57 protein-coding genes (2 of these 57 only partly in view) are annotated in these 57,424 nt (G+C 60.8%); 9 read left to right on the forward strand and 48 right to left on the reverse strand.

Translation table 11 applies throughout. The features are described from left to right. From AC1ECN_RS02780 to AC1ECN_RS02790, 3 genes are all read right to left on the reverse strand, one after another. A protein-coding gene (locus AC1ECN_RS02780; RefSeq protein WP_130671972.1) for a methyl-accepting chemotaxis protein crosses the window boundary here: on the reverse strand, positions 1-1,566 show its 5' portion. 966 nt of this gene lie to the left of the window's left edge; the window shows 1,566 of its 2,532 coding nt (coding positions 1-1,566); it begins with the start codon at positions 1,564-1,566; the stop codon falls past the left edge of the window. Positions 1,567-1,877: 311 nt separating this feature from the next. After that, positions 1,878-2,021, reverse strand: coding sequence for a hypothetical protein (locus tag AC1ECN_RS02785; RefSeq protein ID WP_018072610.1), 144 nt, complete (start codon positions 2,019-2,021; stop codon positions 1,878-1,880). A gap of 157 nt (positions 2,022-2,178) precedes the next feature. Further along, positions 2,179-3,399 (reverse strand): BaiN/RdsA family NAD(P)/FAD-dependent oxidoreductase, encoded by a 1,221-nt coding sequence (locus tag AC1ECN_RS02790; protein WP_130671971.1) that lies wholly within the window; start codon positions 3,397-3,399, stop codon positions 2,179-2,181. An 88-nt stretch (positions 3,400-3,487) separates the two neighbouring features. On the opposite strand from AC1ECN_RS02790, the gene AC1ECN_RS02795 reads away from it, so the two are divergent. The 5 genes from AC1ECN_RS02795 (at position 3,488) to edd (ending at position 10,452) form a co-directional block, all read left to right on the forward strand. Then, the gene (locus tag AC1ECN_RS02795) at positions 3,488-4,924 is read left to right on the forward strand and encodes a glutamine synthetase family protein (RefSeq protein ID WP_018072608.1); all 1,437 of its coding nucleotides are present in this window, start codon (positions 3,488-3,490) and stop codon (positions 4,922-4,924) included. Between the two features lie 9 nt (positions 4,925-4,933). Beyond that, entirely contained in the window at positions 4,934-6,232 is a 1,299-nt protein-coding gene (locus AC1ECN_RS02800; RefSeq protein ID WP_477952135.1) for an NAD(P)/FAD-dependent oxidoreductase, read from the forward strand. A gap of 134 nt (positions 6,233-6,366) precedes the next feature. Beyond that, positions 6,367-7,842, forward strand: a complete 1,476-nt coding sequence (gene zwf / locus AC1ECN_RS02805) for a glucose-6-phosphate dehydrogenase (protein ID WP_018072606.1) — start codon at positions 6,367-6,369, stop codon at positions 7,840-7,842. A gap of 10 nt (positions 7,843-7,852) precedes the next feature. Beyond that, positions 7,853-8,551 (forward strand): 6-phosphogluconolactonase, encoded by a 699-nt coding sequence (pgl, locus tag AC1ECN_RS02810; RefSeq protein ID WP_018072605.1) that lies wholly within the window; start codon positions 7,853-7,855, stop codon positions 8,549-8,551. A 77-nt stretch (positions 8,552-8,628) separates the two neighbouring features. Beyond that, positions 8,629-10,452 (forward strand): phosphogluconate dehydratase, encoded by a 1,824-nt coding sequence (edd, locus tag AC1ECN_RS02815; protein ID WP_018486418.1) that lies wholly within the window; start codon positions 8,629-8,631, stop codon positions 10,450-10,452. Positions 10,453-10,555: 103 nt separating this feature from the next. On the opposite strand, the gene AC1ECN_RS02820 is transcribed toward edd, so the two are convergent. The 6 genes from AC1ECN_RS02820 to AC1ECN_RS02845 form a co-directional block, all read right to left on the reverse strand. Then, the gene (locus AC1ECN_RS02820; protein WP_018445791.1) at positions 10,556-10,909 is read right to left on the reverse strand and encodes a hypothetical protein; all 354 of its coding nucleotides are present in this window, start codon (positions 10,907-10,909) and stop codon (positions 10,556-10,558) included. A gap of 177 nt (positions 10,910-11,086) precedes the next feature. Next, positions 11,087-12,175 carry an ABC transporter ATP-binding protein gene (locus AC1ECN_RS02825; RefSeq protein ID WP_018072602.1) on the reverse strand — a complete coding sequence of 363 codons (1,089 nt, stop codon included), beginning with the start codon at positions 12,173-12,175 and terminating at the stop codon, positions 11,087-11,089. A gap of 22 nt (positions 12,176-12,197) precedes the next feature. Beyond that, the gene (gene bglA / locus AC1ECN_RS02830) at positions 12,198-13,850 is read right to left on the reverse strand and encodes a beta-galactosidase BglA (protein WP_130671969.1); all 1,653 of its coding nucleotides are present in this window, start codon (positions 13,848-13,850) and stop codon (positions 12,198-12,200) included. A gap of 34 nt (positions 13,851-13,884) precedes the next feature. Next, a complete protein-coding gene (locus AC1ECN_RS02835) occupies positions 13,885-15,048 on the reverse strand; it encodes a carbohydrate ABC transporter permease (RefSeq protein WP_130671968.1) in 1,164 nt (387 codons plus the stop codon). A 1-nt stretch (position 15,049) separates the two neighbouring features. Next, positions 15,050-16,063 (reverse strand): carbohydrate ABC transporter permease, encoded by a 1,014-nt coding sequence (locus tag AC1ECN_RS02840; RefSeq protein WP_477952140.1) that lies wholly within the window; start codon positions 16,061-16,063, stop codon positions 15,050-15,052. Between the two features lie 187 nt (positions 16,064-16,250). Further along, positions 16,251-17,612 carry an ABC transporter substrate-binding protein gene (locus AC1ECN_RS02845; protein ID WP_018072598.1) on the reverse strand — a complete coding sequence of 454 codons (1,362 nt, stop codon included), beginning with the start codon at positions 17,610-17,612 and terminating at the stop codon, positions 16,251-16,253. Positions 17,613-17,909: 297 nt separating this feature from the next. Between AC1ECN_RS02845 and AC1ECN_RS02850 the strand changes: the two genes are divergently transcribed. Further along, entirely contained in the window at positions 17,910-18,935 is a 1,026-nt protein-coding gene (locus tag AC1ECN_RS02850) for a LacI family DNA-binding transcriptional regulator (RefSeq protein WP_018072597.1), read from the forward strand. 110 nt (positions 18,936-19,045) lie between these two features. On the opposite strand, the gene folD is transcribed toward AC1ECN_RS02850, so the two are convergent. From folD to AC1ECN_RS02980, 26 genes are all read right to left on the reverse strand, one after another. After that, complete coding sequence (gene folD / locus AC1ECN_RS02855; protein ID WP_018072596.1) at positions 19,046-19,945, reverse strand: bifunctional methylenetetrahydrofolate dehydrogenase/methenyltetrahydrofolate cyclohydrolase FolD; 900 nt, start codon at positions 19,943-19,945, stop codon at positions 19,046-19,048. Positions 19,946-20,065: 120 nt separating this feature from the next. Further along, a complete protein-coding gene (locus AC1ECN_RS02860) occupies positions 20,066-21,835 on the reverse strand; it encodes a GumC domain-containing protein (RefSeq protein ID WP_130671967.1) in 1,770 nt (589 codons plus the stop codon). 221 nt (positions 21,836-22,056) lie between these two features. Further along, the gene (locus AC1ECN_RS02865) at positions 22,057-22,896 is read right to left on the reverse strand and encodes a WecB/TagA/CpsF family glycosyltransferase (protein ID WP_024320933.1); all 840 of its coding nucleotides are present in this window, start codon (positions 22,894-22,896) and stop codon (positions 22,057-22,059) included. A gap of 291 nt (positions 22,897-23,187) precedes the next feature. Then, positions 23,188-23,727, reverse strand: coding sequence for a hypothetical protein (locus AC1ECN_RS02870; protein WP_018493775.1), 540 nt, complete (start codon positions 23,725-23,727; stop codon positions 23,188-23,190). Next, positions 23,727-24,092 (reverse strand): hypothetical protein, encoded by a 366-nt coding sequence (locus AC1ECN_RS02875; RefSeq protein ID WP_003556590.1) that lies wholly within the window; start codon positions 24,090-24,092, stop codon positions 23,727-23,729. The genes AC1ECN_RS02870 and AC1ECN_RS02875 overlap by 1 nt, the downstream gene beginning before the upstream one ends. A 124-nt stretch (positions 24,093-24,216) precedes the next feature. Continuing rightward, a complete protein-coding gene (locus AC1ECN_RS02880; protein WP_018072591.1) occupies positions 24,217-24,780 on the reverse strand; it encodes a rod-binding protein in 564 nt (187 codons plus the stop codon). A 32-nt stretch (positions 24,781-24,812) separates the two neighbouring features. Continuing rightward, on the reverse strand, positions 24,813-25,226 hold the full coding sequence (locus AC1ECN_RS02885) for a hypothetical protein (protein ID WP_018072590.1): 414 nt from the start codon (positions 25,224-25,226) through the stop codon (positions 24,813-24,815). A gap of 4 nt (positions 25,227-25,230) precedes the next feature. Then, the gene (gene fliR / locus AC1ECN_RS02890) at positions 25,231-25,983 is read right to left on the reverse strand and encodes a flagellar biosynthetic protein FliR (RefSeq protein ID WP_018072589.1); all 753 of its coding nucleotides are present in this window, start codon (positions 25,981-25,983) and stop codon (positions 25,231-25,233) included. After that, positions 25,980-28,067 carry a flagellar biosynthesis protein FlhA gene (gene flhA, locus AC1ECN_RS02895; RefSeq protein WP_130671965.1) on the reverse strand — a complete coding sequence of 696 codons (2,088 nt, stop codon included), beginning with the start codon at positions 28,065-28,067 and terminating at the stop codon, positions 25,980-25,982. Before flhA ends, fliR begins: the two co-directional genes overlap by 4 nt. Positions 28,068-28,281: 214 nt before the next feature. Then, a complete protein-coding gene (fliQ, locus tag AC1ECN_RS02900) occupies positions 28,282-28,548 on the reverse strand; it encodes a flagellar biosynthesis protein FliQ (RefSeq protein WP_009992823.1) in 267 nt (88 codons plus the stop codon). Positions 28,549-28,647: 99 nt separating this feature from the next. Continuing rightward, positions 28,648-29,085, reverse strand: coding sequence for a flagellar hook assembly protein FlgD (gene flgD, locus AC1ECN_RS02905; RefSeq protein ID WP_018072587.1), 438 nt, complete (start codon positions 29,083-29,085; stop codon positions 28,648-28,650). Beyond that, a complete protein-coding gene (gene flbT / locus AC1ECN_RS02910) occupies positions 29,076-29,525 on the reverse strand; it encodes a flagellar biosynthesis repressor FlbT (RefSeq protein WP_003545563.1) in 450 nt (149 codons plus the stop codon). The genes flgD and flbT overlap by 10 nt, the downstream gene beginning before the upstream one ends. After that, positions 29,522-29,869, reverse strand: coding sequence for a flagellar biosynthesis regulator FlaF (gene flaF / locus AC1ECN_RS02915; protein ID WP_003545562.1), 348 nt, complete (start codon positions 29,867-29,869; stop codon positions 29,522-29,524). The genes flbT and flaF overlap by 4 nt, the downstream gene beginning before the upstream one ends. Before the next feature lie 34 nt (positions 29,870-29,903). Continuing rightward, entirely contained in the window at positions 29,904-30,950 is a 1,047-nt protein-coding gene (locus AC1ECN_RS02920) for a flagellar hook-associated family protein (protein WP_018493772.1), read from the reverse strand. Between the two features lie 3 nt (positions 30,951-30,953). Next, a complete protein-coding gene (flgK, locus tag AC1ECN_RS02925; protein WP_018493771.1) occupies positions 30,954-32,441 on the reverse strand; it encodes a flagellar hook-associated protein FlgK in 1,488 nt (495 codons plus the stop codon). A gap of 19 nt (positions 32,442-32,460) precedes the next feature. After that, on the reverse strand, positions 32,461-33,753 hold the full coding sequence (locus tag AC1ECN_RS02930; RefSeq protein ID WP_130671964.1) for a flagellar hook protein FlgE: 1,293 nt from the start codon (positions 33,751-33,753) through the stop codon (positions 32,461-32,463). Between the two features lie 127 nt (positions 33,754-33,880). After that, positions 33,881-34,552, reverse strand: a complete 672-nt coding sequence (gene rem / locus AC1ECN_RS02935; protein WP_003545558.1) for a transcriptional activator Rem — start codon at positions 34,550-34,552, stop codon at positions 33,881-33,883. Positions 34,553-34,832: 280 nt separating this feature from the next. Continuing rightward, on the reverse strand, positions 34,833-35,390 hold the full coding sequence (locus tag AC1ECN_RS02940; protein WP_130673482.1) for a transglycosylase SLT domain-containing protein: 558 nt from the start codon (positions 35,388-35,390) through the stop codon (positions 34,833-34,835). Continuing rightward, positions 35,338-36,774 (reverse strand): flagellar hook-length control protein FliK, encoded by a 1,437-nt coding sequence (gene fliK / locus AC1ECN_RS02945; RefSeq protein WP_130671963.1) that lies wholly within the window; start codon positions 36,772-36,774, stop codon positions 35,338-35,340. Before fliK ends, AC1ECN_RS02940 begins: the two co-directional genes overlap by 53 nt. Continuing rightward, the gene (gene motC, locus AC1ECN_RS02950) at positions 36,771-38,066 is read right to left on the reverse strand and encodes a chemotaxis protein MotC (protein WP_018493767.1); all 1,296 of its coding nucleotides are present in this window, start codon (positions 38,064-38,066) and stop codon (positions 36,771-36,773) included. The genes fliK and motC overlap by 4 nt, the downstream gene beginning before the upstream one ends. A gap of 4 nt (positions 38,067-38,070) precedes the next feature. Next, a complete protein-coding gene (locus AC1ECN_RS02955; RefSeq protein WP_130671962.1) occupies positions 38,071-39,399 on the reverse strand; it encodes a MotB family protein in 1,329 nt (442 codons plus the stop codon). Then, complete coding sequence (locus AC1ECN_RS02960) at positions 39,396-40,025, reverse strand: hypothetical protein (protein WP_130671961.1); 630 nt, start codon at positions 40,023-40,025, stop codon at positions 39,396-39,398. The genes AC1ECN_RS02955 and AC1ECN_RS02960 overlap by 4 nt, the downstream gene beginning before the upstream one ends. 203 nt (positions 40,026-40,228) lie before the next feature. Then, on the reverse strand, positions 40,229-41,191 hold the full coding sequence (locus AC1ECN_RS02965) for a flagellin N-terminal helical domain-containing protein (RefSeq protein ID WP_477952152.1): 963 nt from the start codon (positions 41,189-41,191) through the stop codon (positions 40,229-40,231). 300 nt (positions 41,192-41,491) lie between these two features. Then, a complete protein-coding gene (locus AC1ECN_RS02970; RefSeq protein WP_012756068.1) occupies positions 41,492-42,403 on the reverse strand; it encodes a flagellin N-terminal helical domain-containing protein in 912 nt (303 codons plus the stop codon). A gap of 245 nt (positions 42,404-42,648) precedes the next feature. After that, complete coding sequence (locus AC1ECN_RS02975; RefSeq protein WP_018072577.1) at positions 42,649-43,557, reverse strand: flagellin N-terminal helical domain-containing protein; 909 nt, start codon at positions 43,555-43,557, stop codon at positions 42,649-42,651. Positions 43,558-43,839: 282 nt separating this feature from the next. Then, a complete protein-coding gene (locus tag AC1ECN_RS02980) occupies positions 43,840-44,745 on the reverse strand; it encodes a flagellin N-terminal helical domain-containing protein (protein WP_018072576.1) in 906 nt (301 codons plus the stop codon). Positions 44,746-45,175: 430 nt separating this feature from the next. Here AC1ECN_RS02980 and AC1ECN_RS02985 point away from each other — a divergent pair, with 430 nt between their 5' ends. After that, on the forward strand, positions 45,176-47,149 hold the full coding sequence (locus AC1ECN_RS02985) for an O-linked N-acetylglucosamine transferase, SPINDLY family protein (RefSeq protein ID WP_018072575.1): 1,974 nt from the start codon (positions 45,176-45,178) through the stop codon (positions 47,147-47,149). An 81-nt stretch (positions 47,150-47,230) separates the two neighbouring features. Here the strand turns inward: AC1ECN_RS02985 and fliP are convergent, their stop codons facing one another. The 13 genes from fliP to flgF form a co-directional block, all read right to left on the reverse strand. Continuing rightward, the gene (gene fliP, locus AC1ECN_RS02990; protein ID WP_018486393.1) at positions 47,231-47,968 is read right to left on the reverse strand and encodes a flagellar type III secretion system pore protein FliP; all 738 of its coding nucleotides are present in this window, start codon (positions 47,966-47,968) and stop codon (positions 47,231-47,233) included. Continuing rightward, on the reverse strand, positions 47,965-48,471 hold the full coding sequence (locus AC1ECN_RS02995) for a flagellar basal body-associated FliL family protein (protein WP_130660930.1): 507 nt from the start codon (positions 48,469-48,471) through the stop codon (positions 47,965-47,967). Before AC1ECN_RS02995 ends, fliP begins: the two co-directional genes overlap by 4 nt. Positions 48,472-48,483: 12 nt before the next feature. Next, entirely contained in the window at positions 48,484-49,200 is a 717-nt protein-coding gene (flgH, locus tag AC1ECN_RS03000) for a flagellar basal body L-ring protein FlgH (RefSeq protein WP_018072572.1), read from the reverse strand. Next, on the reverse strand, positions 49,197-49,739 hold the full coding sequence (locus tag AC1ECN_RS03005) for a MotE family protein (RefSeq protein WP_018493763.1): 543 nt from the start codon (positions 49,737-49,739) through the stop codon (positions 49,197-49,199). The genes flgH and AC1ECN_RS03005 overlap by 4 nt, the downstream gene beginning before the upstream one ends. Further along, a complete protein-coding gene (locus AC1ECN_RS03010; RefSeq protein WP_018072570.1) occupies positions 49,736-50,857 on the reverse strand; it encodes a flagellar basal body P-ring protein FlgI in 1,122 nt (373 codons plus the stop codon). The genes AC1ECN_RS03005 and AC1ECN_RS03010 overlap by 4 nt, the downstream gene beginning before the upstream one ends. After that, positions 50,854-51,336, reverse strand: a complete 483-nt coding sequence (flgA, locus tag AC1ECN_RS03015; RefSeq protein ID WP_018072569.1) for a flagellar basal body P-ring formation chaperone FlgA — start codon at positions 51,334-51,336, stop codon at positions 50,854-50,856. Before flgA ends, AC1ECN_RS03010 begins: the two co-directional genes overlap by 4 nt. A 15-nt stretch (positions 51,337-51,351) precedes the next feature. After that, positions 51,352-52,140: a flagellar basal-body rod protein FlgG gene (flgG, locus tag AC1ECN_RS03020; RefSeq protein ID WP_018072568.1), complete on the reverse strand. Its 789-nt coding sequence runs from the start codon at positions 52,138-52,140 to the stop codon at positions 51,352-51,354. 19 nt (positions 52,141-52,159) lie between these two features. After that, a complete protein-coding gene (fliE, locus tag AC1ECN_RS03025) occupies positions 52,160-52,501 on the reverse strand; it encodes a flagellar hook-basal body complex protein FliE (RefSeq protein WP_018072567.1) in 342 nt (113 codons plus the stop codon). Between the two features lie 3 nt (positions 52,502-52,504). Beyond that, the gene (gene flgC / locus AC1ECN_RS03030) at positions 52,505-52,921 is read right to left on the reverse strand and encodes a flagellar basal body rod protein FlgC (protein WP_018072566.1); all 417 of its coding nucleotides are present in this window, start codon (positions 52,919-52,921) and stop codon (positions 52,505-52,507) included. 4 nt (positions 52,922-52,925) lie between these two features. Then, positions 52,926-53,318, reverse strand: a complete 393-nt coding sequence (gene flgB, locus AC1ECN_RS03035; RefSeq protein ID WP_018072565.1) for a flagellar basal body rod protein FlgB — start codon at positions 53,316-53,318, stop codon at positions 52,926-52,928. A gap of 166 nt (positions 53,319-53,484) precedes the next feature. Then, entirely contained in the window at positions 53,485-54,027 is a 543-nt protein-coding gene (locus tag AC1ECN_RS03040; protein WP_477952160.1) for a flagellar protein, read from the reverse strand. A gap of 2 nt (positions 54,028-54,029) precedes the next feature. Beyond that, the gene (gene fliI / locus AC1ECN_RS03045; RefSeq protein ID WP_018072563.1) at positions 54,030-55,430 is read right to left on the reverse strand and encodes a flagellar protein export ATPase FliI; all 1,401 of its coding nucleotides are present in this window, start codon (positions 55,428-55,430) and stop codon (positions 54,030-54,032) included. A gap of 119 nt (positions 55,431-55,549) precedes the next feature. Then, positions 55,550-56,284, reverse strand: a complete 735-nt coding sequence (gene flgF / locus AC1ECN_RS03050) for a flagellar basal-body rod protein FlgF (protein WP_130671960.1) — start codon at positions 56,282-56,284, stop codon at positions 55,550-55,552. 254 nt (positions 56,285-56,538) lie between these two features. On the opposite strand from flgF, the gene motA reads away from it, so the two are divergent. After that, entirely contained in the window at positions 56,539-57,411 is an 873-nt protein-coding gene (motA, locus tag AC1ECN_RS03055; RefSeq protein ID WP_003556508.1) for a flagellar motor stator protein MotA, read from the forward strand. Then, on the forward strand, positions 57,412-57,424 hold the 5' portion of the coding sequence (locus tag AC1ECN_RS03060; RefSeq protein ID WP_018072562.1) for a FliM/FliN family flagellar motor switch protein. It continues 938 nt past the right edge of the window; only the first 13 of its 951 coding nucleotides appear in the window; it begins with the start codon at positions 57,412-57,414; its stop codon lies off the right edge, out of view.

The following is a 57,424-nucleotide window of genomic DNA, read 5'->3' on the forward strand; positions in this document are numbered from 1 at the left end:
GGCGTCGTTGCGCTGACGCTCGTGTTCGGCGGCGGCGCGTTCCTCGTCGCTCTGCTCCTCGATGCGGATCTTCGAGATGGCGTTTTCCTTGAAGATGCCGAGTGCGCGGGCGATGTCGCCGATTTCATCGTGACGCTGCTCGCCGGAGATGCTGGTGTCCAGCGCGCCTTCGGCGATGCCGCGCATGGCGGCGGTGATATGGCTGATCGGGCGCTGCAGCGTCAGCACCAGGGCAATGCCGCCGAGGATCGACAGCAGGATGCCGAGACCGGTGGTCATGACGGAGATGCTGTTTGCCTGGGTGCGCTCGGTGCCAGCCGTCTGCTTCTGCAGTTCGGCGAAATCGGTCAGCTTTTTCCAGATCTGGTCGAGCTCCTGGCGGGCTGCGGCATAGGCGGTGACGCGCTCGCCGATCGTATCGACGATCTTCGAGCCGCCGCCGGAGATGATGTCGAGCGCCGGCTGGATCGCGCCGGATATGCCTTCGGCAAAGCCCATGCCCTTGGCGCTGGTGATCAGCACCTGCATGTCCTTGCCGAGCGTGCCGGCCTGCTGCTGCAGACGCACGAGATTTTCCTTGTTGGAGTCGGCGAGAAAGTCGGAAAGAACGATCTGCAGCGAATAGACGGAATTTTCCAGGCGCCTCGTATCCTGCAAGACCGAGTTGGCCTGGGCAATCCGGCCGTCGAGCGCGGCGAATTCCTGGGTCGCGTCACGCATTTTCTGCGTGGCGGTCAGCTGCGTATAGGTCGAGGTCTGGCGGAAGCGCGAAACGAGACGGCCGAGTTCGGTGGCGGTCTCGTCGGTCGGATTGGGCGTCTGGACGATCGTCTTGATGCCGTCGATGGTCGCAGCCAGCGCGTCGATGACATTCTTCTGATTGGTCGGAACCGAGATGGCGATCAGACGCTGCGATTTGATGATCTCCGGCATCTGTTCGTTGATGAAGGCGATCTTGTCCTGCGGTGTCTGCGGCTTGCTGAAGCCGCTGGCAACGGTGCCAAGAAAATCGCCGCCTTTCAGCAAGCGGTCGGCCGTGCGTAGGGTGCTGGTGGCGGCGCTCTCGTCGCTCTGGACGGTGCTCTGCAATTCCTCGGCCTGGTAGGACACGGTGAAGCGGGTGCTGATCACGCTCTTCTGCGCTGCGTCGATCTGCTCATGCAATGCCTGCTCCTGCTCGTGCAACGCCCAGAGCTTGTCGACGACGCCCGAAATGTCCTTGGTGCGGCGCGATGCCTCCGCAAGGCTGTCGCGACCGGCGGCCTCTTCACCGACCTGGTTCAGCGTCTGGTCGAGCACGCCTTGCTGGGCCTTCAGATCCGCGAGCAGCTTGTCGCGCGCCTCAGGGCTGGTGACGCGCAGGAAATCATCCATCGAGCCATAGAGATCCTTGAAGCCGCTCAGCGACTGCAGCACGCTGTTGGATATTTCCATGCGGCCCTGCAGAAGTCCCGAAGCGTAGAGGCCCGTCAGGCCCACCGCCGAAATGGTGACGACGAAAGGCAGAACGAAGATCAGGACTTTCGTCTTGATCCTGAAGCGGGAAAGAATCTTGTCAATCAACATGGCGTTCCGGGCCTTTCATACACCACTCCTCCCGCAGGCAGCCACATGGCGCCAGCCGGGTGCACATCGAGCTATTCTTGATTACATTGGGGAACCCGGAGGCCAGGCGGCAGTCATTGCCAGTTCATGTCCAAACAACTTGGAGATGCCCAAATATTCGCGAGCAATTGTGTCAGATTAGATATTAATTTTCGGATAAGCGGTTATGGCGGGTTAAGCCAAGGCAGTGAAATAGTTGCAAATTATGGGCCGCGACGGCGCGGTGCGACAATTGGCATGTCGCAACATTCGTTCCAGGTCTGCGGACGGGATCAGATGAAGTGCGAGAGCAGCAGCGTGAGGGCGGCGGCGGTGGCGCCGGCGGCGAGCATAAGATAACGCAGGGCGACCATCCGGGCGTTCGGCTTTGCCTCTGCAATTGCGATGGCGCGGGCGCGTCGTGTGTTTCTGTTCATGGTCGAAACCTCACTTCTCTCTGACACAACAACAATCCAACAAATCGGCTTGCCGGTAAAGCTTAATTTAGGAACGACCTTACAAACCGCCAATTGAGACAGGATGGCGCACCTCTATTAAAAAGTCTTGAATCGGCTTTTCCAAGTGCATTCACCTCTAGGCCCATTCGCCCGCGGCAAAACCGGAAGCCCAGGCCCATTGGAAATTATAGCCGCCGAGCCAGCCGGTGACGTCGACGCACTCGCCGATGAAATAAAGGCCGGACACGGCTTTTGCTTCCATGCTGCGGGAATCGAGCGCTGCCGTGTCGATACCGCCGAGCGTCACTTCGGCGGTGCGATAACCTTCCGAGCCGGACGGTTTGACCGCCCAATTCTGGGCGCTGGCAGCAAGACGCAGCAGCGCCTTGTCAGGCAGGTCGGCCATGTTGCCGGAGATCTTTTCGCGTTCAACGAGAAACTGTGCCAGCCGCTTCGGCAGGATGTCGCCAAGGGCTGTCTGCGGCGACTGGCGGCCATTGAGCTGTCTTGCCGTCTTCAAATGCGCCGCAATATCGATATCCGGTTCGATGGCGACCACGATCTCGTCACCCTCGCGCCAATAGGAGGAAATCTGCAGGATGGCCGGGCCGCTCAGCCCGCGATGGGTGAACAGCAGCGCTTCGCGGAAGCCGGTCCTGCTATGGCGAATTTCGGCTGGGGCGGCGATGCCGGCGAGCGGGGCGATGCTCTCGAGCAGGCCGGGATCGAGCGTCAGCGGCACGAGGCCGGGTCGGGTTTCGAGCACGGGCAAGCCGAACTGCTCAGCGAGGCGATAGGCAAAGCCGGTGGCGCCCATCTTCGGGATCGACTTGCCGCCGGCGGCGACGATCAGCGATGATGCTTCATAATGGCCTTCGCTCGTCGATACCCGGAAGCCGGCTTCGGTCTTCTCGACACCTGATATCTCGGTGCCAAGATGCAGTACTGCGCCTGCCATGCGCATCTCAGCCAGCAGCATGCGGATGATGTCTTTGGCGCTATCGTCGCAGAAAAGCTGGCCGAGCGTCTTCTCGTGCCAGGCAATGCCATGCTGGTCGACCATGGCGATGAAATCGGCGGGCGTGAAACGGGCGAGCGCCGACTTGCAGAAATGCGGGTTGGCGGAGAGGAAATTCTTCGGTCCGGCATGGATATTGGTGAAATTGCAGCGGCCGCCGCCGGATATGCGGATCTTCTCGCCAGGCGCTCTGGCATGGTCGAGGACCACGACCGAGCGGCCGCGTTTTCCCGCGCGGATGGCCGCCATCATGCCCGCCGCCCCGGCGCCGATGACGATGACGTCGCTTTTGCGCTGCAAACCCGTTTCCCCGATCAAAATCACGTCTTCTTTTTCCATCAAAGGGCGAAAGTCAACGTTTGCCACCCCTCGCCAATTGGCGAAGTCTGGTTATGATGGCGCCACGATCAACGCAAACCGGTGTGTCATGTCCCCAAAAAAGACGACGCTGAAGCCTGCCAGAAACGTACCCGCCTCGAAGAAAACTCCCCCGGAGCCCGGATCCCTGCGCGGCGTTGCGAACTGGAAGGAAGCAGCGCGGTGGCTGAGGGACAGGGGCATCGAAGACATTGAATGCATCACGCCGGACCTTGCCGGCGTTGCGCGCGGCAAAATGATGCCGAGCTCGAAATTCACCTCGAACACGTCGCTGGCGCTGCCTTCAGCGATCTACCGGCACACAATTTCGGGTGAATATCCAGACGAGACGGAGAGCTTCCGATACGAGCCGCGCGACAGCGACCTGAAGCTGATGCCCGACCTTTCGACGCTTTCGGTCGTGCCCTGGGAAACCGACCCGACGGCGCAGGTGATCTGCGACATCGTCGATTCGGACGGCGGCGAAGTGCCCTATACGCCGCGCAACGTGCTGAAGCGCATCATGAGCCTCTATCACGAACGCGGCTGGAAACCGATCGTGGCGCCTGAGATCGAATTCTACCTGGTCGCCAAGAACGACGATCCCGACTATCCGCTACACCCGCCCAAAGGCCGGTCCGGTCGCTCGATCCTCGGCGGCCAGGGCTATTCGATCGCCGGTATCAATGAGTTCGACGAGTTGATCGACGACGTCTATCATTTCTCGGAGAAGCAGGGGCTGGAGATCGATACGCTGATCCACGAAGAGGGACCGGCGCAGCTCGAGATCAACCTGCGCCACGGCAATCCGATCGAACTTGCCGACCAGGTGTTCCTGTTCAAGCGGACGATCCGCGAGGCGGCGCTGAAGCACGACATCTACGCGACTTTCATGGCCAAGCCGATGCAGGGCCAGCCGGGTTCGGCGATGCATATCCATCAGTCGGTGGTCAATATCGAGACGGGCAAGAACATCTTCTCCAATGCCGACGGATCGGCCTCGAAGGAATTTTTCCATTTCATCGGCGGCATGCAGAAATTCGTGCCAAGCGCGATGGCGATGCTTGCACCCTACGTGAATTCCTACCGGCGCCTGCAGCCCGATATGTCCTGCCCGGTCAACAATGCCTGGGGCTACGACAACCGGACGACGGCTTTCCGCGTGCCGGTTTCCGATCCGCAAGCGCGGCGCGTGGAAAACCGGCTGCCGAGCTCGGACGCCAACCCCTATCTCGCACTCGCCGCCTCGCTCGCCTCCGGCCTGCTCGGAATCATGAACGAGATCGAGCCGACGGCGCCGACCGAGGATTCGGCCAATGAGGGCTCGATCGACCTGCCGCGCGGCCTGCTGGAAGCCGTGGCGCTGCTCGAGGACGAACCTGCCTTCGAGGAGATGTTCGGCAAGCAGTTCATCGGCCTTTATGCCGGCGTCAAGCGCGGCGAGTTCGAAACCTTCATGCAGGTGATCAGCCCTTGGGAGCGGGAATTCCTTCTGCTCAACGTGTGAGGGACTATCATGGCATCGCAGGAGACATGGCAGAGCCCGATCGCGCCCGGGCTGTCCTGGTATCAGGCAACGGTCGGGGAGCGGCCCACCTATGCCGCTCTCGACGGCTCGAGAACATGCGACGTCGCCATCGTCGGCGGCGGTTACACCGGCCTGCAGGCCGCCTATAATCTCGCCAAAGCAGGCGTTTCAGTGGTGCTGATCGAGGCCTGCCGCTTCGGCGACGGGGCGTCCGGGCGCAATGGCGGTCAACTCGGCACCGGCCAGCGATGGTGGCCGGAAGAATTCGAGGAGAAGATCGGCTACGAACGCTCGAAGGCGCTGTTCGATCTTGCCGAGGCGGCCAAACGCCATCTCATCGATTTCGCCCGCGAGCATCAGATCGAGATCGACTATGTGCCCGGCCAGCTCAACGTCGCACACAAGGCGAGCTACAAGCGCGCCTATTACGAAAATGCCGAAATCGCCGCCTTCCGCTACGACTATCCGCATCTGCGCTTCATGGACGAGAAGGAAACGCAGGAGAGGCTCGGCTCGAAGCGTTTCCATTGCGGCGTGCGCGATGTCGGTACCGGCCACATCCATCCGCTGAAGCTGCTGGTGGGGCTGGCGCGGGTCGCTGCCAATGCCGGTGCCGAAATCTTCGAGATGACCAAGGCAACGGCGATCCGTCAGGGCGGCGGCAAGGTGACGATCGAAACCGAAAGCGGGACGATCACCGCCGAGCGCGCGCTGATCGCCTGCAACGGCTATATCGGCAATCTGGAGCCGGTAACGGCAAGCCATGTCATGCCGATCCGCTCCTTCATCGGCGCCACGGCGCCGCTCGACGGGCATCCCGATGTGCTGCCGGGGGGCGAGGCCGTGGCCGATTCGCGTTTCGTCGTGCGCTATTTCCGCAAATTCGGCGACGGACGCCTGCTGTTCGGCGGGCGTGAAGCCTATACGTCGGACAATCCGCGGGACATTTCGCAGCACATCCGCCGGCAGATCGCCGAGATCTATCCTGATCTGAAGGACATCGAGATCACCCATGCCTGGGGCGGCAGCGTCGGTATCACCCTGCCTCGCCAGCCTTTCGTGCGCGAGGTCATGCCCGGCGTCATCTCGATCGGCGGTTATTCCGGTCATGGCGTCATGCTGTCAAACTACTGTGGCAAGCTCTATGCGGAAACGGTGCTTGGAAAATCCGGCGATCTCGACCTGTTCACATCGCTCGATATTCCCGCCTTTCCCGGCGGGKCCCGCATGCGGGCGCCGCTGCTTTTCCTCGCCTTGTCGTGGTTTGCACTTCGCGACAAGTTTTAGTCCGATTGCGGATTTCCTCTTCCGGAAATTCGCTTTAAAACCGGTTCCTGAGAGATTCATTGCACTGCACACTGGCTTTTTTAAATCGATTAGATTAAAAGGGCCGCCAACCAGCCTGATTGAGAGACAAGCTCATGAGCAGCCAAATCATTCCCGTTGAGCCCTTTGATTATGTCGTCTTCGGCGGCAGCGGCGACCTTGCCGAACGCAAGCTTCTGCCCGCGCTGTATCATCGCCAGATCGAAGGCCAGTTTTCGGAACCGACCCGCGTGATCGGCGCCTCGCGCAGCCCGTTGACGCACGAGGAATACCGCAAATTCGCCAAGGACGCGCTGAACGAGCACCTGAAGAAGGGTGAATACGACGAGGCGGAGGTGGAGAAATTCTGTGCCCGCCTCTACTACGTCTCGGTCGACGCCCGCACGGATGCCGGCTGGGATCAGCTGAAGAAGCTGCTCGACGAAGGCAAGGATCGCGTGCGCGCCTTCTACCTCGCCGTCGCTCCGGGCATCTTCGGCGATATCTCGCAGAAGATCCATGACCACAAGCTGATCACCAAATCGACCCGCATCGTCGTCGAGAAGCCGATCGGCCGCGACCTCGCCTCGGCGCTGCAGCTCAACGACACGATCGGCCGTGCCTTCAAGGAAGAACAGATCTTCCGCATCGACCATTATCTCGGCAAGGAGACGGTGCAGAACCTGATGGCGCTGCGCTTTGCCAACGCGCTCTATGAGCCGTTGTGGAACGCCAACTACATCGATCACGTGCAGATCACCGTGGCTGAATCGGTCGGCCTCGAAGGCCGCGCCGGCTATTACGATACGGCCGGCGCACTGCGCGACATGGTGCAGAACCACATTCTGCAGCTGCTTTGCCTGACGGCGATGGAAGTACCCTCGTCGATGGATTCGGAAGCCGTTCGCGACGAGAAGCTGAAGGTGCTGCGCGCGCTGAAGCCGCTCAATGCTTCCAACGTCGAGCAGGCGACGGTGCGCGGCCAGTATCGCGCCGGCGCATCGGGTACCGGCCCGGTCAAGGGCTACCTCGAAGAACTCGAAGGCGGCGTCTCGAACACCGAGACCTTCGTCGCTATCAAGGCCGAGATCAACAACTGGCGCTGGGCGGGCGTTCCCTTCTACATCCGCACAGGCAAGCGCCTGACCGGGCGCATGTCCGAGATCGTCATCACCTTCAAGCCGATCCCGCACGCGATCTTCGACCAGGCGGCCGGGCGCATCAACGCCAACCAGCTGATCATTCGCCTGCAGCCGGATGAGGGCGTCAAGCAGTCGCTGATGATCAAGGATCCGGGTCCGGGCGGCATGCGCCTGCGCAATGTCTCGCTCGACATGAGCTTCGCCCAGGCCTTCAACGTCCGCAATCCCGACGCCTACGAGCGCCTGCTGATGGACGTGATCCGCTCCAACCAGACCCTGTTCATGCGCCGCGACGAAGTGGAAGCCGCATGGAGATGGGTCGATCCGATCCTGAAGGGTTGGGAAACGACCGGCCAGCAGGTGCAGGGCTATACGGCCGGCACCTGGGGCCCGAGCCAGGCCATCGCGCTGATCGAGCGCGACGGCCGCACCTGGCATGACGAGATCTAGGACGAAACCGATGGCATCGACCCTGCATTCCTTCGCCAGCGCCGCAGACCTCGCCGGCAGCCTCGCCGACAAGGTCGCGGATACGCTTTCGGCGGCGATTGCCGCCCGCGGAACGGCGTCCATCGCCGTTTCCGGCGGTTCCACGCCGAAGGTCTTCTTCCAGGCGCTTTCGACGCGCGACATCGCCTGGGACAAGGTGACGATCACGCTTGTCGACGAACGTTTCGTGCCGGCCGACAATGCGCGCTCGAACCATCTGCTGGTCGATGCCAATCTGCTGCAGAACAAGGCAAGGGCGGCACGCTTTCTGCCGCTCTATCAGGACGCTGCCTCGGCGGAGGAGGCGGCAAGGATCGCGACCGAGAAGACCAAGGCTATCAGTTCCCCCTTCGACATCGTCATCCTGGGCATGGGCGGCGACGGCCACACGGCCTCGTTCTTTCCCGGCGGCAGCAATCTCGCCAAGGCGCTCGATGCATCGACGCCGCGCGGCATCATCACCATGGAAGCGGAAGGAGCCGGCGAGCCGCGCCTGACCTTCACCTTCTCCAGTCTTGAGGATGCCGCACTCCTGGTTCTCCATATTGAGGGCGAAGGCAAAAAAGACGTTCTCGCCAAGGCGGAAGGCAGCGGTGACGAGGCAGAGATGCCGATCCGCGCCATTCTGCGCCGGGCCACTTCCCCGGTCGAGATCTACTGGGCTCCCTGATCAGCCGTCATCCGGATTGAGATTCAGGCCAGAGCCGCCGAAACAGATAGAGACAACGAACAAGGCAGGGATTTTCCATGTCCGCTCACGCACGCATTTCTGCGATCACCGATCGCATTGTCGAACGCTCGAAGCCAAGCCGCGAGCGCTACCTGGAACGCCTGCGCGCCGCCGCCTCGCAGGGCGTGCAGCGCTCGGTGCTTGGCTGCGCCAATCTTGCCCATGGCTTCGCGGTCTGTTCCCCCGCCGACAAGGATGCGCTCGCCGGCGACCGCATCCCCAATCTCGGCATCATCACCGCCTATAACGACATGCTCTCGGCCCACCAGCCATTCGAGACCTATCCGGCGATTATCCGTGAGGCAGCCGCCCAAGCAGGCGGCGTGGCGCAGGTGGCCGGCGGCGTGCCGGCGATGTGCGACGGCGTCACCCAAGGACAGCCGGGCATGGAGCTCTCGCTGTTCTCGCGCGACCTGATCGCCATGTCGGCGGGCGTCGGCCTGTCGCACAACATGTTCGACGCCGCCCTCTTCCTCGGCGTCTGCGACAAGATCGTGCCCGGCCTGGTGATTGCAGCCCTGTCCTTCGGGCACCTGCCGTCGATTTTCGTTCCGGCCGGTCCGATGACGACAGGCCTGCCGAACGACGAGAAGTCGCGCGTGCGCCAGCTCTTCGCCGAGGGCAAGGTCGGACGCGCCGAACTGCTGGAGGCGGAATCGAAGTCCTATCACGGTCCCGGCACCTGCACCTTTTACGGCACCGCCAATTCCAACCAGATGCTGATGGAGATCATGGGCTTCCACATGCCTGGCTCGTCCTTCATCAATCCCGGCACACCGCTGCGTGAAGCGTTGACGCGCGAAGCCGCCAAGCGGGCGCTGGCGATCACCGCGCTCGGCAACGAATTCACGCCGGCAGGCGAGATGATCGACGAGCGCTCGGTCGTCAACGGTGTCGTTGGCCTGCACGCGACCGGCGGCTCGACCAACCACACGCTGCACCTTGTCGCCATGGCACGGGCGGCCGGCATTCACCTCACCTGGCAGGACATTGCCGAGCTTTCAGAAATCGTCCCGCTGCTTGCCCGCGTCTACCCGAACGGACTTGCCGACGTGAACCATTTCCAGGCGGCTGGCGGCATGGGCTTCCTCATCAAGGAACTCTTGAAGCACGGACTGGTGCATGACGACGTGCGCACCGTCTTCGGCCAGGGTCTCCAAGCCTATACGGTCGATGCCCGCCTCGGCGAAAACGGCGCCGTCCTGCGCGAGCCGTCGCCGGAAAAAAGCGTCGATCCCAAGGTCCTCTCCAGCATCGAAACGCCGTTCCAGGCCAATGGCGGGTTGAAGATGCTGCGCGGCAATCTCGGCAAAGCGGTCATCAAGATTTCCGCCGTCAAGCCGGAGCGCCACATCATCGAGGCGCCGGCAATCATCTTCCACAGCCAGCAGGAACTGCAGGACGCCTTCAAGGAAGGCAAGCTCAACCGCGATTTCATCGCCGTCGTGCGTTTCCAGGGCCCGAAAGCGAACGGCATGCCGGAACTGCACAAGCTGACGCCGCCGCTCGGCGTGTTGCAGGATCGCGGCTTCCGCGTGGCGCTGCTCACCGACGGGCGCATGTCCGGCGCGTCCGGCAAGGTGCCGGCAGCGATCCACGTCACGCCGGAAGCGGTCGACGGCGGCCCGATCGCCCGCATCCGCGAGGGCGACATCATTCGCCTGGACGCGATCAAGGGCACGCTCGAGCTGCTCGTCGATGCAGCTGACATGGCCGAGCGCGAGCCGGTGACCGTCGATCTCTCCGACAATGAATTCGGTATGGGCCGCGAACTCTTCGCGCCGTTCCGCCGCGCCGTCGGACCTTCGGACCAGGGTGCGAGCGTGCTCTTCCACCACTGAGCGGGTGGCTTCTGGCAAACAAAAACCCGCGGGGAGCGTGAAGCCCCTGCGGGTTTTTGTTTTCAATCCAGTGATGGTGCCGCGTCCCGGTGGACGCGCGACTTTAGGCTCGAATATCGAGAACGTAGTCGCGGTGCGCCGGATGGGTGCTGTAGACGAAGATCTTGTTCAGCTCCTTCTGCGTCAGCAGGCGCAGGAAGCGGACGTCGATCGTATTGTTGGCGTTGACCTTCATCAGCAGGCAGCCGACCTTGGTGATGCGGGCATCCGGAATATCCAGATAGAACTGCTTCGGCAGGCTGAACTGGGTCAGGATCGCGAGCGTCGCGCTGCTCATCGAAATACGGACAATGTCGCAGCGGCGCGAAGCCGCGTGCATGACGCCCTTTTCCGTATATTCGATGCGCGCGGCGTTCATGGTGTCCTCCATCTTAAACCGCGCCTCGCGGTCATACATGAAGGATTCTTCCTTGCTCAGGAAATGAGATTTTGGCTGTGACGGATTGGAAGCGGCCACGTGCTTATCCCCCTCATAAATTGACGAGGAAAAGGTAGCAGCCGATCTTTAACAGAAAGTGAGAATTCGGCCCTCCCCGCACAATTCTTGGGGTGATCACCCCAAAAATGGCCGCCTTCATTTCCGGTAGGTATGACCGGTTGCGTCAAACAGATGCAACTTCTGCCTGTCGGCGGCAAACCGCATCCTCTGTCCCTTCTTCACATCGTAGATGCCGGGCAGTTTGACGACGATCGGCTCGCCCGGAACCAGGCCCTCGATATAAAGCAAAGTCACTTCGCCGAGCGCTTCGACGATCGACACTTCACCTTCGAAAAGGTAGTCGGCGCCATCGGCAACCCGGAGATCCTCCGGACGAACGCCGAAGCTTGCCTGCTTGCCCATTTCGGACGCATCAGTTGCCACATCCAGCATCACCGACATGCCGCCGGTCAGCGTCACCGTCGTCTGGCTTCCGGTTCCGGCGACCGTCGCCGGAATGATGTTCATCGCCGGCGAGCCGATGAATTTCGCGACGAAGAGGTTTGCCGGGCGCTCGTAGAGGTCCAGCGGCGCGCCGACCTGCTCGATATTGCCGGCGGAGAGAACGACGATACGATCGGCAAGCGTCATCGCCTCGACCTGGTCGTGGGTGACGTAGATCATCGTCGTATCGGCCATCTGTTCGTTCAGGCGGGCGATCTCGATGCGGGTCGCGACGCGCAGCGCGGCATCGAGGTTGGACAGCGGCTCGTCGAACAGAAAGACCTTCGGATCTCGGCAGATGGCGCGGCCGATCGCCACGCGCTGGCGCTGGCCGCCGGAAAGCGCCTTCGGCAGGCGATCGAGATAGTTGGTCAGCTGCAGGCTCTCGGCCGCCGCCCGGACGCGGCGGTCGATCTCCTGGCGGCTTTCGCCGGCGATCTTCATGCCGAAAGCCATGTTGTCGAACACGGTCATATGCGGGTAGAGCGCATAGGACTGGAAGACCATGGCGATGCCGCGCTTGGAGGGCGGCACGTCATTGACGAGATGGCCGTCGATGTACATCTCACCGCCGGTGATCGCCTCGAGACCGGCGATCATGCGCAGAAGCGTGGATTTGCCACAGCCGGATGGACCGACGAAGACGATGAATTCGCCCTGCTTGATATCGAGGTCGATACCATGGAGAACGTCCACGGAACCGTAGGATTTGCGGATATCCTTCAGCGTCAGTCCAGTCATTTCTCTCTCTCCCCATAGTTCCTTAGGCGAGACGGGCGAAATACGCCCCCCAGGCCGGAATATCGATCTTGTCGCCATAGTTGTTGCTGGTAAAGCCGTGGCCCGTCAATGCCTGCCATTCTCCCGCAGGCAGAATGACGGCGGCCTCGGCCGGGCTCATGTTGAAGATGCAGAGCAGCTTCTCGTTGCCGCATTCACGGGTGAAGACCAAGCTATCGCCCTGTTGTTCCTCGAATTCGATCTCGCCCTTGGCAAAAGCCGGGTGCAGCTTGCGGAAGGCGATGAAGCGGCGATAGTGCTCCAGCACGGAAGCCTCGTCGCCCAGTTGGACGCTGACGGCACGCAGGATATGCTCGACCGGCACCGGCAACCAGGGCTTGACCGTTGAGAAGCCGCCTTGGGCGACCTGGCTGTCCCAGACCATCGGCGTGCGGCAACCGTCGCGGCCCTTGAATTCCGGCCAGAACTGGATGCCATAGGGGTCCTGCAGATCCTGATAGGCGAGATCGGCCTCAGTCAGCGCCAGCTCCTCGCCCTGATAGAGGCAGACGGAGCCGCGCATGGTCATCAGCAACGAGGCGTAGAGCTTGGCAAAAGCGTCGTGATCGGCGACCAGCCCGCCCCAGCGGCTGACATGGCGCATGACGTCGTGATTGGAGAAGGCCCAGCAGGCCCAACCATCGGGTGCGGCAGCTTCGAAATCCTGCATCACCTCCTCGACGCGATCCGGCGTCAGCGGATCGGGCGCCAGGAACTCGAAGGCGTAGCACATGTGCATCTTGTCATTGCCGGAGGTGTATTCGCCGACGATTTCAAGGCCGCGCTGGCTGTCGCCGACTTCGCCGACGGCGGCGATCGCCGGGAATTCCTCGAGAACGGCGCGGAAGCGCTTCAGGAAGGCAAGGTTCTCAGGGCGGTTCTTGTCGTAGATATGCTCCTGAAAATTATAGGGATTGACCGCCGGCGCCGTCGAAGCGTTGCGGCGCTCGGGAGCAAGCGCCGGATTGTCGCGCAGTTGCGTGTCATGGAAATAGAAGTTGATGGTGTCGAGGCGGAAACCATCGACGCCGCGATTGAGCCAGAAGCGCACGACGTCGAGCAGACGGTCCTGCACCTCAGGGTTATGCAGGTTCATGTCCGGCTGCGAGGTCAGGAAATTGTGCAGGTAATATTGCATACGCGTCGGATCCCACGCCCATGCAGAACCGCCGAAGATCGACAGCCAATTGTTCGGCGGCGTGCCATCCGGCTTGGCGTCTGCCCAGACATACCAGTCGGCCTTGGCGTTGGTCTTGCTGGAGCGGCTTTGCACGAACCAGGGATGCTGATCCGAGCTGTGGGAGATGACGAGATCGATCATCACCCGGATGCCGAGGCGATGGGCCTCGGCGATCATCGTGTCGAAATCCACCAGCGTGCCGAAGATCGAATCGACATTCTCGTAGTCGGAGACGTCATAACCGAAATCGCGCATCGGCGAGGTGAAGAAGGGCGAGATCCAGATCGCATCGACGCCGAGGTTTGCCACATGCGGCAAGCGGGCGGTGATGCCTTTCAGGTCGCCGATGCCGTCGCCGTTCGAATCCTGGTAGGAGCGCGGGTAGATCTGATAGATCACCGCGCCGCGCCACCAGTCCTTGTCAGGGGTCGAGATCGATTGGGAAGCCACGTTCATGGAATATCCTGTTTGAAGTCACGGTCGGGAATAATCAGCCTCCCTTGACCGAACCCGCCAGCAGACCGCGCACCAGGTATCGCTGCAGCCCGAAGAAAACGAGCAGCGGCACGATGATGGTGACGAAGGCCGACGCCGTCAAAATCTCCCAGTTGCCGCCGCGCGAGCCGAGCAGCGCGTTCAGGCTGCCGGTCAGCACGAGGTGGTCCTTGTCGGTGCCGAGGAAGACCATGGCGACGAGCAGGTCGTTCCACACCCATAGGAACTGGAAGATGGCGAAGGAGGCGAGTGCGGGGAAGGACAGAGGCAAAACGATGCGGACGAAGATCTCGAAATCGCTCGCGCCGTCGACGCGGGCGGATTCGATGATCTCCTTCGGCAGGCCGGCAATATAGGCCCGCAAGAGATAGATGGCGAGCGGCATGCCGAAGGCGGTATGGGCCAGCCAGATGCCGGGATAGGTCTTCGACGGCTGGCCGAGCAGGTTGCCGATCTCGTTATAGAGGCGCAGCAGCGGAATCAGCGACATCTGCAGCGGCACGACGATGAGGCCGACGACGAGCGCAATCAGCAGCCCGCGGCCAGGAAACTCCATCCAGCTCAGGGCATAGGCTGCGAAAGCGGCAATCAGGATCGGGATGATCGTCGCCGGGATCGTCACGGTCAGCGAGTTGATGAAGGACTGGCCAATGCCCTCGCCGGTCAGAACCGTGTTGTAGTTCTGCATGGTGAATTCCGGCGGCGCCGAGACGGACGCATAGATGCGCTTCGGGCGTTCGTCGGGCGAGAAGGCGGTGTTCTTCACATAGCGATAACTGCCGTCGCTGTTGATCTGCAGGGTTTCACCGTCGCCGAAATCGGCGGTCTCGCCGGCCTTGAAGGCGGCCGGCTGCTGTATGCGGTTGCCGAAGGCCTTCACGGCACGGCCGGTCTGGCCTTCCAACACATTGCCTGTAATGACGTAGTTCGCACCTTCCTGCTTTTGCTGGTCGGGCGTACCGAGGCGGACCGCGGTGGTCTGGGTCGAGCCGACGAAGGCCGTCCACCAGCCGGAGACGACGATCTGGTCCTTGTCGCGCAGCGCGCTGACGAAGATGCCGAGCGTCGGGATGAGCCAGACGATGACGATCAGCAGAACGGCGACATGAACGAAGAGCCGGGCGGGGCCGATCTTGAAGTAGCTTCCGATAGCGGTCATCTCAGTGCCCCTTCAGTTCGCGATTGGCGCGGCGCACGTTCCAGACCATGATCGGGGTGACGGCGAGCATGATGATGATGGCGATGACGGCGCTTCGGCCGGAATCGCCGCCGCCGCGGAACATCCAGTTGAACATCAGGTTCGCCAGCACCATCGACTGCCACTGGCCGTTGGTCATGGTCAGCACGATGTCGAAGACCTTGAGGACGAGGATGGTGATCGTCGTCCAGACGACGGCGATGGAACCCCAGACCTGCGGCACCATGATGCGCCAGAAGATTTGCCAGCCATTGGCGCCGTCGATCACGGCGGCTTCGATCGTCTCCTCGGGGATGCCGCGAAGAGCGGCCGACAGGATGACCATGGCGAAACCGGTCTGGATCCAGATCAGGATGACCATCAGGAAGAAGTTGTTCCAGAAGGGAACGGAGATCCACACCTCGGGCGTGCCGCCGAAAGTCTGGACGATGGCGTTCAGCAGGCCGATCTGGACGTCGTTGCCGCCGCGATATTCATAGATGAATTTCCAGATGACCGAGGCGCCGACAAAGGAGATCGCCATCGGCATGAAGACGATGCTCTTGGYGATATTGCCCCACCAGATGCGATCGGTCATCACGGCGATGACGAGGCCGAAGAAGGTGCAGGCGGCCGGCACCACGGCAAGCCAGAGGATGTTATTGAAGATCGACTGGCGGAATTCGCGGTCGCCGAGCGCCCATTTGTAGTTGGCGAGCCCGACGAACTGCAGACCGGCGCGGTCGTAGAAGGAGAGGATCAAGGTCGCAACGACCGGATAGAYGAGATAGACGATCAGCAGGAAGAGCGCCGGGCCGATGAACAACCACGGCCGAACGAGCGCACGGCGGTTGAGATTGCGCGATGCGGCGCGGATGTCGCCGTCCTTCACCGGCAGAGCGAGATCCAGAATCTTGTTCGAAAAATAGAAATAGGCCGAGCACGCGATAACGGCTCCGACCACGACGCCCAAAGCGGACACTATCTGCGACAGCATTTCGTCCCTCCCCTGCTTCCCCTGATCTTATCACGACCGGTTTTTATGCTGACGGGTCAACGCCGGTCATCGTCGATCTATTTGTATTACCCAATCACAATATATCCTGCGATGGCCGGGCTCTTTGCGAGTCCGGCCAGTCATGCAAGCCATGCCGCCGGCAAGCCGGCGGCATAATTTTAAAAGATTACTTGATGCCGTCCCAGGCGCTCTGGATTTCGCCTGCGGACTCTTCAGCGGACTTGCCGCCGACGAAATCGACCATGCCGGTCCAGAAGGCGCCGGCGCCGATCTTGCCCGGCATCAGGTCGGAACCGTCGAAGCGGAAGGTGGTGGCGGAGGTCAGGATCTCGCCTTCCTTCTTCATCTGCGGGTTGGCATAGGCCTCAGTGCTGACGCCCTTGTACGGCGTCAGGAAGCTCGACTGCGCCATCCAGACCTCATGGGCGATCGGGGTCTTCAGGAAGTCGATGAAGGCGCGGGCCGTCTTCGAGTCCTTGGCGATCGAGACGAGCGTGCCGGCGCCGAGAACCGGCTTGCCGAGTTCGGGATGCGAAGCAAAGGTCGGCATGTAGAAGAAGTCGGCATCCTGACCGAGCTTCGTGCCCTCAGGGAAGAAGGACGGGATGAACGAGGCCTGATGGTGCATGTAGCACTTCGGCGGAACCGCGAAGAGGCCCTTCGGGCTGTCGCGGAAATCGGTCGAGGCCACGGCTGCGACGCCGCCGTCGACGTATTTCGCGTTCTTGGCGAACTTGCCGAACTCGTCGATCGCGGCAACGACCGCCGGATCGGTGAACTTCAGCTCGTTGGTCGTCCACTTGTCGTAGGCTTCCGGTGGCTGCATGCGCAGCATGATGTCCTCGACCCAGTCGGTCGCCGGCCAGCCGGTGGCGCCGCCGGAACCGAGACCGATGCACCAGGGAACGCCGCCATCCTTGACGATCTGGTCGGTCAGGGCATGCAGTTCTTCCATGGTCGTCGGGATCTTGTAACCGGCTTCCTCGAAGTTCTCCGGAACATACCAGACCAGCGACTTTACGTCGGCCTTGTACGGGAAGGCGTAGAAGGCTTCCTTGCCGTCCTTGCCCTTGTAGGTGCCGTAACCGACCCAGCTGTCGCCAGCGCCGTAATTGTCCTTGATCCACTTGGAGTTGTCATCGCCGAGCGGCGTCAGGAAGCCCTTGCTGGCGAGATCGGCCAGGAGGCCCGGCTGCGGCAGAACGGCAATGTTCGGCGGCGAGCCTGCCTGCGTATCGATGACGATCTGCTGTTCGTAGTTTTCGGAAGAGGAATATTTGACGTCGATGCCGGTGGCTTCGGTGAAATAGGCAAGAACGCTCTGGAAGAACGCCTCGTCCTCGCCGCGCCATGGCCCGAAGATCGTCAGCGGCTGGCCCTTCAGATCGGCATGAGCAGCCTTGAACTCGTCATAGCTCTTCCAGTTGAACTTGGAATCCTGTCCCGGGGCAAATTTCAAATCGGCCGCGGACGCAGCACCGGCAAAAAGCGCTGCCACGGCAACGCCCATCAAAAATGACTTTTTCATGTGATCAACCTCCCATCACAATCCCAACCGCGCCGAATTCCCTCCAAAAGAAATTTCAAAGCGCTTTGACACCCAACTCATTTCACTTTCGGTGGAATAGAGTCAAGTCAATTCGCGAAAACCCGCCGTGAACATGCTGGATATCGCGGCGCAGCAACGCCTATCGCGAAATATGGAGCGATTTTTCTTGAGTCAAGCGCGCCAGATGATACATAATTGAAAGCGCTTTGGATGCCACTGGGAGGCAGCAGGCCTTTTCAGGACGGCTGACAGGCGGGCCGGGAGGAAGCATAGCAGGTGAATCTCAAACAGCTATCGGAATTGCTGGGGCTGTCGCAGACGACGGTGAGCCGAGCGCTGAACGGCTATCCCGAGGTCAACGAGGCGACCCGGGAGCGTGTGCTCCAGGCTGTCAAGGAGACCGGATACCGGCCGAACAAGGCAGCGCAGCGGCTTGCGACCGGCAAGGCAGGCTCGATCGGCCTCGTCATGCCGACGGCGCCCGGCCACCAGTCCGACGTGCATTTCGGTGAATTCCTGGCCGGCCTCGGCGAAGAGGCCGTCCGCCACGACTTCCATTTCGTGATCATGCCGGCCGACCCCGATGACGAGGTGGCGGCGCTGCGGCGCCTTGCGATCAGCGGCAATGTCGATGCTCTGTTCGTCGCCTATATGCGCGGTCACGACCCGCGGCTCGCCATGCTGAAATCACTGTCGATGCCCTATGTCGTGCACGGCCGCTCCTTCGGTTCTGAGCCGGACTATCCCTATCTCGACATCGACAATGAAGGCGCCTTCTACGATGCGACGCGGCTCTTGCTGCAGCTCGGCCATACCCGCTTTGCGCTGATGAACGGACCAATGCATCTCGATTTCGCCATCCGCAGGAAGAACGGCGTCATATCAGCGCTTGCCGAGCGCGGGCTCGCGCTCGATGAGGGTTGCATGAGCCACGCGCTGATGACGGACGAGCAAGGCCTGCTGGCGATGGAACACTTCCTGCAATTGCCGGAGCGACCGACGGCGATCCTGTGCTCCAGCACGGTGCTGGCGCTCGGCGCGATCCGCGCGGTCAACCAGGCCGGATTGCGGCTCGGCGAGGATATCTCGCTGATCGCCCATGACGACGTGCTGCCGCTGCTGAAACCGGAAAGTTTTTCCGTGCCGCTGACGACGACACGCTCTTCATTGCGGGCGGCGGGCGTGCGCATCGCGCAGCGGCTGATCGGCACGGTGAAGCAGGCCGGCCCCTTCCCCGACCAGGAGCTTTGGAAGACCGAGCTGATCGTCAGGGCCTCGACCGGTCCTGTTCCCCAGGCCTAGAACAGGATGATTTTAGGCCGGATCGGCCTAAAATCATCCTGTTCTACATCATATAGTGAGAGCATGATGTCGTCCGAAAACCGCTCACACTTTTCGGCATCATGCTCTAATCAAAACTGCGGCGGTGTCTGCCCTGCAGTGCGATGGGCGGCGATGACCGTGTTGGCCATCAGCATGGCGATGGTCATCGGCCCGACGCCGCCGGGAACCGGAGTGATGGTGCTCGCGACCGCAGAGACCTCCTCGAAGGCGACGTCGCCGACGAGCCGGGTCTTGCCCTCGCCTCTTTCGGGGGCTGCCACCCGGTTGATGCCGACGTCGATGACTGTCGCACCGGGCTTGACCCAATCGGCCCTGACCATCTCCGGCCTGCCGACGGCGGCCACCAGGATATCGGCGTTGCGGCAGACCTCGGCGAGATTCCTGGTCCTGGAATGAGCGATCGTCACGGTCGCGTTGGCGTTGAGCAGCAATTGCGCCATCGGCTTGCCGAACAGGTTGGAGCGGCCGATGACAACGGCGTTGAGGCCGGAGAGATCCTCGCCATGGGTACGGCGGACGAGGACCATGGCGCCGGCCGGGGTGCAGGAGACCAGCCCGGTCTTCAGGTCGCCGGTGGCGAGCTTGCCGGCATTGACGACGCTCAGGCCGTCGACATCCTTTTCCGGCAGGATCGACTGGATAATCGCCTCGCTGTCGAGCGGCTTCGGCAGGGGCAGTTGCACCAGGATGCCGTGGATCGACGGATCGGCGTTGAGGGTGGCGACAAGGGCTGCCAACTCCTCCTGCTTCGTCTCGGCCGGCAGCGTGTGCTGGACGGACTTGAATCCGCATTCCTTGGCCATGCGGCCCTTCGAACCGACATAGGCGTGGCTTGCCGGATCGTCGCCGACGATCACGACCGCAAGGCCGGTGGTGACGCCGGTGCTTTTTTCCAGCGCTGCCGTCGCACTCTTGACCGTCTGAATGACCGATGCAGCTACGTTCTTGCCGTCGATTACTGTCGTCACGCGTCTCTCCGCCCTGTTTCGCGTCAATCTATGGATAGTTGACGAGCTTCAAATGCTCGCTAACGCCCTATCCTGTCGGAAAGCAGCAATGCAATATCAAAAATGCAAGGAAATGTTCGTTCAACGCAGCGGCTGTCGCGCTTCGAGCGCATGAACACGAAGCCGGTCGCGCAGGCCGGAGATCTCGGAGCGCAGCACCTCCATTTCGTCGATTGGCGCGGGGTCCTGCGCGGGCATCGACGGCAGTGGAGCCTGCGGCTGGGGCGCCGGCGTTTTCTCCCTTGCGGGATCGGCGACGGGCCTACGCAGGCGCAGCAGGAAAGCCGCAGCAAGGCCCATCGCAAGGCCCGCCGCGGCACCAGCCAGAGAGCGGCCGGTCAGGCCATCGGTGCCCAATACTGTGGTTGCCAATGCCGGCTTCAGGAGAACGATACGACCGTCGGCGGCCGTTCCCACCGCTGCGGACGTCGCCTCTTCGAGGCGCGAGCGCGCGGCATTCGCCTTTTCGCTAAGCTCGGTCAGGCGTGACAAATCGACACCGGTGTCCCGGCTCTGGGCGATCAGTGTGTTGCGGCGGTCGTTCAGGCCCTTGCGCGCATCGACGGCGGCCTTGGCAGCGAGGTTGGCAGTCTGGGCAAGACGGGTCAGCTCCTTACCTATATTCTCCTTCAGACCGTCTGTTTCGGCTTGCTGCTGCAAGAGGCGCGGATGGCGCGGGCCAAGCTCGGCCGAAAGCTGCGCAAGTGCTGTCCTGGCGACGGCATATTTGTCGCGCCAGTCCTGCAGCGCCGGCGAGAGCATATCGGAGGGGAGCGAACCGTCGAGCACTTCGGCAAGTTTTGCCGCCTTGAGCCGGTCGGTCTGCGCCTTGGCGGCAAGAATATTCTGGTCGGCCGCTTTCAGATCGGCATCGAGCTGGTCGATCTGGCGGCGAAGATCGATCGCCACCTTGACGTTGCCCTCGCCGCTTTTCGCCGTGAACGCGGCAAGCTCCGCCTTCGCCTCGTCATAGGTTTTGCGCAAGGCGGCATCGGTTTCGGCGTCGCTGGGTCCGTCTGCTGTAGAAACCGCTTCGGCAAGCCTTGCGGCGATGCGCATGGATTTGCGGCTGTCGCCGGTCGTCACCCTCACGAGGATCGTGCCGGCAGCGGCATCGGGCAGTATCTCGACCGCATGCTTCAGCGTGGCCTCGGCTCGCGAGGCCGGATCGGCGGCAGCACCGGTCGCCGAGAGGAGATCGAGCGCGACGCCGAGCGCATTGGCGCTGGCGCCGGCAAATTCGGGATCGTGATCGAGTCTCAGGGCGGCGACCGTCGAAGCAACCATGCGCGCCGACAGCAGCCCTTTTGCCGCGGCCTGGGTGAAGGCCGCGCGGCTTGCGGCATCGCTCTTCACTGCAAGCGTCGCTTCGGCGCGGTAGAGGGCCGGCAAAGCCGGCATCAGCGCCGGCAGGCCCGCGCCGATGATCGTCGCAGCCGCGACCATCATCGCAAGACCAGTGCCGCCGACGCGGCGGCGCGGCGCTGCCGGCCGGGGCTCGGCGGGTTCCTCACGGACCGCAGCCAGCGGTGTGGATGAGATCATCGGCTCGTCGGCCGGAACAGTCAGCTCTTCATGGCCCGCCGGCTCCTGAAGAAGCGGATGGCCGACGTCGTTGGCGGCCCGGAGGCGGTTGCCGAGGATGGTTTCGATGCGGTCGACCAGCGGTGCCGTGCGCGCCGCCCTGGCGCGCTGCTCCTCCAGCACGCGGCCGATGGCGCGCAACAACTCGGCCTCGGGCGGCGCGACATCCGGCCGGCTCGACCGAGGCACCCCGTAGGAATCCTCATCGGCGCGCGGCCCTGCGGCTGCGCGATCCTGGAAGCTGTTTCTGGCCCTGATATCGTACATTTGCGCCACATCTCATGCACATGATGGCCGAGTTCGATCATCCGCACGGACGCAGATGATTAAGCCACTCTAAATATTCATGGCAAAGAAATGGTTAACCGCAACAGGTAAGAACTAAGCATAATTCCTCAAATCGGAAACGATTTAAGGACAAAATTATGCGACAATTTAAAGTGCTGCAGCGTCCTTTGCGCGTCTGAAAAGACGCGCGGCGCTGTAGGTCAGCTTGCCTTCTTGCGATCCGACTGCGGCTGCAGCGCGCTGCCGTGCTCTTCCGGATGGCTGAGGATCCTTTCGCGTCGGCGGAAGCGGTAGCGCAGGACATGGAAAAGGAAGACCGGGATGCCGACAACGTAACGGCGCCAGAGGCGCGTCGGCTCCTGCAGCAGGCGATAGGCCCATTCCAGGCGCATCATCCGCACCGTCCTCGGCGCGCGTGGGACGGCGCCGGAGACGAAGTCGAAGAGAGCACCCACCGTCAACACCAGGCGCGCATGATCGGCGCGAATATGATCGTGAACCCATTTCTCCTGCAGCGGCGTCCCCATGCCGACGATCAGGATATCGACCTTCTGGCGCTCGAGCTCCTCGATGACATCAGTAGGATCGACCTTGTCGAAGTAGCCGTCGGAAACGACGACGAATTCATGCCAGGGCGTATGCCTACGGAAATTTTCCGCCGCCGCCTCGACGACCGAGCGCGTGCCGCCGATGAGGCCGATGCGGCGCGGGGTCTCCATGAAGGTCAGGAAGGCCGGCACAAAATCGGTGCCGTTCAGATTGGCCGGAAACGGCGCGCCATGGGCGATCTGCGATGCAATGTTGAGGCCGATGCCGTCCGGCAGCACCAGATTGTGCGACATGATCCGGTAATATTCGTCGTCGCGCAGCGCGGTCAGCATGTTGTGGGCGTTGACGAAACAAACCACGGTCTGGCCGACGGGAATGGAGGCCAACTCGTTGATGAAAACGAGGGCATCGTCCCAGCCGAGATCGCAGACCGGCAGATCAAAGATCGTCCGCCGCGATGCGAGCACCGCGAAGTTTGCAATCAGATTCATTCCTACCTCCTGCCGAGGGTGCTGCATGCGCCCGACATCCCGGAAAACAAGCCCATATTTCCGCACCGGAGGTCTCGAAAGGACCGGTCGCGTCCCGCCGGGACGGCGTCGCTCCGATCCCGGATAAGCGGCGCATGCCAAGCTGTGACACCTGATATAACAGGACGGTTTCAAACAACCCTTAGGAAAATTCCTTGAATTTCCATGCTCGTATAAGTGGTTTATTAACCACACGCGCCAACGGAAAACGGCGCCTTGCGGCGCCGCTTGTCGTCGATGCTCGGATGTTGCTCAGTGAGCAGCTGGCGCCGGTGCTTCACCGGCCGGTACAGTCTCGACGATCTTGACGGGTGTGCCGACCTTCTTCGGCTGACCGGCGGAGCTTTCCTTGACCTCTTCCTTGGAGAGATAGTCGAGCTGCTCCAGCATCACGTCGGCGACGTATTCGCCGCCGAGGCGCTCGTTCATGCCCTTCTTGATCTCCTCGCGGAAGGCCTTCGGATCGAAGGATTTGATGTGCGCGATATCGACCATCTTGTTGCCGACGAGCAGGCTGAAAAGCTCGTCCGTCGTCATCTCGGCGAGCGGCAGGGTCACGCCTTTCAGCATGTCCTTGTTCATCATGAACGAAACGCGGCCGAGGAAGTAACCGGTGATCGCACCGTTACCGATAATCGGCACCGTGATCGTTTCGCCCTTCACCAGTTCGAGCGCGCTCTGCTTGGAATCCGTTGCTGCGGGCGCCGGCGCGGTTGCCAGGTACACCGAGAAATAGACCGATGCCAAGGTGATGGCGCAAACCCAGACACCGGTGAGGACGAGCTTGATCATCAGTTTCCACGCGCGGCGAATTGTTCCTGGGAATAGGTGCCGTCGGCATCGGCGTCCTGAACTGCGTTCTTCAGGAGGTCGGCCACAGCGCGAACCGCTTCGAGATGCGCCTCGACGCGACGGGCATTGAGAACCAGCTTCTTCTTCAGGCCGTGCAGCTGATCGAGATGGGCAGCGGCAAGCTCGGCCGGATCGGTATCGCGGAAAAGCATCGACAGCTCGTAGAGGCAGCGGCTCTTATGCGCATTGGAGACCTTGAGATCGAACTGCGGATCGTTGCCGATCCGGGTGTTCTCATTGTCGATGATCATTTCGAGGCGTCCGAGAACGGATTTGATCCTGTATTCGTTCGAAACTATTTCCATTGTACCCCCGGTTATGCGTCGCTTAGAGCATGATGCCGAAAAGTGTGCGCGGTTTTCGGACGACATCATGCTCTAACTATTTAATTGAGAACAGGATTCAGATTTTAGGCCAACGGGCCTAAAGTCATCCTGTTCTATCGGTCTTGGCTTCCGCCGTCGGCGTGCCAAAGGTCTTGCGCTGGAAGTCGTCGATCATGCTGAGCGCGGTGTTGCGGTCATCGTCGTCGGTGGAGGCATTGACGATCTTGCCTTCCTGGCGGCGCAGCTGCTCGCTGTACATCTGCTTGGCGATGCCGATGCCGTCTCCCTTGGCCATGACGTTGCCGAGCTGTTCGGCCATCATGCCTTTCCAGATATCGCCGGTCGCGCCCTTGCCGTAGACGTCTTCGCCTTCGCTCGGCAGCATGGACTTGACGAAATTCTGCAGAACCATGGCCTCGAACTTCCGGTAGCTTTCCGGAACTTCCTCGGTCTTGGTGCGGTTCTGAATGTTGGCGAGGCCGCTCTTCTGGCCAATATGGTCGAGGACGTCGACCGTATTGGAGAAGCCCTTACCATTCTCGGCGAGGCTCGTTGCGGCAAAGGCCGCGCGATTTGCCTTCAACTTTTCCTGGGCCGCCTGAACCTCCATGGGGTCGGCAGCTTTGACAACATCCAGGACCAGATCACTGGGGGGCGAAATAGCCACGTTACAATCCTCTGAATTTAAGATCGTAACGATTATGGTTTTTGAAGCTTGCTGGAGGCTGGCGTTGCGAATTGCTGATCGATGACATCGTAGACGGCATTGTCATCGGCCTCTCGGCGCTCGGCCTCAAGGGCTTCCTTCATGCCCTCCTCAAGGCGGTCGCCCTTGGCACGCTCGCGCGTCAGCCGCATCTCGTGGACTTGCTGCATGCCGTTCAGCTGCTGGTCCTTGATGGTGAGCCTGCCGAATCGGTCGGCGTAATTCTGCGAGAAGGCATGGTGAACGGGGTCCATCGAGCCGAGCGCGAGGATGACGTCGTCTATCGCCGCATTGACCTCGACACGCTGACGGCTGGTTTCGGCCAGGTCGTTCTCGGCCACTCTTTCAATATGCCGCTGCACCGAGAGCAGTCGCTTGAGCTTCTGGGAGCGCTTCTTTTCGATCATCGCCTCATCGCCCGATATAGATCGAGCCGAAGGACTGGCCGAACTGGCTGACCAACGCCGCAATCGAGAAATAGATCAGGAAGAGCCCGCCCATCAACAGATAGGGCGTGGAAATGAAGTAGACCGGGATCTGCGGCGCCAGCTTGTTGATGAAGCCGATCGAGACGTTGAAGATCAGGCCGTAGATCAAAAACGGGCTCGACAGCCGCAGCATGATGTAGGTGGTCTGTTCCAGCGTGTCGGTAAAGGAGATCAGCGTCGCGCGCATCTGCATCAGGCCGCCGAAAGGCATGGTCGTGTAGGAATCGATCAGCGCGCGGAAGACGATGTGGTGGAAATCCAGGATGAAGAGGATCATGATGCCGGCAAAGGTAATGAAGCCGGACAGGCTGGTCTCCGGCGTGTCTTCGAGAATGTCGGCGGAACCCGGCTGAGTGTAGCCGACCATCATGGCGATGATCGTCGCGGCGAACTGCATGCCGAGCGTGTAGATCCTCGCCAGCATGCCGTACATCACGCCGATCAGCGATTCGCTGAAGATCAGGCCGATATAGGTTCCCGAACCTGTGTGAACGGCCGGGTAGACGGTGTCCCAGAGCAGCGGCATGACGGCGATCGAGAGCGCGCCGGCGATGAAGACGCGCAGCTGTTCAGGCACGCGCGCCGACGAAAAACCCGGAAGAGCCAGCACACAGCCACCGATCCGGCAGAAAACCAGAAACAGCGCGAGAACGGTCCCTTGCGGGTCTGTTATCATGAAATAGAGCCCAAAATCTTTATCTCGATGCCCTTGGCCAGTTCGACATGCGACAGGACCGGGAGCGTGGCGAACAGCCGTTCGATGATCATGCGCACATAGGAGCGTGTTTCCGGCGACGTGACAAGGGCGAATGGCAAGCCGCGATCCATGAACTCACGGATAACTTTGGTGGCCTGCTCGCTGAACTCTTCCAGGCTGCGCGGATCGATGTCGAATTCGATCACCTCGCCCTTGGCGTCGCGCTTCAGCGCCTGGTGGAAAGCGAGATCCCATTTGCTGCCCAGCCTGAGCACGCGCAGCACGCCATTGTCGGCCAGGTCGCCGCAGAGCTGCTGGGCCATGCGGATGCGGACATGCTCGACGATCTGCTCGGTCTTCCTGACATGCGGGGCAAGCTCTGCCACCGCCTCGAGAATGAGATGCAGGTTGCGGATCGAGACACGTTCGGCAAGCAGCAGCTTGAGCACCGCCTGCAGGCCCGAATAGGACATGTGCGACGAGCAAATCTCGTCGGCAAGCTTCTTGTATTCGGGATCGAGCCGATCGATCAGCACCTTGACGTCCTTGTAGGACAGAAGCTGCGGCAGGTTGTTGCGGATGACCTCGCTCATATGGGTCAGCACGACGGAGACGTTGTCGATCGGCTGGAAGCCCTCGCGCTTCAGATCGTCGGAGAAGTTTTCGAGGATCGAGACGGCAGGCATGCCGAAAGCGGGTTCGCGGATTTCGTCGCCGGGAATGCTCGGCCGGCGACCGGCGCCGGTGACGACGAGGACTTCGCCGACGCGTAGCAGGTTGGAGGCGACGGTCGTGCCGTGGATGCGGATCTGGTAGGACTTCTCGGCGATGGCGATATCGTCGGTCACCTTGATCTCAGGCACGACGAAACCGTATTGCGTGGCGAACTTCTTGCGCATCTTGCCGACACGGAAGGCGAGCTCCTGGTGGGCGCCGAGCAGGCGCGTCGAGACCATCTTGCCGAGTGCGAGCTCGATCTCGGAGGTGCGCAGCACTGCCTTGACCGAATCCTTTTCCAGTTCCTTGCTCTGGACGACCTTCTTTTCTTCCTGCTCGCGGCGAAGCATATTTTCGGCTTCGACCTGACGCGGGATGAACCAGGCGCCGAAGGCGAGAAGACCGCCAAGGACCACGAAGGGAATAAACGGCAGGCCCGGCATCAGGGCCAGGATGAACATCAGCACCGCCGAGACGGAAAGCGCCCGGGGATAACCGCTCAACTGGTTGACGACCGCCTGGTCGGTGGAGCCGGTGGTGCCGCCGCGGGAGACGAGAAGGCCGGCGGCGAGCGAAACAATGAGGGCCGGCATCTGCGATACAAGGCCGTCGCCGACGGAGAGCTTGACGAAGACATCGGCCGCTTCGCCGATCGGCATGCCGTGGCGGAAGTAGCCGATGATGATGCCGCCGAAGATGTTGATGCAGGTGATGATCAGGCCGGCGACGGCATCACCGCGCACGAACTTCGACGCACCGTCCATCGCACCGAAGAAGGAGCTTTCCTCCTCGAGTTCCTTGCGCCGGCGCTGAGCTTCCCTCTCGTCGATGATGCCGGCCGAAAGATCGGCGTCGATCGACATCTGCTTGCCGGGGATGGCGTCCAAGGTGAAACGTGCGCCGACTTCGGCGATACGTGTGGCGCCCTTGGTGATGACGATGAAGTTGATGGTGATGAGGATCAGGAAGACGATCAGACCGATGACGAAGTCGCCGGACATCACCAGGCTTGCGAAACCGGCGATGACGCCGCCTGCTGCTTCATGGCCTTCATTACCGTGGGACAGGATGACGCGTGTCGTCGCGATGTTCAGCGCCAGCCGGGTCATCGTCGCGATCAGCAGAATGGTCGGGAAAGACGAGAAATCGAGCGGCTTCTGGATCCACAGCGCGACCATCAGGATCAGCACCGAGAAAGCGATCGAGAAGGCCAGTCCCATATCGATCAGGAACGGCGGAATCGGCAGGAAGAGAATGCAGATGATGCCGATGATGCCGAGGGCAAAACCGACATCGCGCAGGCTCGGGGCGACTTTTGGAAGGGGGAGTGCAGGTGATTGCGCCATGACGATTCCGTCTCTTCATGAGAGGAGGCGGACATGAGTCCGCCCAATTCGGATCGAGAATTAAATGGCGAAGCTTGCGCGAAGGTGGCTCAGAGCGGTTCAGCTTTTCATGGAAGCGTAGAACCGCTCTAACCTTTTGTTTCTACGCAATCCCCGGCAAAAGCGCTTCGCGCTTTGCCTGGCAAAACCGCTGCGCATTTTTGCTGGAATTGCTCTAGAAGCCGGACTGGATGCGYGAGAAGACCAGATTGGTGAAAATCGAGATCTGCGAGCCGACGAAAGGCGCGGTGACGCCGACCGTGATCAGCACCGCGACGATCTTCGGCACGAAGGTCAGCGTCGCTTCCTGCACCTGGGTCAGCGCCTGGATCAAGGCAATGACCAGACCCACCACCATCGCGGCGATGACCGCGGGACCGGCGGCAATCAGGACTGTCCAGATCGCGGCCTGGAACAGGTCCAATGCATCAGCTTCGTTCATCTGAAGGCAACCTCATATCGCCTTGAAGCAGCCCCGCCGTGGCCGGACCGCCATTGATTGGTATTACCCGAGCTCCGCGGCGCACCGGCGCCGTGGGTATCAGGTATCGCTGCTGTCGGCGGTCGGTGCCTTGTCGGCTACCGTGATTCCCGCCTGCACCAGTATACTACCGCCATCCGTGGTCGTCGCAATGATTCCATCCGAATAAACCTTGACGGATTCGATGGTGCCTTTGACGGTGCCGTCGGCGCTTTCCATATATTTGCCGACGTAGCTGCTGGCTTGGGTGAGGCTCGAGCTTGCGAGCAGCGTGTCCAGCTTGGTGTTGGTCTGGATCGTCTGTTCGACCTGCGAAAAGCTCGCCAGCTGCGACATCTGTTCGCTGGCGTCGACCGGATCGGTCGGATCCTGGTTCTTCATCTGCGCGATGAGCAGCTGAAGGAAATTGTCGTAGTTCAGCGTCGCCTTCTGCTGGGCCGAACTCGTCGAGGTCGAAGTGCTCGTCGTGCTCACGCTTGATGTAGCATCTACCGCCATGGTGCAATCTCCCTGCGAATCTGCTCGACCATCGTCGGCGGCATTTCGTGGTTGTTGAGGATATTGTCTTCGATCGTGTAGAGGCCGCGGATCGCCTTCAAGGCATCGAAGGCGCGACCAGTCGAGACGAGCGCATCGATGCGCTTCAGTTCGGCGAGGATTTCCTCGTTCTTGAAGCAGGTGAGCAGCATGGTGATCGACTTGCGGAACATCGCCGTCGAGTGGTCCTTGCCCTCGGGGTTGATGAGGATCATCTGCGCGATGAAATAGAGCTGACGCAGAGGCGTGGTAGCGCCTTCCGGCTGCAGGACGTGGTTTTCGAGAAGGAACGTGACATCATTCAGGAATTCCAGCGCGACCTTGCGGTCGACGCGCAGGACGGCGCCGTTGATGAAGATTCTTTCTCCGGCTTTCAGAGAAATGCGAAGTGTACTTTTCATTTAAGTCCATCCCTGATGATGGTGGTAACGTCGATGATGCCCTGGTAGTTATTAGACTGACGTTTTCTGATCCTGTCGCATTCCTTCAATATCCAGATCGCGATCGATATGAGGTTGGCCCTGAGCTCGATCTCCAGCTGGTTGTCGGGATGTTTCAGATCCTCGATGAAGCTGATCCACACCCGGCGGGTATAAAACAGGGCTTCAATGGCTTCCCGGCCGTATTTTTCCTTTTCGCGCGCCAACGACAGAAGGTCTATGGATCGGTCAAGAACCTGCCATTCCCGCTCTTTCGCGTCGGCCACCGAGTCCTGCATGACTTCGGCATATGAGAACTGATACATTCATGCATCCTTCTTTATTGCGCGCCTTTGCTCATCAAAGGTAGTTTACAAGACTCAACTGCTGGATCTTCGAGACGATCGTGTAGGCGGTTTCAAGCTGCGTTTCCAAAGTCTTGACGAGGGTCGAGGCTTCATAAGGATCGACCCCCTGGAGATCGACGAGCTTGTTCTTGATGATGTTGGACTGCGCGTCGAGGGCGTCGTTGGACTTCTTGACGCGCTCTTGGGAAAGGCCGAGCTGGCTTGCCTGGGTCACGAGGCCGCTGGTCGCCTTCGTCGTATAGCTGATCGCCTGCTTGGACACCGTGCTCATCGCATCGCTGCTGAGGCCCTGGCCCAACAGCGCCGAGGTCATCACCGAGGCGAGCGCGAAGTAACGCATGCCCTCGGAATTGGCATTGGTCGAGGATTCGATCACTTCCGAGTTGCTGATGCGGCTCGTCATGTTCTGGCTCGATGCCTGCGACCAGCCGGTCGTCGGGTCGGTCCAGGCGGTCTCGCTGAACATCGGCTCTACCGTCGTGGTGATGAAGGTGCTCATTTCGGCGCCGGTGAGATCACTGACCGCCTTGCCGAGGCCCGTTGCATAGGTGTTCAACTGCGTGACAATGGCTGCGCTCGTCGCGGTCGTCTTGTCGGTCAGCGGTTGCACATCGGTGTTGATGCCCGAGAACAGATATTCGCCGTTTACCATGGTATTGGCCGTGTCCATCATCGTGGACAGGGCGCTGGTCGCCGACTGGATGGCGACGGTGATGCTGCCGGGATCATGGCTGCCCTGGAGCGCCGTCAGCTTTGAAACGAGGCCGTCGCCGACGTCCTTCATCTTGGAAAGGCCGAGCTGCGAGGATTCCATGCGTGCGGTGACGAGCGAATTGCTTGATTTGATCGAGTCTATCCTGTCGACCTCGCGGCTGAAGTCGACGCTCCTGGCGGCGTTGCCGCCGAGCGAGATACCGATATCCGCATAGACTCCCGTCGTCGCTTCCATCGTTGCCTTCGTCATCTGGTTCTGCGCCTGACGGATCGTCAACCGCATCGCGTTCTGAATGGCCGAACTTGAAATAAATGAGCTCTTCATGGCTTAACTCGCAATATCCAGCAATGACTTCAACATTTCGTCAACGGCGTTCAGGATCTTGGTCGCCGCCTTGTAGGACTGCTCTATGTCGAGTAGCAGCGTCAGCTCCTCGTCGAGGTTGACGCCGGTCTCGTTGGAATAGGCTTCGTCGGAGCGCGACAGCGCCGCCGAGGTGTTTTCCGCCGCCGTTGTGGCGTTGCTGCGGTACTGCTCGAGCCAGCCGAGGGAATTCGTGGCGAATTCCATGATGCTGACGTTCGAATCGATGCCCGTCGTGGCGTCGAAACCGACTGTCGTTCCCGTTGCCGGGTCAAAATCCATATCGGAGCCCAACGCCGTATAGAGGCGATCAAGTTCATCCGTATAACCGCTGACGCCCGTCGTATTGAGGACGACACCGGTGGCATTGATGCCGCCATCACGCAGGCGCATCGGGTCGCCGCCCTGCGCGGTGATCACACGACTGCTGACGCTGATGGTCGACGCCATGCCGGCAACCGCAGTACCGCCCGTATCGACCGTGCCACCGCTCCAGGTGAAGAGGCCGGGCACATAGGTCGGGCTGGCTGCCGTGTTCTGCTCCTTGAAGAGCGAGACCAGGCCGCGGGCGATTTCATCGAGCTGCTTCTGGAAGTTCGGGGCGATTTCGTCGCGGACCTGGAGGAGAGACTGAAGGCTCCCCTGCCCTGTCGTCGTCGATCCGGTGCCGCGCGGAAGGGCCACACCGTCGACATAAACCGAATTGCCGACAGTGGCGGCGGTATAGATATCCTGAGACTTGAACGTCACGGTGCGCGGAACCGTCTCGAAGAGGATCGTCCCGTCAGACGTGCTCAGCACCATGTCGTTATTGTCGCGCGTCGTCGCGTTGACGCCGACGATCTGCGAAATCTGCTTGAGAGCCTTCTCGCGTTCGTCGAGGGCGCCGGATGCATCCGCACCCGAGGCCGTGGCGGTCTTCACCGCGTTGTTGGCCTTCTCGAAGTCGCTGAGAAGCGTATTCAGCTTATCGACGTCGGTGGCGATCTGCTTGTCGGCGGTGGCGCGGACGTTCTGAACGGATTGCGAGGCATTGTTCAGCGAGTTGGCGACGTCCTGGGCGGCGGTGATGGCGCCTTGGGCGGCGACGGTGCTGCCCGGCGTCGTGCGGAAGGCCTGAAGCTTCTGCTGGAAAACACCGAGATAGGTGGATGGCGACGTTTCGTAGTCGTTGCCACCCACGATCGACTTGAGGTCTTCGAGACCGCCGAGCAAGGCCTGCTGGGCGCTGTCCTGAGAGGATGTCTTCAGGTACTGGCGCAGCAGCGCATCTTCCTGCGCCCGGTCGATCTTAACGACCTGGGCACCGTTCAAGGATGTGGTGAGCATCGCCTGCCGGCGCACGTAATCTTTGTTGCCCGCATTCGAGATATTGTTCGATACGACACTGCTTTGCGTGCCGGTATTGTTGAATATGCTCTGCGCGGTATTAAGTGCGGATGTGAGCGACATGGCTTACCCGGTACCTTGCTTATCTCTTGAGGTTGACGAGGACGTCCATAATGTCGGACCCCGTCTGGAACACCTTGGAATTGGCGGTATAGCTGCGCTGCGATTCGATCATCTCGGTCAGTTCGCCGGCAAGGTCGACGTTCGAGCCTTCGAGGGCGCCTGACTTGATGGTGCCGAGACCGTTGGTCTGCGGGAAGCCGGTAACGGTGACGCCGGACTGGCCGTTGGCGCTGTAGACGTTGCCGCTCATCAGCGTCAGCTTGTCGGGGCTCGCGACGTTGGCGAGCGGCACGCGGTAGAGCGGCTTGGTGCTGCCGTCTTCATACTTGGCGTAGACGATGCCGTCACCATCGATCGTGACGTCCTTGACCGGGCTTGCAGCCTGGCCGTTCGGCGTACCGGTGCCGGCAAAGTCGGCGCCGAGCTGCGTGAAGCCGGAGAGATCCATGGCGATCGTCTGGCCGGTCACCGGATCGACGATGTTAACGGCGCCGCCCGCGGTCATCTTGCCGTTGCCGTCGAAGGTGAGCGTGGTCGTGCCGACATCGCCGCCGACGGTGCTGTACGGGAAGGATGTTGTGCCGCCCGTCGCCGCATCGGCGTTGCGGAAGATCGAAACTTCCCAGGTGCTGGTGATGGTGGGAGCTGGCGTCACCGTGGACTTCGTGAAGTAGAAGTCGTACATCACCTTGTTGCCAAGCGTGTCGTAGGCGACCATCGAGAACTTCTTGGTGTCGGTGGTCGTCGTGGCGAGGTTGGCGCTCGGAGCCGTCGCGGGAGCAACCGGAGCGATCTTGGCGTTGGAATCGAGGTTGCCCTTGAAGACACCTGTGGTCGAGGCGACGGCGGTCAGCCCTTCCTGGTTGACGTTGACGGGAACGAGGCCATCGAAGCCGTTTACGACGACGGCAGGAGCGCCGGAATCGTAGGAATAGCCCATCAGCATGAAGCCGGCGGCATTGACGAGGTTGCCTTCGTCGTCCTTGGTGAAGTCGCCGGCGCGGGTCAGAACCGGCGTACCGTCAGCCCCCTGGACGATGAAGAAGCCGTCGCCCGAGATCGCAAGGTCGGTGCCCGAGGTGGTGTAGGAAATATCGCCCTGGTCGGAGACAGACTGGCGGACCGAGGTCTGAACGCCGCCGGAATTGTAGTTGCCGCCCGAGGAAGGCAGAACCAGCGACGAGAAGCTCGTCGACACGGACTTGTAACCGGTGGTGTTAACGTTGGCGATGTTGTCGGCGACAGTGCTCAAGCGGTTGGCCTGAGCGTTCATCCCCGATACTGCCGTCTTCATGCTGCCGAAAATGCTCATCTGAAAACCTCGTTTTACCTGTTATGCACGAGAGTATTTGTCGGGCCTTGCGTGAAGCTGTCTGTCATGGCGAGCTGCGAGACCAGATATTGAGGTTCAGCCGGGTATCTCCACCCGGCCGAGAAAATCAGGCCCAATCAATGCAGTAGCCAAGGAAGCGCTTGGAATCGACCGGGTCGACGCCGAGCTTTTTGCGCAGCTTCTTGCGCAGCTTCGAGATATGGCTTTCGACGACGTTCTCCTCGACCTCTTCATCGAAGATGCCGTAGATGGCGTTGAAGATCTGGGTCTTGGTGACCCGGCGACCGCGATTGGCGATCAAATATTCGAGGATGCGGCGCTCGCGCCGGGGAAGCGCGAAGACTTCGCCGTTGATCTCGGGGTCACGGCCATCCGAGAAGACGCGGATCCCGCCGATCTCAGTGTAATTGGTAATCGCCTTCAGCCGGCGCCGGATCGCAGCCGCCCTTGCGAGGATCTCGCGGGGGTGCACCGGTTTGCGCACCACGTCGTCGACGCCGCAGTCGAACAGCGCAAGGGTGTTTTCGAGCGAGTGCTGGTCGCTGACCGCAATCACCGGCGCCATCGACCGATCCCGGATCGCCCGGGGCAGTTCGAAATTGCGCTGGCCCTGACCGATCAGGAAGGCCTCGACTGCAGCTATATCGGAATCGGCGGCGGTCTGTACCCACTCACCGAATTCCGCTGGATCAAAGCCGGTCGAGGGAATGCCCTCACGACCGAACAGAGATGTGTATCCATCTTTCACGAGCTCACGCTCATCAACCACTACGATCATTCGTCCGCCTCCGAATCAGTGTGGCACTTCGATGATCTATGGGTACGAATCGCACGAATCGGCGACAACTCGTTAAAGTTAATGGCAGAAACTAATAATTGATTAAGATCTGGGTAGCGATTTGATCTATATCTAGTGGGTATGCCTGATTATGCCCACCAAAATTTCGTGGAAAAGTTAACGGTCGGTTAAATATGGCTTGCACAGGGGATTCATGCCGGATTCCCGCCATATTGTGACACAGTTTCGTCACAATGCGCCACTTCCATCTTTGGTTGAATTAATTTTGACAAAAGTTACTCGCATTGGGAGTCCACTTGCCGTAGCCCGTGGCAACCAGATTGGCGATGACGCGGCAGACATATTGCTTCTGTGCCGGATTGTTGTTGGGTCCGGCATGGTATCTGGCTACCGCCATCGTCCATGTCTCATGACGGTCATGCAGGTTGCGGAGGAATTTTGCCGCATACTCCACGTTGCGATGCGGATCGAACATCTCCTCGGCGGAGCGGAAATTCTCGCCGTGAAAGTAATGGTTGATCTGCATGCAGCCGATGTCGATGAGCTTGGCGCCGCTGCTGCGGGCGACATCGAACTGCCGCATCGCGTCCTGCTCCGAGGGCGGAAAGATCGCCTTGCCTTCGACGTTCATGGCGTAGGGATAGAGCGAGCCCTTGCGGCCGGTCTCCGTTAGACCGACCGAATAGAGGATGCCTTCCGGGATGCCATATTTGGCCGCTGCCGACTGGATCTCGCGTTCGCAGGCGCCGGTGGAGGCTGATGCCTCAGAGGTAAACGCCGCCAGTGCCGCTGCTGCCGCCAGAACGAGCGTCTTCAATACTGGTATCGCCTGCGCCATTGAAGCCTCCGTCCGTCCGCTGTGCCGTCTGATTTTGGCGCTCGCGCGCCTCGCCGCCCTGCCCCTGCTGAGGGAGCGACTGCTGCTGGGAGGCCTGGCCCTGGTTGCCGGCGTCGGGACGCTCGACCGGCGCCATGCTGATGGTGACGTTTTCGACCGCGTAACCCTGGCTGCGCAGAGCTTCGAGAATCTTGCCGTGATCTTCCTTCATTTGACGATAGGCCGCTCCGGTTTCGACCTTGAGGTCGACGTTCAGAGCATCGCCGGACAGGCGCATGGTCGCCGTCACCAGGCCGAGATCGAGCGGGTTCATCTGGATCTTCAGCGTATTGACGACCTTGCCGGTGCTCGTCCATTCCGCTGCGTTGGAGAGCGCCGAGCTCGGCTCCATGGCGCGCGCCCATTCGGAATCGCCTGAGAGAGCGGCGGTAACGGCAGCGGAATTGGAATTCTGCATCAGGCCGATATAGCGGCGCGATTCGAGCACCGAAACGTTTTCGACATCGGCCTTCTTCGAGCCATCTTTCGGACCGGCCTGATCGGTGCCGATGTGGACATCCATCGAGACGCCGCGGCCATCGGCGCGACTGATCCTGAATGTCCTGCCATCGGCGGCTTCGGCATTCTCCGATCCGGGAACCTTGATGTCATCCGCCTTGCCGCTCTCGATGTTGCTGCTGACGGCCGCCAGGGCGTCGGACGCATGGCCGCCCGCCTTGACGTCGATACTGTCGAGTTTCTTGTCGGCCGTTCCAGCCTCGCCGGTCTTGGCGGAGACCTGATGCGCGGCTGCCACCGCCGGCAAAGTCACTGCACCGTCGGCGGGGTCCTGCTTCAGCAGGCCGAGAACATCCGAAATGCCGCCATCTTCGTCATCGGTGGTGTTGTCCGTATCGGTTTCCAATGCGTCGCCCTTGGCGTGCTTGACGCCCTTGGCTGCCGGAGCGATCTCATCTGCGGAGCGGTCCTTCGGATCCAGCTTGCCCAAGGCGAGATCGGCCGGCACTTTGACCTCAGCCTTTGCGGGCTTTGCCGCGGCCTTTTCGACACTGACGATCGTTTCCGGCTGAACATCCGCCTGCGTCTTCAACGCAGCGTCGCTAAGATCGATCAACGGCTTTGCGCCGCTGCGGCCGCGGATCGTGCCCGCCACCTTGTCGGTGCCGGCGTCGGCAACCACGCTCTGATCCGGCTGCGCATCGTCGGCCTCGTCATTGACGGCACTGCCGCTCGCCTTGGCCAGCGCGTCGGAGAAGCCGTTCCTTTGGCCGGCGGCATCGTCTTTTCCGGCCGGTCGCGCAGATTTCGCAATCGCGGCGGACTCCGCACCGGGGGCTCCGCCCGAGACGCTCATATCCATCATTGTTCGTTGCCTTCCTGCGCCAGAAGACCGTCGATCTCGTCGAGCTTGGATCGATTGGTCGTCACAAATGCGTTGAATGAGGGGTCGGTATCCTGGCTCTGGCCAGTCGATGCCACACCTCCCGGAACAGGCTCGGGAAGCACGCCTGGCGCTCCCGGTTGCGTCGCTATAGCCGCAGCCTTTTCAGAAGTGATTTCTTGATGGTCAGTGTTAGGATCCGAGGCTTGCGTCAGGCTTGCCGGGTCGGGAGCGCGCAGGATCTGCTCGGCAACCGATCGCGCCGCCTCCTGCAGCGCCTGATCCCGCGGCGAAAGCGCGTTGCCGTCGATGCCGCTGACATTCTTCGCCGCCCGGTCGATATCCTCTGTGGGAAGGCCGGCCATGCCGCCATAGAAATCCGCGAGCGGACCGAAGGCATTGTCGGTGCCGGCGCCAAGCGACTGCACACGTCCGACTGCCATGCGCGCCAGCTCCGGCTTGCCCGATATGGCGGCAGCGCGGGCGATGCGCAGATAGACCTCGCGCTGGCGCGGAGCGTCCATGAAGGACAGGATGTCGATGACATCCTGCGGTTTCACGTCGTGATCGTGGCCGACGACGAGCGTGACGAAAAGATCGGCGAATTGGCTGGCATAGGGCGAATGCAGGAAGCGCCTGACATAACGTTGCGAATAGGCCATTCCCTTGTCAAGCATCCCCTTATCGACGCAGATGGCCACAGAGCGGCGCAACGCCGCCTCCTCGACGATCGTACCGGGTGCTGCAAGGCGCGCCTGGTCATAGAGATCCAGCGCGTCTGTCGGTTTCGTCGCGATCAGCACGTTGCCGCCGATCAGCGCAAGGTAGGGGCCGATCTTCTTGTCGCGATATTCCCTGGCCGTCTCCTCCAGCGTCTTGGCGACGAGGAGCCCCTTGCCGCTCAGATATTTGCGCAGCACGTCGGTGACGCGATTGTCGAAATAACCGTTGACGTCGTGGGCGATCAGATATTCGAGCGTCTGGGGATTGCCGCCGCTCATCGCGTAAATCAGCGCGGCATCGACATTGCGGTCGTCGTCGAAGATCGAAGGATCGACAGTGCGCAGCCGCTCGTCGATCGTGCCCAGCATGAAGCGCTGCATCTCGCCGGCCGAATGATCGCCGCTGACGACGGAATCCTGCACGAATTGCAGCGACCGCAGCATCTTGTACGGCGCGAGATCATCCGGATCCTGTGCATTGCCTGCGGCCGACGAAAGCATCGCCAGGCCAAGGGCCACAAATCCGACGTAGCGATGCTGCCGACGCGCCATTCGACTATCCTTGATCCGCCTGCACCAGAATCTCGATCCGGCGGTTGGTCGCGTTGAACGGGTCGGACGGCAGCTTCAGCCGGCGATCGGCGAAGCCGGAGACCTGGGAGATGCGTTTCTCGTCGAGCCCGCCGCGCACAAGCATGTAGTAGGCGCTCTGAGCGCGATCCATCGAAAGCCGCCAGTTCTCGTTCTGCGTGCCCTTATACTGGCGCCCGTCCGTGTGGCCGCGGATGGCAACCGCACCACCTCTCGCCTTCAGGATCGCGCCGATCTTTTCCATGGCGAGCACCATCTCCTGGCGCGGAACCGCAGAACCGATATTGAACATCGAATCGTCGGTCTGGTCGGAGATGCTGACCAGCAATCCGCCCTCGGACGCCATCACGGTCAGTCCCTCGGCGAGCTTGCCGGCAACGCCGCCGATCTGCTGGGCGATTTGTGCCTGCAGTTGCTCGGCTTCCTTCTGCTGCTGCTCGGTCTCCGCGGCGCTCTTGTCCGCATCCTTCTGATGATCGGTCGCCTTCTGAGCTTCGGCCTTCTTGTCGTCGGGCGACTTGCCACCCTGCGACTTGCCGTCCTTGGCTTCGACCGCGCCCTTGGTTTCCTTAGTTTCTTTGGTTTCCTTGGCAGCCTTCTGATCGGTGGTCAGCGGTATAGGCTTCATATCCTCGACCTTGGCGATCTCGCTCGTCTCGCTCTCGACCGCCTGCTGGTCGCTCTTGCCGGGAGGCAACGTCTTGCCGGCCGTCGTGACCTCGACCTGTTTCGTCCAGAAATCCGGATCGAAGGGATCACGATAGGCCTCGCCGCCATCGGCGCCGGTGGCCGGGCCGGAATCGGCGGCACCGCCGTCGCCCTTGGCGCTGACATTGGCCTGCTGGCCGACTTCCTGCGCGATCTCGGCAAGAACCGAATACGGATTTTCGAAGAAATCGGCCTCGGAATAATTGGTTTGGTCGCCTGATGTCGATGTCTGGTCATCACCATCCGCCGCGGCCTTGCCGTCGTTMGGATCTTCTTCCTTCTGCTTCGACTTCTCCTGCTTCTCCTCGCCCTCGGCGTTGTCGACGGGCTTCTTCAGGCCCTTCTCTGTCGGCTTTTCGTCAGAGAGTTTGATCGGATTGAAATAGGTCGCCACCGATGCTTTGGTCTCCTCGTTGGCGGCATTGACCAGCCACATGACTAGGAAGAACGCCATCATCGCCGTCATGAAGTCGGCATAGGCAATTTTCCACGCACCGCCATGGGCGCCATCGTGATCACCGCCGCCATGTCTCTTGACGATGATGATCTCGTTCTTGCCGTGGTGGTGGTTTTCGCCTTCGCTCATTCGAGAACTTTCTTCAAGCTGGCTGCCCAGGCGGACATACGGGTGACGATGACGGAATCACCGATTTCGACGGCAAGATCGATATCCTCGGTCTCAAAGTGGCGAACCGCCTCGGCATGTTCGCCGAGCTCGGCCTTCAATATGTCGAAAAGCCGGGTCGGCCCCCTGACGACGATCGCTCCGGCCGCGCCTTCGAGGATCGCGTCGCGCAGCAGGGCGGCGAGGCTTTCGGCAGCCTTGGCGGCAAGCGCTTCGGTCATCACAGGCGCGATGGCCACGGCGGCGCCGGCGCTGACCAGCTGAGCGATCTCTTCGGCGATATCGCGGATGCGGGATGCAATGACCGCCGCTGCCTCGACTTCGTAGCGAAGCTTCAACTCCTCGAGTTCCCGCGCATGGACCTCCGCCAGCGTCCGCGCCTCGCGTTCGTATTTCTCGGTTAATTCCACGGTCGCTGCGGCATGACCTTCCGCATACGCTTCGCGGCGCTCCGCCTCGACGTCGATCGCGGGTTCGCTCGCCGGTTCGGGGAAAACGTCGCCGCCGAAATCGTCCATGTCGAGGATCGGCGCTGACGATTCCGGTTCACCGAAATCCTTCAAATACCGGGAAAGCGTAATGCTCATAAAAAACCATCCAGCATTCGGGAGGCATGCAACATGCCCGCCCCCGCTCAAAGTGACCTTGCGCGCCGGCATCCCCTTCGAAACGGGCAAGGGCCTGACCTTGCGCCGGCACGGRTTCGAACGATGCCTTCATGCCGGAAACTAGGCAGTCAAACTTGCGCGAGGATGAATGGCGCCGCCACCAGCCGTGATCGCGCCCACCCCTATTCCAGCAGGATCAGGATCTTGCTCGCAGCCGTGTTGAGGATCGAGATCGCTTCGACGGCCATCTGCTTTTGGGTTTCGATCGCCTTCTGCCGGATCGAAGCCTCGTCCATGTCGGTATCGACGAGCGCACCGACGCTCTTGTCGATCGAATCGGACAGATCGGCGGTATAGTCGATCTGATCGTCGATGCGCGTCTTCATCACGCCGATAGACGCGGCCGTCGTCGTCAGCGAGGAGAGCAGCGCGTCGGTCACGTCAAGCATGTCGCCGAGTTGCGCGTCGGTCGTGTTGTTGTCGATCGCAATTTCCGTACCCGTCGCCGGCGTGGTGGAGTTGGCGTTCAGCAGATAATAATTCCGCGACGTCGTGCCACTGTTATTGATCGCATTGGCATCGACCGACTTGGTCAGCAGACCGCCGCTGGCATTGTTCTTGTCGATGAGGATGGTMTGCGACGATGGGAAATCGATGGTCTGGGCCTGATATTCGCCGGTCGGAGCGCGCACGAAACCAGAGATGACCTGCCATGTCGGCGGCGCAGCAGTGTCGCCGTTCAACAGCCAGTTCTCTCCCGCAAACGACGTCGATTCGACGATCGTCTGCAGCTGCTCCTTGTATTCGCCGATCTCGGCGTTGATCTTGTCCTTGTCGGTGCCCGGCTCTCTTGCCGAAACCAGCTTGGCGCGAATCTCACCTATGATATCGATCGCCGAGTTCATCGCCGTGTAGGTTGCATCCACCTTGGCAGCGCCGAGGCCGAGCGCATCTCCGATCGTTCCGAGATTGGTGCTGTCCGAGCGCATGACGGTCGCGACCGACCAATAAGACGCATCATCGGCTGCGGTCTCGATACGATATCCCGAGGACACTTGCTGTTGGGTCTGGTTGGCTTCTTTGTTGATGCTGCGCAGCACCGCAAGCGCATTCACCGCGGCCGCGCTGGTAATCTTAACGGTCATCGACAGGTCTCGGAATCGGGGTGAAAGGGCAGGCCGGATTGCCGGCGGCGACTGGGGTGGCGTCATGCCTCCGGCAGGGTTTCCACCGGTGTGTCGCAAAAGCAAATCAACTCAAAGCGAAGTTAACTCGATATCAACCTGTTGGGCAAGAGCACGGCGCCGAGCCTGGCGCGTCGGCCGAAATTTCGATCAAACTATTGATATAAAAGAAAGAACCGCGCCGTTTCGGGCGCGGTCCGGGAGGCTTCTCGTTTGCGGCCAGACGACGCCGCAAGATTCGGTCCAGCTTCAGCGCCTGACTTAGCTGCGGAACAGCGTGAGGATGTTCTGAGCGCTGGAGTTGGCGATCGACAGCGACTGGATGGCCAGCTGTTGCTGGGTTTGCAGGGCGCTGAGCTTGGAGGATTCTTCTTCCATATTGGCGTCGACGAGGCGGCCGACACCGGAGTCGATCGAATCGCTGAGCGCGCTGACGAAGCCTTCCTGCAGCTCAATGCGAGTGGAAATAGAGCCGAGCTGCGATGCAGCCTTGGTCATCGCCTCAAGGCCTGCCTCGATCGACGTCAGGGCCATGGAGATCTCAGGCGAATCGAAGTTGGTGATGTCCATCGAGTAGATCGAGCCGATCGTACCGGATGATGTGCCGATAAGGCCGGAGCTGGTCTCGATCGCGCCGGTCGAGTCCATGCCGAAGAGAACGTTGCCCGTGGAGCTCGTGTCCAGAATGTAGTCCGTCGTCTTGACCGAGACATTGCCGTTGCCATCGCGGACGAACGAGGAAACGACGCTCTTGGTGCCGTCAGCGCCGGCAACCCAGTTTTCACCGGAGAAGGAAGCCGATTGCGCGATGCTCAGGAGCTGCTGCTGCAGCTGGCCGATTTCTTCCTGGACCTTGGCCTTGTCGACACCCTTTTCGGTTGCAGCGACGATCTTCGCCTTGATCTCGCTGATGACATCGATGGCACTGTCCATGGCGGAGTAAGCGGTGTCGACCTTGGCGGCGCCGAGGCCAAGAGCGTCGGAAACGGCGGAAAGTGCCTTGTTGTCGGAACGCATGGTCGTTGCGATCGACCAGTAGGCGGCGTTGTCGGCCGCCTTTTCGACGCGGTAGCCCGATGATACGCGGTTCTGCGTGTCCTCGAGGCTGTCGTTGATGCCGCGAAGTGTCTGAAGAGCGGCCATTGCCGCGACGTTCGTCAAAATGCTGGTCATGAAATGATTGCCCCTTGTTGGCAGATGGAAAAAAGGGACATTCCGGAAAGCTACCGGGAACGGGGACCAGCCTCATGCCTGTTAACCGGTTCTTAAATTTGGTTAACCCGCCGTCTCGTTGACCGCAGAAGACAGCATTATGGTTAATCGAACGTTAACGGACATTAAAAAAGCCGCGCTCCATTGAAGCGCGGCTCGATTCTGATGCCCGCCGGAGACCGGCGGGCTGATGTTTCCGAGGGTTATTAGCCGCGGAACAGCGTGAGGATGGTCTGCGAAGAGGAGTTCGCGATCGACAGCGACTGGACGGCCAGCTGCTGCTGGGTCTGCAGGGCGCTGAGCTTGGAGGACTCTTCTTCCATGTTGGCGTCGACGAGACGGCCGACACCGGAGTCGATCGAGTCGCTGAGAGCCGAGACGAAGTTTTCCTGCAGTTCGATGCGCTTGGAGATCGAGCCGAGCTGAGCGCCGGCGCTGGTCATCGCCTTCAGAGCCGATTCAACGTTGGTCAGAGCCGACTGGATTTCGCCGAGGGTGAAGTTGGTGATGTCCATTGCGTAGACAGAACCGGTCGCACCATTCGAAGTGCCGAGGATACCCGTGGAGGTTTCGACCGAGCCGACGCTCATGCCGAACAGAACGTTGCCCATGGAGCTGCTGTCGAGAACATAGTCGGTCATCACGACCGAAACGGCGTTGGAGCCGTCACGGACGAAGGAGGCAACGACGTTCTTGGTGCCGTCGGCGCCGGCAACCCAGTTTTCACCGGAGAAGGAAGCCGACTGAGCGACGCTCAGGAGCTGCTGCTGCAGCTGGCTGATTTCTTCCTGGACCTTGGCCTTGTCGACGCCGTTTTCAGTGGCGGCAACGAGCTTCGCCTTGATGTCGCCGACGACGTCGATGGCGCTGTCCATGGCGGAGTAAGCGGTGTCGACCTTTGCAGCGCCGAGGCCGAGAGCGTCGGAGACAGCCGAGAGAGCCTTGTTGTCCGAACGCATGGTCGTTGCGATCGACCAGTAAGCAGCGTTGTCGGAAGCCTTGCCGACGCGATAGCCGGACGAAACGTGGGCCTGGGTTTCCTGGAGACCCTGGTTGATGCCACGGAGAGTCTGGAGGGCTGCCATTGCAGCGTTATTGGTGTTGATGCTCGTCATAGATTGCTTGCCCCTTGTTGGCAGATTTTAAACAGGGACATTCCGGATTTTCGGCCGGCCCACAGCGATCAGCATCATGCCTGTTAACCATTTCTGTTAAGGTTAACTCGCCGTTTCGATGGGCCTAGAAAACACCAAGATGGTTAAGGAAAGCTGAATTCGAATTGGAAATTACTTAAAAATATCTGATGGTTAGAAGGATTGTCATTAACCTTATATTAAAATATTTCGCGGCCGGGGATGACCCGGCCGCGAGACTTGGAAACCTTGTGCCGACCGGTCTTAGCGGAAGAGCGACAGGATGTTCTGCGAAGAGGAGTTCGCGATCGACAGCGACTGGATCGCCAGCTGCTGCTGGGTCTGCAGGGCGCTGAGCTTGGAGGACTCTTCTTCCATGTTGGCGTCGACGAGACGGCCGACACCGGAGTCGATCGAGTCGCTGAGAGCCGAGACGAAGTCGTCCTGGGCGTCGATGCGGCTGGAGAGCGAGCCGAGAGCAGCGCCGGCGCTGGTCATGGACTTCAGAGCTGCTTCAACGTTGGTCAGAGCCGACTGGATCTGGCCGGACGTAAAGCTGGTGATGTCCATCGCGTAGATCGAACCGGTCGCACCACTCGAAGTGCCGAGGATACCCGTGGAGGTTTCGACCGAGCCGCCGCTCATGCCGAACAGAACGTTGCCTGCAGAGCCGCTGTCGAGAACATAGTCGGTCGTGGTGATCGAAACGGCGTTGGAGCCGTCACGGACGAACGAGGAGACGACGCTCTTGGTGCCGTCAGCGCCGGCAACCCAGTTTTCACCATTGAAGGAAGCCGACTGAGCGATGCTCAGGAGCTGCTGCTGCAGCTGACCGATTTCTTCTTGGACCTTGGCCTTGTCGACGCCGTTTTCAGTGGCGGCAACGAGCTTCGCCTTGATGTCGCCGACGACGTCGATGGCGCTGTCCATGGCGGTGTAAGCAGTGTCGACCTTGGCGGCGCCTACGCCGAGAGCGTCGGAGACGGCCGAGAGAGCCTTGTTGTCCGAACGCATGGTCGTTGCGATCGACCAGTAAGCAGCGTTGTCCGAAGCCTTTTCAACACGGTAACCAGAAGAAACGTGGTTCTGCGTGTTGTTCAGGTTCTGGTTGACGCTACGCAGCGTCTGGAGAGCGGCCATTGCGGAAGAATTCGTGTTAATGCTTGTCATAAGTCTGTCCCCTGGAAACTAGATACAAAAAGGAGGACATACCGGACTATAGTACCGGCGATGACGGACCAGCTTCATGCTACTCGGCGCCTGTTTTGTTTGGCCCAAACCCGTCATGTCCAGGGCAATCTCGCAGCCAATGCTTGCCAACTCCTTAAAAATACAGACCCTCGGCCGGCTCCTCACAGGGCATAGTTAATGCCTTCTCACAAGGCTTAGTTAATGCCTGCTGAAGATAATTTTTGGCATCCGAATTCGAGCGGTAAAAGCGAATTTTACCGGCGGAAGCGGCGCTTTCCTGGGACAGTCGAGGCTTTCTGGACAAAGCAGGCACTCATCGCGCCACCGGTTTCAAGCAAGCTTCGAATGCCAGTATGGCAGATGCCGGTATAGCATCATCGGACTGACCTCGTTTTGGGGAGGACGGTCCATGCGCGCTTCGGCGATCGACAGCCATGCCAGAATATTTCCTTCACGGAGTTGGGTTTTGAACAGCAAAGTTTCGTTCTCTGCGGCATCCAAGGATTACCAGATGGGCCGCTACACACAGTCCTTGGCGACGCTCAACCAGTTGATGGATATCCAGCCGGACGCCAAGACCTATGCGCTGCTGGCCAAGAACCTCGTGCAGCTCGGCTTCAAGGCCGATGCCGCAAAAGCCTATGGCCTGGCCGGCAACTGCGAAGGACCGAATTCCTACGAATACCAGAAACAGGCTGCCAAGCTGCATTACGAGACCGGCAATGAGGACGATGCTCTGCTGATCGCCATGCGAAACCTCACCAAAGCGCAGGAAGACGCGGAGCTCGCCTTCATCATCACCGCGATCTATTTGAAGCGCCAGCAGCGGGATATCATCCGCCCGTTCAAGACGGTGCTGTCGCAGAGTGCCAATCCCGATCATATGCGCCTGGCGGCCCTGCTGCTGAGCGACGATCTGAACGACGCAACCAACCAGAACCTCGCGCGCAACATCTTCAAGCGGTTTCCCGGCAATCTCGCATTCCGCTTTCTGCATCTGGTTTTCGCTCGCGAATTCAATGAGTTCGAAGAGGCGAGCAAGCATCAGGCGGTGATCGACGCGGCCCTTGCAAAGGGCGATATCGAGATCCTGCGCAAGGACAACCCGTTCTATCATCTGCACTGGTGCGGCAACGAAGACTTCAACCGGTATGCGACGATCGGCACCACCCCCCTCAACCAGGAACGGGTGGCCTTCCGCCGCAACCAGCCGCACAGTTGGTCGGACAAGATCCGGATCGGCTACATGTCATCAGACTTCTGGGATCGCCACGCAACGATGAAGCTCTTGCAGCGCATCCTCGAACTGCACGACAAGGACCGGTTCGAGGTGACGCTCTTCTGCCATACAGGCCCGGAATACCTCAAGCACAACACGATCGACCGCAGCCGCTGGGGCCGGATCGTCACCGTTCATGGCTTCTCCGATCAGGCGGTGCTGGAAGTGGTGCGCGAGCACAATATCGACATCATGGTCGACCTGAAGGGCCACACTTCGGGCAGTCGCGCGACGGCCTTCAACCTGCCGCTCGCACCGGTGCATGTCGGCTGGCTCGGTTTTCCCGGCAGCACGGTCAATGTCGACCTCGACTACGTCATCGGCGACCATTTCGTCCTGCCCGAGGTGGCCAAGCCCTTCTACCATGAGAAGTTCTGCCGGCTGCCGGAGAGCTACCAGCCGAACGACCCGATGCATCGTCCGAAGCCGCGTCCTGTCACCCGCGAGCAACTCGGCCTGCCGGAAGACGCCTTCATCTTCGCGTCCTTCAACGGTAACCGCAAGATCACGCCGGAGACGATCGGCAGCTGGTGCCGTATCCTGAAGCGCGCCCCAAACAGCGTGCTCTGGCTGATGGCGAACACGCCGCGCAACCAGGCAAACCTGCTGAAGCAATTCCAGGCGGCGGGCATTTCGCCCAAGCGGATCATCTTCTGCCCGCGTGCGCCCTATGAACAGCACATCGACCGCCAGCAGGCGGCCGACCTCGGCATCGATACCTTCCCCGTCAACGGCCACACGACCACCTCGGAGCAGCTCTGGGGCGGCCTGCCGGTCCTGACCGTCAAGGGTACCAATTTCGCGTCACGCGTCAGCGAGAGCCTGCTCAGGGCCATAGACCTGCCCGATCTCGTCGCAGACGACCTGCGGGCCTATGAGGACATGGCTGTCGAACTGGCTGAAAATCCCGGACGGATCGCTGAGTACAAGGCGCATCTCAAGGAGAAGCGCTATATCGCGCCGCTCTTCGACGCCGAACGGTTCTGCGACCATCTGGAGCAGGCCTATGAAATCATGGCCGAGCGTTCCAAGCAGGGTCTCGCACCCGATCACATGGACATCCCGGCGCTGCCGCCGCGCACGGCGCCGTTCGCAGCCGAGTGAGGCTTTTTGATCCGCATGAAAGAACCCGCCGGAGCGATCCGGCGGGTTTCTCATTGGCCAATATCAAGCGGCGGCAGCCGGTCAGTTGAACGAACGCACTAGGCTGCCGACCAGCAGGTTCCAGCCGTCGATCAGCACGAAGAAGAGAATCTTGAAAGGCAGCGAGATCGAGGTCGGCGGCAGCATCATCATGCCCATGGCCATGGTGATTGTGGCAACGATGAGGTCGATGACGAGGAACGGAAGCACGACGAGGAAGCCGATCTCGAAGCCGCGGCGAATTTCGGAAATCATGAAGGCCGGGATCAGCACGCGATAGTCGATCGGATCCGTCGTCTGGATATTCTGTCCGCGTTCACGCGCCAGATCGACGAAGAGCGCCAGATCCTTGTCGCGGGTATTCGCCGCCATGAAGGTGCGGAAGGGTTCGGCGATACGCTGGACGGCCTCGGTCTCGTTGATCTGATTGGCAAGCAGCGGCTGCACGCCGTTCTGCCAGGCCTGATCGAAGGTCGGCGACATGACGTAGAAGGTCATGAACAGCGACAGCGACAAAAGGATCATGTTGGAAGGCGTCGAGGAGAGGCCCATCCCTGAGCGCAGGATCGAGAAGGCGATGATGAAGCGCGGGAAGCTCGTCACCATGATCAGGATGCCCGGCGCGACCGAAAGAATGGTTAGCAGGCCGAATGTGCGGATGATCCAGGCGGCGACGGAGCCATCGACCGGCACGTTCAACAAGTCAGTCGGAAGCTGCTGTGCCACCGCCAGTTCCGGTACCGCCATGATGGCGGCAAGGAAAACTATGAATCGAATCATTCGATGACAAATGTCCTGAACATGACCTTCGATACCCGCCCTTGCGAGCGAAGGTCAACACGTTCCTGTATGTCATCCTTGAGATATTGAAAGCCGCGCGGCCCCTCGATCTGCTGAAGGGAAACGGTTCTGATATAGGCTAGGATATCCTGATGAATATCCTCGGAAACCTTGACATCCGGCGGCCCGTTGAACAGCAGCGCGACTTCGAGTCGGACCCAGTTTTCCGAGGGGTAAGCGAGGTTCGACGTGATTGGTTCAAGCTGGACGACGTTGTTGGCCTCGGTCGAGATGCGCGCCAGACCTTCCTCGGCCTTCTTCTTGGCCTCGGCATCCTTGGCCTGCTCGATCTCCTTGGCGCCCTTGATGTTGGGCGCGACGATCGTGCCGACCGCCCAGCCGCCGCCGGCGCCGAGCAGGGTCAGGACGGCGATGCCGATGATCGTCATCAGCGAGCCGGATTTCTTCTTCGATTGACCTGCGCTTGCGTCTTGCTCTGCCATCGTCGTTCAGCCTCAAAGCGGCGAGAAAAGATCGACGGCCTGCTGGCCGCGCGGAGGCTGCTGCACTTCCATCAGGCGGCCGCGGCCACCGTAGGAGATGCGGGCTTCGGCGATCTTGTCATAGGAGATCTGGTTTTCGGCATTGACGTCCTGCGGACGAACGATACCGGCGACGTTCAGGATGCGCAGTTCCTGGTTCAGCCGGACTTCCTGCGAGCCCGATATGACGAGGTTGCCGTTTTCGAGAATGCCGGTGACGACGGCGGCGACCAGAAGGGTGAGCTTGTCGGTGCGCTCGATCTTGCCCTTGCCGTCGGTGCTGGTGTCGGAACCATAGGTCAGGTCGGTCTTGGACTCGGGCGTCCAGCCGAAGATCTGGGCGTTGACGTCCCAGTTCATGCCGCTCGAATTCGTGCGGCTGCGGTTGGTCTCGTTGTCGAAGGAGGCCTTGTCGTTGATCTGGATATCGACGGTCAGGATGTCGCCGACGTTGAGCGCGCGCGCGTCCTTGAAGAGGGCGGCCTGCGAATCGCTCCACAGCGAATAGCCCTGCGCCACGGCGCGCGGCTGCTTCGGATAGAGCGCCATCTGCGGGGTCTGGCCATAGGCGAGGCCGCTGCCGATCGGGCTCATGGCGGGCGCACGGCCGATCTCGCTGACTGCCGTCGGAGACTGGCAACCTGCAAGGATTGCGAGGGCGGCGATCGCGGCCGGGAAACGCATATTCATGAAGGATCCTTCGACGTATTGGGATCGGACGCACTGGCGATGACGCTGGCGATGACCGCGGCCTTTTGCGGGTCCATCTCGTTGAGGATGAGGCTCGACTGCCGCGGGCCGAGCCGCATGATCACGGCGGAGGCCACCTCGATCTTCATGTCCTGCAGCTGAAGTGCGGCCGCATCCGGTTTCATCTTCCTGTAGATCTCGGTGAGGCCGGCTTCCGCCTGCTTCAGGAAATCATCGCGCCGCTTCAGCCAGTCCTGGTATTCGGTCTTGCGCTTGTCCATTTCCGCCATGCGGGCGTCAATATCGGCGCGAAGCTTTTCCAGTTCCTGCTTCTGCAAGAGGTAACGCTGGTCGCGGGCGGGATCGGCAATGTTGGTGCAGAACTGCTTGATCTCGTCCTGGGAGGTGATGTCGCCCGCCGGCGCATGTTCCTGCGCGAAGGCGCCGGGGATCGACAGAAGGACGAGGCCCGCGGCCGGCAGCGCCAACCGGCGCAGCAGTTGCAGGACCGTCATGTCACGGTTGATGATATCAATCATTGCAGCACAAGCTCCGCCTGCAGGGCGCCTGCCGACTTGATGCCCTGGAGAATGGCGATGATGCCATCCGGTTTCACGCCGATATTGTTGAGGCCAGCGACGAGGGTCCTGAGGTCGGGGCCGTCGATGATCGCGACACGCCCACCAGTCTGCTCGGCGGCAATATCGGTCTGCGGCTGGACGGCAGTCCGGCCTTGCGAGAAGGGTTCGGGCTGGATGATCTGCGGCGTTTCGGTGACCTGAACCGTGAGCGTGCCGTAGCTGACGGCAACCGGCGAGACGCGGACATCCGAGCCGATGACGATCGTTCCAGTGCGTTCGTTGATGACCACCTTGGCCGGCGTATCGGTCTCGACGATGAGATTTTCGATATCGGCCATCAGCCGGGTGAGATCGGCCGTGCGCGGCTTCTGGATCACGACTTCCTGCGAATCCTTGGCTTCGGCAACCGGGCCGCCGAAGCGCGCCGAGGCATAACCGTTGACGATGTCGGCGATACGGATCGCCGTCGAGAAGTCGGGGTTGCGCAGCTGCAGGACGAGATTGACAGAGTCCTTGAAGCGGGACGGCAGTTCCCGCTCGATAATCGCACCGCCGGGCACGCGGCCGGCAGTGGTGACGCCTTCGGTCACGGTCGCCGCCTGGCCCTGCGCCTGAAAACCGGAAACGATGGCGGCACCCTGCGCGACTGCATAGATTTGGCCGTCGGCGCCGGAAAGTGAGGTCATGACGAGCGTGCCGCCGCGCAGCGACGTCGCATCACCGAGCGAGCTCACCGTCACGTCGATACGGCTGCCGGGGCTTGCGAAAGGGGGCAGGTTGGCGGTGACCATCACGGCCGCCGTGTTCTTGGCGTTGGATTGGCCGCCCTGCGTCGAGATGCCGAGATTCTGCAGCATCGCGCGCATCGACTGTTCAGTGAAGGGCGAGGACCGGAAGCCGTCGCCGGTCCCCTGGAGGCCGACAATGAGTCCATAACCGATCAACTGGTTATCGCGGCCGGCCTGAAGGGAGGCGATGTCCTTGATGCGGGAGGTCAGCGCCCAGGCGGGCCCGACATCAGCCAAACTCATGGCGAGAACCGCGACAAGAGTGACGAAACGGAAGAACAATTTCATTTTGCCCTCACATGGACCGTGCCGTCCGCAAGCACCGTGCCGCTGACGATGACGCCGGAATCCATATTGCGGGCGCGGACGACCTGCCCGGTCGCGCCGTCTTCGAGYGGCGTGCCGGCGGCGGAAATCGTCATCGCGCCGAGCGAGAAGACCAGGCGAATCGAAGAGCCACGGGTTACCGTATAGGCCTCGCGCAGGGCCGAGACCGAGATCGTGCGGCCCGGCAACAGCGTGCGCTTGGAAACCATACCTTCGACCTGCGAAACGGATTTGGCATAATCGCCGGCGAGGTTGGGGTTGGTGACCTCGACCTCCTGGAGCTGGCTGGCCGACAATGTGTCGCCTGGGTAGATGATCGTGGTCGGGACGACGGCATAACCCATGCCGGCATCCGCCGACGCGGGCAAGATAATGCCCGCGACTGCGATCGTGGCTGCCGCCACCCATCCTGAGATGTGTCCTGCCCGGCAAAACATCATGTTTCGGCCCTTCCCTTACTTCAGGTTCTTGCTGACGATGGAGGCCATTTCATCAGCGGTGGTGATCACCTTGGAATTCATTTCGTAAGCGCGCTGGGCCGAGATCAGCTCGGTGATTTCCTTCACCGGGTCGACGTTCGAAGATTCCAGATAGCCCTGCTTCATGTAAGCGAAACCTTCCTCATCGGGATTGCCGATGACGGCTTCGCCGGAGGCCGGCGTTTCCTGGAAGAGATTGTCGCCGAGTGGCTGGAGACCCGCCTCGTTGACGAAGTCGGCAAGCGTCAACTGACCGAGTACGGTCGCATCCGTCGCACCCGGCAGCTTGGCTGAAACCTGGCCGGAGCGGCTGATCGTCAGCTCGGTCGAGCCCGTCGGAATAGTGATGCCGGGAAGGACCTCATAACCATCGATGGTGACGAGCTGGCCCTGGTCGTTCTTGTTGAAGGCGCCGGCGCGGCTGTAAAGCGTCGTACCGTCGGTCGACTGGATCTGGAAGAAGCCCTTGCCGATCAGCGCCACGTCGAGATCGTTGCCGGTCTGGGTCAGTTCGCCCTGGAGATGCAGGTTGCGGACCGCCGAGGTCTGGACGCCGAGGCCGATATTGGCACCTTCCGGAACGACGGCCTGGTTGGCGCGGTTGGCGACACCCTTGGCACGTTCGGTCTGGTAGAGAAGATCCGAGAATTCGGCGCGGGCGCGCTTGAAACCCGTCGTATTGATGTTCGCGATATTGTTCGCGATGACTTCCAGATTGGTCTGCTGGGCATCCATACCCGTTGCTGCGATGGCGAGCGCTCTCATGTGTTCGTCCTCAAATCAGTTACATCTGCATCTTGGTGACTTCGAGAAAGGCCGAGACGACCTTGTCGCGGATGGCAATCGCGGTCTGCAGCGTCTGCTCGGCCTGGAGCATGGAATCGACGACTTCACGCGTCGTCGCTGTGCCCTTGATACCGGCAAAGGACATGCTTTCCGCACCCTTCAGGCTGTTGACCGCATCGCTCGCCATGTTGCCCATGATAGAGGCGAAGCTCATGCCATTGGCCGCACCTGCGGTGCCCGGCATGGTGGCGACAGAGGACGAGGCGGAATTTTCGGTGTCGACGGCGCCAAGCGCACGGGTCATCGACAGGTTGCTGACATTCTGGACGCTGCTGATCATTGATTATTGGCTCTTCAGGAGGTCGATCGTGGAGGAGATGAGATCGCGGGTCTGTTTGATGGTCTGCAGATTGGCGTCATACGAGCGATTGGCTTCGCGCATGTCGGCCATCTCGACCAGGATGTTGACGTTCGGCAGTTTGACGACACCCTTCTTGTCCGCAGCCGGATTGCTGGGATCGAATTCAGTGCTGAAATCGCCTTCGTCGACGCCGACCTTCTTGACGCCGACGGTCTCTACGTCGTTGGTGCGATCCATCTGCTGGCCGAAGGTGATCGTCTTGCGGCGATAGGGATCGGCGCCGGGCGTGTCGCCGGTCGAGCGGGCGTTGGCGATGTTTTCCGAGACGATGCGTAACCGCGTCGACTGCGCCTCGAGCCCGGAACCGGCGATTTTCATTGCTGCTGAAAGCGGATCCATGACTTTACCTTCTGACGGTCATCAACATCATGCGATTGAAGGAACTGACCAGCGAGGTGTTCAGATCGTACTGGCGCTTGATATCGCCCGACTTGGAAAGCTCCTCGGCCAAACCGACCGTATTGCCGGATTCCTGGACGCCGATTTCCTGGTCGAGTGCGGCCTCCTTGACGTCGATATCGCCGCTGTTGCTGAAATCGTTACCGCTGAGATGCGCCGGATTGGTGCGCGCCATGGCGATGTCGGACTTGTCGAGCACAGCGTCAAAGGGCGTGACGTCCTTGGCGTGGAACTTCGGGGTATTGGCATTCGCGATGTTGCCGGCAACAACCTGCTGACGGATCGTCAGCCATTCCGCCTGTCGCGAAGCCAAGTCGAAAAGTTGGATTGGTTGCATGAAACTCTCCGTTTTTACTGTCCCGAACCTAGTGCGGTAATCTTGCGTGGGACTTACGGGAATTCAGGCTTCGAGACGCTTTTCTGCGAACGCCGCCGCGATCAAAAGAACAGGGGCTCCGGCCGGTTCGCGGCGGAGCCCCTGTTGCCTGGCTTTGCGGACAGATTCAGTTGTTCTGGTAGGTCTCGCCCTTGGAGGTGACGATCACCCATTTGCCGTCGCGCTGCTCGAGTGTCGCAAGGCGGCTCTCGTCGGGCAGGATCGAGCCGACGCGCACCACATACATGCCGGAGGGATCCTCGATCAGCGCCCGGCCGTTGGAGACGTGCAGCAGGCGAAAAGAAGACTTCCCGGGGAAGGGCTGTTCCTCCAATATGGGGCCGCCATCGCGCTCCTTGCCGAGATCAGACACCGTTGCGGTCGTCAGCGGATCGATCGGCGGGGCCTTCTTGTCTCCCTCGTTCTTGTTGACCATGGCAAGCGGCGAGACGCTGAAGACGTTGCGGGCCGGCCAATCCGGCAGTTCGCRCGAATTGCTGCTGGTGGCAACGTTGATGCCGAACTTGTCCGCGTTGAAGAATACGTACCAGGGGAAAAAAGCGGAGGCGCCGGCGAGCGCCAGGCCGCTGAAGGTCAGCAGCCGATCCAGGATGACGGTTTTCCTGCGCTGCTTCAGGGAAGCGATGCGTTCGTCGTCGAATTCAGCCACGTCTAGCCTCTCCTCTGAATGGGTGCGCCCTGATTGCCCATACCGGCTGCGGCCTTGAGCGCGCCGGCGAGATCGGCGAAGGCATCGAGCGAGTCGCGATCGCCCGGAGACTGTTTCAGAACGTCGTAAATGATCGGCACCTGCTTGATCGCCATGTCGAGATCGGGGTCGGCACCCTGGCGGTAACCGCCGATCATGCGCAGGTCGCGCGTCTCTTCGAAACGATGGATCAGCACCTTCAGCCGCGACACCAGCTTTTCCTGATCCGGCGTCCAGGCCTTGCGGGCAAGACGCGAGATCGAGGCGAGCGGATCGATCGGAGGATAACGCCCTTCTTCGGCGAGACTGCGCTGCAGGACAATATGACCGTCGAGGATGCCGCGCGTCGAATCGGCAATCGGGTCGTTGTGATTGTCGCCGTCGACAAGGATCGAGATGATCGCCGTGATGGTGCCGGTGCCCTCGGGGCCGGGGCCGGCGCGTTCCAGCAAGCGCGGCAGCTCGGTGAAGACGGAAGCGGGATAGCCGCGCGCGATCGGCGGCTCGCCGGAGGCGGTCGCCACCTCGCGGATCGCATGGGCGAAACGCGTGACACTGTCGACGATGAAGAGAACGTTCTCGCCCTTGTCGCGGAAATGTTCGGCGATGGTGACGGCCGTCAGCGGCGCCATCTTGCGCAGCATCGGGCTCTCATCGCTGGTTGCGACGACGGCGATCGCCTTCCTCATATTGCTGCCGAGCGTATCCTCGATGAATTCGCGCACCTCGCGGCCGCGTTCGCCGACGAGCGCAATGACAACCTTGTCGAAAGCATCGGCGCGGGCGAGCATGGACAGAAGTGTCGACTTGCCAACACCGGAGCCGGCGAAGATGCCGAGGCGCTGCCCGAGGCAGAGCGGCGAGAAGATGTCGATCGCGCGCACGCCGGTCTTGAAGCCAGTCTCGACACGCTTGCGGGTCATCGAGGGCGGCGCGGTATTGGAGATCGAGCGGCGATCGAGCCCCTCGGTGATCGGACCCAGCCCGTCGATCGGCTCGCCGAGCGAGTTGACGGTGCGCCCGCACCAGCTGTCCGACGGAGAAATGCGGAAGGCGCCTTTGCGGATCACGGTATCGTGGATGCCGATCGGCTCGCCGGGTTCGATCGGGCAGACATAGATCAGTTCCGGTTCGACGCGCACAACTTCGCCGAGATGGATGCCGGTCGCGGATTTATGGGCCACGAACTCGCCGAGACGAACATGGCGGGAGAGACCGTGAACCGTGTAGTGGCCGGCGGCGATGGTCTGCACGCGACCGCCATGGGCAACCGCAAACTCCGGCGATGCGTATCGGTCGACGAGGCCAGCCAGATGCGCCAGCTTCGGGGAAAGGCCGTCCTCAGACAGTAGCGTGGTGCTCATGCTTCAACTTTCGCCCTAAGATACGTCGCGTGCAGCTTGCTGGATGCAACGTATTTTTGGTCTTTGTTCTTGTGCATGTCGTCCTCCCAAAACCGCCGGACACTTTTGGGCGACATTCATTAGCGGCTGCCCCCAAGTGTCTGGACGGCTTCCTTGAAGGAATCTTCGCTGTCGCGCATCAGCGACGAGACGCTTTCGAAGGCGCGGTTGACTTCGATCAGCTGGGTGATCTCACGCATGGCGTTGACGTTGGAGTTTTCGAGATAACCCTGCTCGACACCGACATTGAAGCGGTCGACGACGGCGCGCGGCTGGTCGGTGGTCATGATGCCGCTGTTTTCGTAGCGTAGGTAACCCTTGCTGATATCGGCCTCAAACAGGCCGAGGGAGCCGACCTGGCGACCGCCCTGATAGATGATGCCGTCGGTGCCGACGGCGGGCTCGCCCCCTTTGGTGTTGAGCTGGATCGGGGCACCGCCAGCATCAAGAACCGGATATCCCCGGATCGAAACAAGTTCGCCGGTTTCCTTGATCGTGAAGCGGCCATCCCTCGTCACCACGCGGCCGGCCGGCGTATCGAGCGAAAACCAGGCATCACCCTTGATGGCGAAATCGAGCATGTTGCCGGTGTGCTGCAGTTCGCCGTTTCCCTCGTTCAGATAGTCGTTGCCCTGGGAAACGAAGGCGACCTTGGTGTTCAGCTTGTTCTTGGTATTCGCCACCATCTCGTCGAACTTCACCTCAGTGGCGCGAAAACCGGTCGTATTCACGTTCGCCATGTTGTCTGCGATGGTGTTCAGACGCTTTTCGAGGGCCATCTGCGACGACAGAGAAACATAAAGACCGGATTGCATGTCGGTAAGCTCCAAGCATTGGCGATGAACGGGACGAAAAGCCGGGCGTCGTCTGATGTGGTTCGGCCGGGATTTCGCTGAGGCGGCATCTCAGAAACGGGTGCGGGCACCCATTCGTCTCCTTTAGACTGACGGCAGATGCTTGCGCGAAGCTGGCACGCGGAAATGCCTTGCGATCGGGCCTTTCATCAGCCTCACGCAAGGCAGAAACCCTATCCGTCTCAAAGAAAAGCAACGTTCAGATTGGGCTGACGATGAATATCATTATCGGATTTATAGTGACTTGCGGCTGTATCGTCGGCAGCTTCATGGCGATGGGCGGCGAAGTAGACGCGCTGTTCCAGCCCTTCGAATTCCTCATCATCGGCGGCGCCGGCCTCGGCAGCTTCATCATGGCGAACCCGATGAAGGTGGTGAAGGATTCCGGCAAGGCGCTCAGCGAAGCCTTCAGGCACGCCGTGCCGAAGGAGCGCAACTATCTCGACACGCTCGGCGTGCTCTATTCGCTGATGCGCGACCTGCGCACCAAGTCGCGAAACGAAATCGAAGCCCATATCGACAATCCGGCCGAATCGACGATCTTCCAGTCGGCTCCGACGGTTCTGAAGAACAAGGAGCTGACGGCGTTCATCTGCGACTACGTACGCCTGATCATCATCGGCAACGCCCGCAGCCACGAGATCGAGGCGCTGATGGACGAAGAGCTCAACACCATCATGCACGACAAGATGAAGCCCTACCACTCGATCCAGATCATGAGCGATTCCTTCCCGGCGATCGGCATCGTTGCGGCGGTTCTCGGCGTCATCAAGGCGATGGCCCACATCAACGATTCGCCCGAAGTGCTCGGCCACCTGATCGGCTCGGCGCTCGTCGGCACCTTCCTCGGCATTCTCTTGTCCTACTGCGTCTGCTCGCCGCTGGTCTCCCAGATCAAGGTCGTGCGCAACAAGCAGCACCGCCTCTACGTCATCGTCAAGCAGACGCTGCTTGCCTATATGAACGGCTCGGTGCCGCAGGTCGCGCTCGAATACGGCCGCAAGACGATCTCGGCTTACGAGCGTCCGTCCATCGATGCGGTCGAGCAGGAAATGATGAACCCAGGTGGCGAAAACAAGGCGGCTTAAATGACTATGAGCA

The organism is Rhizobium sp. 01N447_2, from assembly GCF_056399245.1.

Coding starts and splice junctions, on each gene's coding strand:
- AC1ECN_RS02785 (WP_018072610.1), bottom strand. CDS start 2,021: ATGAACAGAAACACACGACGCGCCCGCGCCATCGCAATTGCAGAGGCA.
- AC1ECN_RS02790 (WP_130671971.1), bottom strand. CDS start 3,399: ATGGAAAAAGAAGACGTGATTTTGATCGGGGAAACGGGTTTGCAGCGC.
- AC1ECN_RS02795 (WP_018072608.1), top strand. CDS start 3,488: ATGTCCCCAAAAAAGACGACGCTGAAGCCTGCCAGAAACGTACCCGCC.
- zwf (WP_018072606.1), top strand. CDS start 6,367: ATGAGCAGCCAAATCATTCCCGTTGAGCCCTTTGATTATGTCGTCTTC.
- pgl (WP_018072605.1), top strand. CDS start 7,853: ATGGCATCGACCCTGCATTCCTTCGCCAGCGCCGCAGACCTCGCCGGC.
- edd (WP_018486418.1), top strand. CDS start 8,629: ATGTCCGCTCACGCACGCATTTCTGCGATCACCGATCGCATTGTCGAA.
- AC1ECN_RS02820 (WP_018445791.1), bottom strand. CDS start 10,909: ATGTATGACCGCGAGGCGCGGTTTAAGATGGAGGACACCATGAACGCC.
- AC1ECN_RS02825 (WP_018072602.1), bottom strand. CDS start 12,175: ATGACTGGACTGACGCTGAAGGATATCCGCAAATCCTACGGTTCCGTG.
- bglA (WP_130671969.1), bottom strand. CDS start 13,850: ATGAACGTGGCTTCCCAATCGATCTCGACCCCTGACAAGGACTGGTGG.
- AC1ECN_RS02835 (WP_130671968.1), bottom strand. CDS start 15,048: ATGACCGCTATCGGAAGCTACTTCAAGATCGGCCCCGCCCGGCTCTTC.
- AC1ECN_RS02845 (WP_018072598.1), bottom strand. CDS start 17,612: ATGAAAAAGTCATTTTTGATGGGCGTTGCCGTGGCAGCGCTTTTTGCC.
- AC1ECN_RS02860 (WP_130671967.1), bottom strand. CDS start 21,835: ATGTACGATATCAGGGCCAGAAACAGCTTCCAGGATCGCGCAGCCGCA.
- AC1ECN_RS02865 (WP_024320933.1), bottom strand. CDS start 22,896: ATGAATCTGATTGCAAACTTCGCGGTGCTCGCATCGCGGCGGACGATC.
- AC1ECN_RS02870 (WP_018493775.1), bottom strand. CDS start 23,727: ATGATCAAGCTCGTCCTCACCGGTGTCTGGGTTTGCGCCATCACCTTG.
- AC1ECN_RS02875 (WP_003556590.1), bottom strand. CDS start 24,092: ATGGAAATAGTTTCGAACGAATACAGGATCAAATCCGTTCTCGGACGC.
- AC1ECN_RS02885 (WP_018072590.1), bottom strand. CDS start 25,226: ATGATCGAAAAGAAGCGCTCCCAGAAGCTCAAGCGACTGCTCTCGGTG.
- fliR (WP_018072589.1), bottom strand. CDS start 25,983: ATGATAACAGACCCGCAAGGGACCGTTCTCGCGCTGTTTCTGGTTTTC.
- flhA (WP_130671965.1), bottom strand. CDS start 28,067: ATGGCGCAATCACCTGCACTCCCCCTTCCAAAAGTCGCCCCGAGCCTG.
- flgD (WP_018072587.1), bottom strand. CDS start 29,085: ATGGCGGTAGATGCTACATCAAGCGTGAGCACGACGAGCACTTCGACC.
- flbT (WP_003545563.1), bottom strand. CDS start 29,525: ATGAAAAGTACACTTCGCATTTCTCTGAAAGCCGGAGAAAGAATCTTC.
- flaF (WP_003545562.1), bottom strand. CDS start 29,869: ATGTATCAGTTCTCATATGCCGAAGTCATGCAGGACTCGGTGGCCGAC.
- AC1ECN_RS02920 (WP_018493772.1), bottom strand. CDS start 30,950: ATGAAGAGCTCATTTATTTCAAGTTCGGCCATTCAGAACGCGATGCGG.
- flgK (WP_018493771.1), bottom strand. CDS start 32,441: ATGTCGCTCACATCCGCACTTAATACCGCGCAGAGCATATTCAACAAT.
- AC1ECN_RS02930 (WP_130671964.1), bottom strand. CDS start 33,753: ATGAGCATTTTCGGCAGCATGAAGACGGCAGTATCGGGGATGAACGCT.
- rem (WP_003545558.1), bottom strand. CDS start 34,552: ATGATCGTAGTGGTTGATGAGCGTGAGCTCGTGAAAGATGGATACACA.
- fliK (WP_130671963.1), bottom strand. CDS start 36,774: ATGATGGATATGAGCGTCTCGGGCGGAGCCCCCGGTGCGGAGTCCGCC.
- motC (WP_018493767.1), bottom strand. CDS start 38,066: ATGGCGCGTCGGCAGCATCGCTACGTCGGATTTGTGGCCCTTGGCCTG.
- AC1ECN_RS02960 (WP_130671961.1), bottom strand. CDS start 40,025: ATGAGCATTACGCTTTCCCGGTATTTGAAGGATTTCGGTGAACCGGAA.
- AC1ECN_RS02970 (WP_012756068.1), bottom strand. CDS start 42,403: ATGACCAGCATTTTGACGAACGTCGCGGCAATGGCCGCTCTTCAGACA.
- AC1ECN_RS02975 (WP_018072577.1), bottom strand. CDS start 43,557: ATGACGAGCATCAACACCAATAACGCTGCAATGGCAGCCCTCCAGACT.
- AC1ECN_RS02980 (WP_018072576.1), bottom strand. CDS start 44,745: ATGACAAGCATTAACACGAATTCTTCCGCAATGGCCGCTCTCCAGACG.
- AC1ECN_RS02985 (WP_018072575.1), top strand. CDS start 45,176: ATGCGCGCTTCGGCGATCGACAGCCATGCCAGAATATTTCCTTCACGG.
- fliP (WP_018486393.1), bottom strand. CDS start 47,968: ATGATTCGATTCATAGTTTTCCTTGCCGCCATCATGGCGGTACCGGAA.
- AC1ECN_RS02995 (WP_130660930.1), bottom strand. CDS start 48,471: ATGGCAGAGCAAGACGCAAGCGCAGGTCAATCGAAGAAGAAATCCGGC.
- flgH (WP_018072572.1), bottom strand. CDS start 49,200: ATGAATATGCGTTTCCCGGCCGCGATCGCCGCCCTCGCAATCCTTGCA.
- AC1ECN_RS03005 (WP_018493763.1), bottom strand. CDS start 49,739: ATGATTGATATCATCAACCGTGACATGACGGTCCTGCAACTGCTGCGC.
- AC1ECN_RS03010 (WP_018072570.1), bottom strand. CDS start 50,857: ATGAAATTGTTCTTCCGTTTCGTCACTCTTGTCGCGGTTCTCGCCATG.
- flgG (WP_018072568.1), bottom strand. CDS start 52,140: ATGAGAGCGCTCGCCATCGCAGCAACGGGTATGGATGCCCAGCAGACC.
- fliE (WP_018072567.1), bottom strand. CDS start 52,501: ATGATCAGCAGCGTCCAGAATGTCAGCAACCTGTCGATGACCCGTGCG.
- flgC (WP_018072566.1), bottom strand. CDS start 52,921: ATGGATCCGCTTTCAGCAGCAATGAAAATCGCCGGTTCCGGGCTCGAG.
- flgB (WP_018072565.1), bottom strand. CDS start 53,318: ATGCAACCAATCCAACTTTTCGACTTGGCTTCGCGACAGGCGGAATGG.
- fliI (WP_018072563.1), bottom strand. CDS start 55,430: ATGAGCACCACGCTACTGTCTGAGGACGGCCTTTCCCCGAAGCTGGCG.
- flgF (WP_130671960.1), bottom strand. CDS start 56,284: ATGCAATCCGGTCTTTATGTTTCTCTGTCGTCGCAGATGGCCCTCGAA.
- motA (WP_003556508.1), top strand. CDS start 56,539: ATGAATATCATTATCGGATTTATAGTGACTTGCGGCTGTATCGTCGGC.